Genomic DNA, 54103 nt, shown 5'->3' on the forward strand with positions numbered 1-54103 from the left:
AAGAAGGCCGGCGCCAACGTCCCGCTCATGGGCGGCGACGGCATCCAGGACCCCGCCTTCATCAGCGCCTCCGGTGAGGCCAACGAGGGCGACCTCTCCACCTCCATCGGTTACCCGGTCGAGAAGCTCCCCACCGCCAAGACCTTCATCGCGGACTACGCGGCCGGCGGCTACAAGGACCCGTACGCGGCCTACGGCGGCTACTCCTACGACGCCGGCTGGTCCATCATCCAGGCCGTCAAGGCCGTCGCCGCCGCCAACGGTGGCAAGCTCCCGGCCGACGGTGCCCGCGCCGCCGTCGTCGACGCCCTCTCCAAGGTCTCCTTCGAGGGCGTGACCGGCAAGGTCGCATTCGACCAGTACGGCGACACCACCAACAAGCAGCTCACGGTCTACAAGGTCGAGGGCGGCAAGTGGGTCGACGTCAAGAGCGACACGTTCAACCAGTAATCCAGTAGTACCGGGCCCGGTCCGTCCGACCGGGCCCACCCTCCCCAAAGAACCAGCCGCGCGAGGGCGCAACAGCGCCCTCGCGCGGAGTCTTATCCGACACGCTCATCGGAGGCCCTGCGGTGCACGAACTGCCGCAACAGCTGGCCAACGGCCTGTCCCTCGGTGCTCTCTATGGCCTCATCGCCATCGGGTACACCATGGTCTACGGCATCGTCCAGCTCATCAACTTCGCCCACGGCGAGATATTCATGATCGGCGGGTTCGGCGCGCTCACCGCGTACACCGTCCTCCCGACCGGCACATCCCTGCTGATCGCGATACCCGTCATGATCGTCGGAGGCGCACTCGCCTCAGTCGCCGTGGCCACCGCAGCCGAACGCTTCGCGTACCGACCCCTGCGCAGCGCACCCCGGCTCGCCCCGCTCATCACCGCAATCGGCCTCTCGATCGCGCTCCAGCAGCTCGTCTGGCAGTTCTACCCGGACGCCAAGAAGGCCGTCAGCTTCCCCGAATTCAAGGGCGCGGCCTTCAAGATCACCGACAGCCTCGCCATCCAGCGCGCGGACGCCTTCGTCCTCGTCCTCGCACCCCTGTGCATGCTCGCCCTCGGCATCTTCGTCTCCAAGAGCCGCAGCGGCCGAGCCATGCAGGCCACCGCGCAGGACCCCGACACCGCCAAGCTGATGGGCATCAACACCGACCGCATCATCGTCATGGCCTTCGCCATCGGTGCCGCGTTCGCCGCCGTCGCAGCCGTCGCCTACGGCGTCGACAAGGGCCAGATCAACTTCGAGATGGGCTTCATCCTCGGACTGAAGGCCTTCACCGCAGCCGTCCTCGGCGGCATCGGCAACATCTACGGCGCCATGGTCGGCGGCGTGGTCCTCGGCCTCGCCGAAGCCCTCTCGATCGCATACATCGAAGAGATCCCCGGCATGCAGCAGCTCGGCGGTGGAGCCTGGTCCAACGTCTGGGCCTTCGTACTCCTCATCGTCGTCCTCCTCGTGCGGCCACAAGGCCTGCTCGGTGAGCGCGTCGCGGATCGGGCGTGAGAACCATGACCACCAACACCACCCCGCAGACCGCCCCGGCCAAGCAGGGCCCCGCCCCCGCCGCACTGCTCTACGCGGTCGTCGCCGGCAGCCTCCTCACCATCGTCAGCGCCTTCCTGGCCTGGACGTGGACCGACGAGTTCCCCGGTGACCTGACCTACTACGGCAGCCCCGCCAGCCTCCAGTACGTCACCCTCGTCGGAGCAGCCCTCACCCTCGCCTTCGCGCTCTCCGCGCTCGGCATCAAGGGCTTCCACTGGCTGACCCCCGCCGGATCCCACAAGGCCGTCAAGTTCCTGGCCCTCGGAAACTTCCTGGCCACCTGGTTCACGGTCATCTCCATCGTCGTCGTCCTCGGCAAGATCGCCGACCTCGACCCCGGCGCCTACGCAGCCCTCGTCGGCTCGCTCATCCCGGCCCTCGCCGCGCTGAAGCTCACCGACGACAGCCACAAGGCGGCCCCCGCCAAGCCGCTGCCCTCCTGGGCCGAGATCCTCATCATCACCGGCGTCTTCGCCCTCGGCCTCTACGTCGTCACCTTCGGCATCGACACCGACGACAAGGAACCGCAGCTCTTCGTCGCCTACCTGATCACCGTCGGCTTCGCCGCCTTCGGCCTGCTCAAGTCGGGCCTCCTGGACCGGTTCAGCACCATCACGGCGAAGAACCGGCAGGTCACCCTCATCGGGACCGCCGCCGCCGCGATCGCCTTCCCGTTCATCCAGCAAAGCGGCGACACCTACACGCTCATCGCGGTCAACATCCTGATCTTCGCGACCGTCGCCCTCGGCCTCAACGTCGTCGTCGGCCTCGCCGGCCTCCTCGACCTCGGCTACGTCGCCTTCCTCGGCGTCGGCGCCTACGCCGCGGCCCTGGTCTCCGGAAGCACCGCCTCCGCGTTCGGCATCCAACTGCCCTTCTGGGCAGCGGTCATCGTCGGCGCCCTCGCCTCGCTCATCTTCGGCGTGGTCATCGGCGCACCGACCCTCCGCCTGCGCGGCGACTACCTCGCCATCGTCACCCTCGGCTTCGGAGAAATCTTCCGCATCGCCATGGGCAACCTCGACGGCCAGTCCGGCCCCGACATCACCAACGGCCCCAACGGCATCCCCAACATCCCCCACCTCGAACTCTTCGGGTGGAACTTCGGGGAATCCCACGTGGTCGGCGGCATCACCCTCGGCGCCTACGCCAACTACTACTTCCTGATGCTGCTCGTGATGGCCCTGGTCATCGTGATCTTCGCCCGCGCCGGCAACAGCCGCATCGGCCGCGCCTGGGTCGCCATCCGCGAAGACGAGACCGCCGCCGAAGCCATGGGCATCAACGGCTTCAAGGTCAAGCTCATCGCCTTCGCCCTCGGCGCCACCCTCGCCGGCCTCGCCGGCACCGTCCAGGCACACGTCAACAGCACGGTCGTCCCCGAGAACTACGTCTTCGCCGGGCCCGTCCCGCCGAACTCCGCGTTCCTCCTCGCCGCCGTCATCCTCGGCGGCATGGGCACCATCCGCGGCCCCATCCTCGGCGCCGCACTGCTCTTCCTGATCCCGGCGAAACTGGCCTTCCTCCAGGACTACCAGCTCCTCGCCTTCGGCATCGCCCTCATCCTGCTCATGCGCTTCCGCCCCGAAGGCCTCATCGCCAACAAGCGCGCGAAGCTCGAGTACCACGACGAAGAGACGACTGACCAGGCCCCCACGGACCTGGCCACCGCCAAGGCGGGGGCGTGAACGACATGACCACCACAGACACCACCACCACGACCACCGTGCTCGAAGCCAGCGGCGTCACCATGCGCTTCGGCGGCCTCACCGCCGTCAAGGGCGTCGACCTCACGGTCAACGCCGGCGAGATCGTCGGCCTCATCGGCCCCAACGGCGCCGGCAAGACCACCTTCTTCAACTGCCTCACCGGGCTGTACGTCCCCACCGAGGGAACCGTCAGCTACAAGGGCACCGTCCTGCCGCCCACGCCCCACAAGGTCACCGCAGCAGGCGTCGCCCGCACCTTCCAGAACATCCGGCTCTTCCACAACATGACCGTGCTGGAAAACGTCCTCGTCGGACGCCACACCCGCACCAAGGAAGGCCTCTGGTCCGCCCTCCTGCGCGGCCCCGGCTTCAAGAAGGCCGAAGCCGCCAGCGAAGCGCGCGCCATGGAACTCCTGGAGTTCATCGGCCTGAAGCACAAGGCCGGACACCTCGCGAAGAACCTCCCCTACGGTGAACAGCGCAAGCTCGAAATCGCCCGCGCGCTGGCCAGCGACCCCGGCCTCATCCTCCTGGACGAGCCCACCGCCGGCATGAACCCGCAGGAAACCCGCGCCGCCGAAGAACTCATCTTCGCGATCCGCGACATGGGCATCGCCGTCCTCGTCATCGAGCACGACATGCGCTTCATCTTCAACCTCTGCGACCGCGTCGCCTGCCTCGTCCAGGGCGAAAAACTCATCGAGGGCACCGCCTCCGAAGTCCAGGGCGACGAACGCGTCATCGCCGCCTACCTCGGCGAACCCTTCGAAGGCGCCCCCGGCGCGGAGGAAGTGGCCGAAGTCGAGGCCGCCGAAGCCGCCGCCCCGGACGCCGCCGACACGGACGCGGACGCGGACAGCACCACCAGCACGGACACGGAAGGAGAGGCCAAGTGACCGCACTGCTCAAGGTCGAAGACCTCAAAGTCGCCTACGGCAAGATCGAAGCCGTCAAGGGCATCTCCTTCGAAGTCAACGAAGGCGAAATCGTCTGCCTCGTCGGCACCAACGGCGCCGGCAAGACGACCACCCTGCGCACCCTCTCCGGGCTCCTCAAGCCCACCGCGGGCAACATCACCTTCGACGGCAAGCCCCTGGCCGGCGTACCCGCCCACAAGATCGTCTCCATGAAGCTGGCGCACTCCCCCGAGGGACGCCACATCTTCCCCCGGCTGACGATCACCGAGAACCTCCAGCTCGGCGCCTTCCTCCGTACGGACAAAGAAGGCATCGAGAAGGACATCCAGCGCGCCTACGACCTCTTCCCCATCCTGGGAGAGCGCCGCAAGCAGGCCGCCGGAACCCTCTCGGGCGGCGAGCAGCAGATGCTCGCCATGGGCCGCGCCCTCATGTGCCAGCCCAAGCTGCTCATGCTGGACGAGCCCTCCATGGGCCTCTCCCCGCTGATGATGCAGAAGATCATGGCCACCATCGCCGAACTCAAGGCGACCGGCACCACGATCCTCCTGGTCGAGCAGAACGCCCAGGCCGCCCTCTCGCTGGCCGACACGGCCCACGTGATGGAGATCGGCAAGATCGTCCTGTCCGGCACCGGCCAGGAGCTCCTGCACAACGAGGACGTCCGCAAGGCGTACCTCGGCGAGGACTGAGCACTCCCCCTCGTCGTACGAGTGAGGCCCGCCTCCGGATCCTGGATCCGGAGGCGGGCCTCGTTCGTTCTCGCTACGTCCTACTACTCACCCTTGGCGGCGGCCTTCTTCTCCTCGGCGTCCTCGATGACGGCCTCGGCGACCTGCTGCATGGACATCCGGCGGTCCATGGAGGTCTTCTGGATCCAGCGGAAGGCGGCCGGCTCCGAGAGCCCGTACTGCGTCTGCAGGATGCTCTTCGCGCGGTCCACGAGCTTGCGGGTCTCCAGGCGGAGCGAGAGGTCGGCGACCTCCTTCTCCAGCGCACGGAGCTCGGCGAAGCGCGAGACGGCCATCTCGATGGCCGGGACGACGTCGCTCTTGCTGAAGGGCTTCACGAGGTACGCCATGGCCCCGGCGTCACGCGCGCGCTCGACGAGATCGCGCTGCGAGAACGCGGTCAGCATCAGCACGGGGGCGATGGACTCCTCCGCGATCTTCTCGGCCGCGGAGATCCCGTCCAGGACGGGCATCTTCACATCAAGGATGACCAGGTCGGGACGGTGCTCCCGGGCCAGCTCGACGGCGGTCTGCCCGTCTCCGGCCTCCCCGACGACGGCGTAGCCCTCCTCTTCGAGCATCTCCTTGAGGTCGAGACGGATGAGCGCCTCGTCCTCGGCGATGACGACGCGCGTCGTCAGCGGCGGAACGTGCGACTGGTCGGCGTCGGGCGTGGGCGTCGACTCGTGCTCGGCGGTCACTGCGGCTCCTCTTTGCGGGGCTGTGCTGCTTGGATGAGCCTACCTAGCAGCGGCGCAGCATGGTCACCCGGTACACTCCGACGTGCAACCTTGCCGGGTTGGTGGAATGGCATACACGGATGTCTCAAACACATCTGCCCGTGAGGGCTTGCGGGTTCGAGTCCCGCACCCGGCACTGTCCGAAAAGCGGACGTTCACCTTCGCGTGAACGTCCGCTTTTTGCTACGTACAGCCATCGCGCGTCGCTCAGAGTGGCATCATGGAGTTTCACGCGCTCGAAGTACGACAAATGGCCGTTTCGCTACTGCGCAGCGGCACACGAAATGCTGAAGTAGCCCGGCGCCTCAATGTGCCGCTGGGCACCGTCGGCTACTGGAAACACGTGGACCGGTCCAAGCGCGACGAGTGCCCCGGTTCTCACAATCCAGATTGCCCCCGCTGCGATGACAGCCCGCTCGACCTACCCGCCTACTCGTACCTGCTTGGCCTCTACCTTGGCGACGGCCACATAAGCCGCTACTCGGGCCACCGAGTGCCCAACCTCATGATCACCTGCGACGATCACTGGCCCGGGCTCATGGACCTGGCTGAGCAAGCCGTACAACGGGTATTCCCCTTCAACCAGGTCTGCCGGGTCCGCAAAGTCGGCTGCCACAACATCAAGGTCTACTCGAAGCACCTTGAGTGCCTCTTCCCGCAGCACGGTCCCGGCAAGAAGCATGACCGCCGCATCGCCCTCGTGGACTGGCAGCAGGCCATCGTGGACGCCCACCCATGGGAGTTCATCCGGGGGCTGATCCACTCCGACGGGTGCCGGGTCACCAACTGGACCGTCCGCAACGGCAAGCGCTACGAGTACCCCCGGTACTTCTTCACCAACAAGTCCGACGACATCCGGAAGCTCTGCACGGACACCCTCGCGAAGGTCGGCGTCCAGTGGACGATCCTGGCCCGGGGCAGCGACCCGTTCAACGTGTCCATCGCAAGGAAGGCGTCCGTCGCGCTCATGGACGAGCACATCGGTCCGAAGTACTAGCCCGGCAGGTCGCCGCTACCGCCCAGGTTGGCGACCAGCCGCCGCAGGCCGTCGATCGTCGCCGCGTACGCCGCATCGTCCACACCCTCCCGCATCCGCGCGTGCACCTTCGCGTTGCGGTCGTGCGCGCGCACGCGGCCGGCCTCGCCCTGCTCCGTGAGGGTCAGCACGCCGCCCGTCTCCGTGAGCCAGCCCCGGGCCGCGAGGTCGTCGTAGAGGGCGTCGAAGTCGGTGTCCTGGTCGTCGTACGGGGTGAGCTTCTCGGTGAGGGCCGTGCGCTTCCAGTGGGCTGGGGAGGCGGCCACGTGGTTGAGGGTCCACCAGTGGGGCTGGGTGAGGTTCTCTTCGGCGAGGGCGGCGCGGAGGCCGCCTATGGCGAGGTTGGCGGCTTCGCGGGCCCAGTAGCCGATGGGCTGGGCCGCGAGCTGGTCCTGTGTGTACGTCTTCGTCGTCGTCATGCCGGGAGGCTATGACCTCAAGTCGGCTTGAGGTCAAGGCGTCTTGGTGCCCGCCAGGCCGTGCAGGACCGTCGCCACGTGGGCTTCCGCATCGGCTGGGTCCAGGGGGGCGTGGGCGATGAGGAGGCGGTACCAGAACGGGCCGAAGACCAGGTCGGTGGCGTGGTCGAGATCCGTGGTGGTGGGGAGCTCCTCGCGCGTTACCGCCCGAGTCAAGAGAGTGGCAACGACATCGCGGCGGGTGGCGACCCAGGCGCGGAATGGTTCGGCGAAGGCGGGGTCGAGCTGGGCTTCGGCCATGAGGCCGGTGAGGGCTTTGGTGCGGACGGGGTCGCGGCCGATGCGGTAGAGGTCGGTGACGAAGGCGGTGAGGTCGCCGGTGAGGGTGCCGGTGTCGGGTTCGGGGACGCGGGCGGCGGTTTCGTGGGCGTAGGCGTCCATGACGAGGGCGGGCTTGGATTTCCACCAGCGGTAGACGGTGCTCTTGGCGACGTTGGCGCGCTTGGCGACGCCTTCGATGGTGAGGGCGCCGTAGCCGTTCTCGACGAGGAGTGCGGCGGTGGCTTCGAGGACGGAGTGGTGGGCGTCTTCGTTGCGGAGGCGGCCGCCGGTGCGGGGCGGGTTGCTCGAAGAGTTGCTCGAAGGAGTGATTGACACGGCTTCACGATAGCCCTAGCGTTTTATCAAAACGCGGCGTAGCGTTTTGATTGAAGGATCGACCTAGGGATACGAGGGGCGGAGCCATGGGCAAGATCGTGATCGCGCACGGGTACGGGATGAACGCCGGGGAGCACTGGTACACGGCGACGGGTGAGGAGTTCGCCACCGAGGGGCACGAGGTGCGGATTCCGAACTTCCCCGAGCCCTTCGCGCCGGAGGCCGATGTGTGGCTGAAGGGGCTGCGGGAGGAGACGGTGGGTGCGCCGGCCGGTGAGACCGTGTTGGTGGGTCACAGTCTCGGTGGGGTGAATGTGCTGCGGCTGCTGCAGGAGCACGACACGGAGGCCGAGGGGGCGTTCGCGGGGGTGGTGTTCGTGGCGTCGATGTCCGGCGAGGTGGGGTATGACGCGTTGGCGCCGTTCTTCTCGCCGGAGTTCGACTGGCAGCGGATCCGCAGGGCTGCGCGGGAGTTCCGTGTGCTGCACGCGGCGGATGACCCGGTGACAGGGGAGGCGACGGGTGAGCATGTGATGCGGTTCGTGCGGGAGCTGGGCGCCGAGGCGCGGGTGACCGCGTCGGGCGGGCACTTCCCGAGTGCGGGTGAGAGCCGGTTGGTGTTGCCCGACGCGGTGCGTCTTATACGTGAGGTGCTGTAGCCGCTTGCGGGCGGTGTCAGCGGACTGCGTCGCCGATGTGGTGGATGCGGACGAGGTTGGTGGATCCGCTGACGCCGGGGGGTGAGCCGGCGGTGATGACGACGACGTCGCCGGGTACGCAGCGGCCGATGCGCAGGAGTTCTTCTTCGACCTGGGCGACCATGGCGTCGGTGGAGTCGACGTGGGGGCCGAGGAAGGTTTCCACGCCCCAGGTGAGGTTGAGTTGGGAGCGGGTGGCGGGGTCGGGGGTGAAGGCGAGGAGGGGGATGGGTGAGCGGTAGCGGGAGAGCCGGCGGACGGTGTCTCCGCTCTGGGTGAAGGCGACGAGGAATTTCGCGCCGAGGAAGTCGCCCATTTCGGCGGCGGCGCGGGCGACTGCTCCGCCTTGGGTGCGGGGCTTGTTGCGCTCGGTGAGCGGGGGGAGGCCCTTGGCGAGGATGTCTTCTTCGGCGGCTTCGACGATGCGGGCCATGGTGCGGACGGTTTCGATGGCGTACTTGCCGACGCTGGTCTCGCCGGAGAGCATGACGGCGTCGGTGCCGTCGATGACGGCGTTGGCGACGTCGGATGCTTCGGCGCGGGTGGGCCGGGAGTTGTCGATCATCGAGTCGAGCATTTGGGTGGCGACGATGACGGGCTTGGCGTTGCGCTTGGCGAGCTTGACGGCTCGCTTCTGGACGATGGGGACCTGTTCCAGGGGCATTTCGACGCCGAGGTCTCCGCGGGCGACCATGATGCCGTCGAAGGCGGCGACGATGTCGTCGATGTTTTCGACTGCTTGGGGCTTTTCGACCTTGGCGATGACGGGGAGGCGTCGGCCTTCTTCGTCCATGATGCGGTGGACGTCTTCGATGTCGCTTCCGCTGCGGACGAAGGAGAGGGCGATGATGTCGGCGCCGATGCGCAGGGCCCAGCGGAGGTCTTCGATGTCTTTTTCGGAGAGGGCGGGGACGGAGACTGCGACGCCGGGGAGGTTGAGTCCCTTGTTGTCGGAGACCATGCCGCCTTCGATGACGCGGGTGTGGACGCGGGGGCCGTCGACGGCGGTGACTTCGAGGGTGACGCGGCCGTCGTCTACGAGGATGCGTTCGCCGGTGGTGACGTCGGCGGCGAGGCCTTTGTAGGTGGTGCCGCAGGTGTGGCGGTCGCCTTCGTGGTCTTCGACGGTGATGGTGAATTCGTCGCCGCGTTCAAGGAGTACGGGGCCTTCGCGGAAGCGGCCCAGGCGGATCTTCGGGCCTTGAAGGTCGGCGAGGATGCCGACGCTGCGGCCGGTTTCGTCGGAAGCCTTGCGGACGCGCTGGTAGCGGTCCTCGTGTTCGGCGTAGGTGCCGTGGCTGAGGTTGAAGCGGGCGATGTCCATTCCGGCTTCGACCAGGGCTTTGATCTGGTCGTATGAGTCGGTGGCGGGGCCCAGGGTACATACGATTTTCGCTCGGCGCATGGGGCGAGCGTATGCCCCTACCAGGGAGTAGGAAATTGGTTCCGGGTGTCCACTCAACAACCTTTGAGCAAAAGGTTGTTGACAATTGTTGAATGTGCATGGGGGTGCTCTGATGAGCACCCCCGGGCACCATTTTTAGGCTGGCACAGCTTCAGGGTTTTCAGAGTCGGGGAGGGGTCATCGTGAAGCGTGCGTTCACCTGTGCGTAGACGGTCTGGCGCTGGGGTTCGAGGTCGAGGGCGGGGGCGCCTGCGTCTTCGGCGGCGCTGAAGGCCATGGTGCGCATTCCGGCGCCGGCTGTCTGGAAGGGGGTGGGGGCGTTCTCGGCTCCGAGGTCGGCGAGTTCGACGAGGGCGGCGAGTTCGGCTCCGAGGGCGGCGGCGTATTCGCGGGCGCGTTGGACGGCTTCGAGTACGGCTTGGCGGCGGGCTTCGCCGTGGGCGGGTGAGGTGGGGCGCAGGGCCCACCAGGGTCCGTCGACCTGGGTGAGTTCGAGGTCGGCGAGGCGGGTGGTGAGTTCGCCGAGGGTGGTGAAGTCGTTGAGTTCGGCGGTGAGGTGGACGCGTCCGTGGTAGGCGCGGATGCGTTCGCCGCGGCCGTGGCGGGTGAGTTCGGGGGTGATGGAGAAGGCGCCGGTTTCGAGTTTTTCGACGGGGTCGCCGTAGCTTTTGACGAGGTCGAGGACGGCGTTGTTGCGGCGGGTGAGGTCTTCGAGGGCGGTGCGCCGGTCGGTGCCGCGGGCGCTGACGGTGATGCCGATGCGGGCGATTTCGGGGTCGACTTCGAGGGTGGCTTCGCCGCGGACGGCGACGCGGGGGACTTCGGGGGTTCCGTAGGGCTGGTGCGATGCGTCCTGGGTCATGGATTCACTCTCGCACTGCTGCTCGTACGGGGGCGGTCATCGGATCGAAACCTGGTGGGGGTGTTGCGGCTTGTTACTGCTGGGTCAGAATCTACGCGCGTTACCTGTGTGCACCTGTACCTCACAAGGGGAGATGGCATGGCGTTCGACCGTAGGACATTCTTGGGCACTTCGGCTGCGACGGGGGCGGCTGTGGCGTTGGCGGGGGCCACGAGCACCCCGGCCGCCGCGGCTGAGGCCGTGGCCGGCGGCGCTTCGGCCGCGGGGGCGAAGACGTACGCGTTCACGGTGATGGGGACGACGGACCTGCACGGGAACGTCTTCAACTGGGACTACTTCACGGACAAGGAGTTCGACGACAAGGCGCACAACGACGTCGGTCTGGCGAAGATCTCGACGCTGGTGAACCAGGTGCGGGCGGAGAAGGGGCGGCGCAACACGCTGCTGATCGACGCCGGGGACACCATTCAGGGGACGCAGCTTTCGTACTACTACGCGAAGGTGGATCCGATCACGGCGCGGCGTGGTCCGGTGCATCCGATGGCGCAGGCGATGAACGCGATCGGGTATGACGCGGCGGCGCTGGGGAACCACGAGTTCAATTACGGCATTCCGGTGCTGCGGAAGTTCGAGGAGCAGTGCGAGTTCCCGTTGCTGGGGGCGAACGCGCTGGATGCGAAGACGTTGCGGCCGGCGTTCCCGCCGTACAGCATGCACCGGCTGCGTACTCCGCACGGGCGGGATGTGAAGGTGGCGGTGCTGGGTCTGACGAATCCGGGGATCGCGATCTGGGACAAGGCGAACGTGCAGGGGAAGATGACGTTCCCGGGTCTTGAGGAGCAGGCCGCGAAGTATGTGCCGCGGCTGCGGTCGCTGGGTGCGGATGTGGTGATCGTGTCGGCGCATTCGGGTTCGAGTGGCACGTCGAGTTACGGGGACCAGTTGCCGCACGTGGAGAACGCGGCGGGTCTGGTGGCGGAGCAGGTGCCGGGGATCGACGCGATCCTGGTGGGGCACGCGCATACGGAGATCTCGGAGTACCGGGTGCGGAACAAGGCGACGGGCAAGGACGTGGTGTTGTCCGAGCCGTTGAAGTGGGGGCAGCGGCTGACGTTGTTCGACTTCGAGCTGACGTGGGCGAGGGGCTGCTGGTCGGTGGCGAAGGTGTCGGCCCGGGTGCTGAATTCGAATACGGCGGTGGAGGACCCGGCGATCGTGGGGCTGCTGTCGGACGAGCACCGCAAGGTCGTGGCGTATGTGAACCAGGTGATCGGTACGTCGACGCAGGCGATGCCCTCGGTGGAGGGGCCGGTCAAGGACGTGGCGATCATCGATCTGATCAACCATGTGCAGGCGGAGACGGTGCGGGGTGCGCTGGCGGGTTCGGAGTGGGGTGCGCTGCCGGTGCTGTCGCAGGCTTCGTGTTTCTCGCGGACGGCGGCGATTCCGGCCGGGCAGGTGACGATCAGGGATGCGGCGGGTCTGTATCCGTTCGAGAACACGCTGGAGGCGCGGCTGCTGACGGGTGCGCAGGTCAAGGAGTATCTGGAGTATTCGGCGAAGTACTACGTGCGGACGGCTCCCGGTGAGGTGGTGGATCCGGCGAAGCTGACGAACGCGGAGGGTACTCCGGACTACAACTACGACGCTGTGTACGGGTTGACGTACGACATCGACATCTCCGAGCCGGTGGGTTCGCGGATTTCGGGGCTGTCGTTCGAGGGGAAGCCGGTGGATCCGGCGGCGCAGTTCGTGCTGGCGGTGAACAACTACCGGGCCTCGGGTGGCGGGAACTTCCCGCACGTGCCGCAGTCCAAGCAGGTGTGGGCGAATTCGGATGAAATACGCAACACGATCATCCAGTGGGTGAAGGCGAAGGGGACGGTGGACCCGGCGCAGTTCGCGTCCGTGGACTGGCGGCTGACCCGAGCCGGGGCACCGGTCTTCTAAAGCATCGTCTTCTGAACGTTTCTCCTTACGGATGCTCGACCAGTGGGAGCAGTTCGCCGGCGGGTTGGGGCCGGGTGTGCTCCCGCTGTTCGAGGCCGAAGGTGGTGAAGGCGGTGCGGGTGGGCTGGGGGTAGGGCTCTTTGCCCGTCAGGGTGTTCAGGATGGCGGCGCTGCGCCAGGCGGCGAGGCCGAGGTCGGGGGCTCCGACGCCGTGGGTGTGGCGTTCGCCGTTCTGGACGAAGACGCTGCCGGTGACGGCCGGGTCGGTGATCATCCGGTAGCGGTCGTCGATGCGGGGGCGGCCGGAGGAGTCCTTGCGCAGGTAGGGGTCGAGTCCGGCGAGGAGGCGGGCGAGGGGGCGTTCGCGGTAGCCGGTGGCGAGGACGACGGCGTCGGTGGTGAGGCGGGAGCGGGTGCCCTGGTCCACGTGTTCGAGGTGGAGTTCGACCTTGGTGGTGGCGACGCGGCCGGCGGTGCGGACGCTGACTCCGGGGGTGAGGACGGCGTCGGGCCAGCCTCCGTCGAGGGTGCGGCGGTAGAGCTCCTCGTGGATGGCGGCGATGGTGGCGGCGTCGATGCCCTTGTGGAGTTGCCATTGGGCGGGGACGAGGCGGTCGCGGACGGGTTCGGGGAGGGAGTGGAAGTAGCGGGTGTAGTCGGGGGTGAAGTGTTCCAGGCCGAGCTTGGAGTACTCCATGGGGGCGAAGGAGGGGGTGCGGGCGAGCCAGGTGAGGCGTTCGCGGCCGGCGGGGCGGGAGCGGAGCAGGTCGAGGAAGACTTCGGCTCCGGACTGGCCTGATCCGATGACGGTGACGTGGTCGGCGCCGAGGATGCGCTGCCGGTTGTCGAGGTACTCGGAGGAGTGGATCACCGGGACGGTGGGGGCTTCGGCGAGGGGGCGCAGTGGTTCGGGGACGTAGGGGGCGGTCCCGATGCCGAGGGCGAGGTTGCGGGTGTAGGTGCGGCCGAGGGCTTCGGCTTCGCCGTCGGCGTCGACTTGGGTGAAGTCGACTTCGAAGAGGTCGCGTTCGGGGTTCCAGCGGACGGCGTCGACTTGGTGGCCGAAGTGGAGTCCGGGCAGGCGGCCGGCGACCCAGCGGCAGTAGGCATCGTATTCGGCGCGCTGGATGTGGAAGCTCTCGGCGAAGTAGAAGGGGAAGAGTCGTTCCTTGTGCTTGAGGTAGTTGAGGAACGACCAGGGGCTGGAGGGGTCGGCGAGGGTGACGAGGTCGGCGAGGAAGGGGACTTGGAGGGTGGCTCCGTCGATGAGGAGTCCGGGGTGCCAGCGGAAGTCGCGGCGCTGGTCGTAGAAGGCGGTGGCGAGTTCTCCGGCGCCTTGCTGGGGCAGGCCGTGGGCGAGGGCCGCGAGGGAGAGATTGAAGGGGCCGATGCCGATTCCGACGAGGTCGTGGGGTGCATCGAGCTGGGCGGTCATCGGTGGGTGCTGCCTTCCAGGAGGTTCACGAGGGCGTCCAGGTCCCCCGCCGTGGTGTGGGGGTTGAGCAGGGTGGCCTTGAGCCAGAGGCGGCCGTCGGCGGTGGCCCGGCCCAGTACGGCGGTGCCGTCGAGGAGGAGGGTGCGGCGCAGGGTGGCGATGGCGGTGTCGTCGGCGTGGGTGGGCCGGAACAGGACCGTGCTGATGGTGGGCGCGGCGTGGAGTTCGAAGGCGGGGTGTGCTTCGAGGAGCCGGGCGAGGTGTTCCGCGCGGGCGCAGGTGCGGTCGATGAGGTGGATGAGGCCGTCTCGGCCGAGTGAGCGCAGGGTGGCGGCGATTTTGAGGGCGTCTGCGCGGCGGGTGGTGCGCAGGGAGCGGCCGAGGAGGTCGGGCAGTCCGGCTCGGGTGTCGTCGGGGGCGTTGAGGTAGTCGGCCTGGTGGGTGAGGGGGGCCAGGAGGGTGGTGTCGGGGACCGTGAGGAGTCCGGCGGCGATGGGCTGCCAGCCGAGTTTGTGCAGGTCGATGGTGATCGATCGGGCGCGGTGCAGGCCGGCGAGTTTGGGGCGGTGGCGGGGGCTGAGGTGGAGGAGTCCGCCGTAGGAGGCGTCGATGTGGAGGTCGGCGCCGTGCTGTTCGCAGAGGTCGGCGAGGGCGTCGAGGGGGTCGATGAGGCCGGCGTCGGTGGTGCCTGCGGTGGCGGTGACGAGGGCGGGGCCGGTGGTGGTGGCGAGTGCCTCGGCGAGGGTGGCGGGGGTGAGGGTTCCGGTGGGGGTGGGGAGGCTGCGGGCGGGGGGCAGGCCGAGGAGCCAGGCGGCGCGCGGGATGGAGTGGTGGGCGTTGGCGCCGTGCAGGACGGTGAGGTGGGGGCCGTGGCGTTCGCGGGCGAGGAGGAGGGCGAGGTGGTTGGCTTCGGTGCCGCCGGTGGTGAGGACGGCGTCGGGGTGGGGGGTGTCGTGGAACTCCGCGGCGAGTGTGCGGGTGAGGAGGGTTTCGAGGGCGGAGGCGGCGGGGGCCTGGTCCCAGGAGTCGAGGGAGGCGTTGAGGGCGCTGGCGGCGAGGTCGGCGGCGGCCGCGACGGCGAGGGGCGGGCAGTGCAGGTGGGCTGCGCAGAGGGGGTCTGCGGGGTCGGCCGCGCCGGCGGTGAGGGTGTGGACGAGGGTCCGTAGTGCTTCGTGGTCGCCGTGTCCGTGGTCGGGGAGTACGTCGCCGAGTGCGGCGGTGACGCGGGCGGTGACGGCCTCGGGTCCGCCGGCGGGGAGGGGACCGCCGCGGGCGTGGGCTCCGGTGCGGAGGGCGTCGAGGACGGTGGCGAGGAGGGGTTGCAGGGCGTCGGGGCCGTGGGGTCCGCCGGCGAGCGGGGCGGTGCCGCGTCTGCCTGTGCCGGGGGGCGCTGTCATGCGGTTGTCCTCACGGGAACGGTTCGGCGGCGGGTGGTGCCGCTCTGCTGGGTCGGGGACCCGGGGGGTACAACGATCCGACCCGAATGGGGTAACCGCCCGGGTTTATGGGTGGTTGATTTCAGGCCGTCGGGGTGGCCTGGAGAGATCAGCTCGAGCTGAGACCGGCGTCGTTCCGCTGCATGCCCTCACCACCTGGTTCCGGCGGCCGGCTGCGCAACGACGCAGCCCCGCGCCCGAGTGCGCCTCCTCGGGGCGCCTACCCGTCCTCACGGGAACGGTTCGGAGCCGTGCACGCGCTGCTGCCCGGGCCGCTGCCTGCGGGGTTGTCGACGCGTGGGGTCCACGAGGGCGTGGATCCGCCGGCGTCCGAGTCGTGGGCCGGGGGCGTGGGTGGGGTGGGGCGTCGGCGGGCCGAAGGGCGTGTACCGGGGGGGCCGGCAAGCCTGAGGGGCCCATCCGTGGCGGGCCGTCCCGGCACGAAGGGCCCGGCCCCCGCGGGGCCGGTGGCCGGGCGGAGCCGATGGCCGGGCGGAGCCGATGGCCGGGCGGAGCCGGGCAGGGCGGAGCCGGGCCGGGCCGGGCAGGGCAGGGCAGGGCCGAGCGGGGCCGGGCTCGGGGCCGGGCCCGGCGGTCACGAGGGGGCCCGGCGGGCACGAGGGGGCCTCGGGCGGCATCAGGGCAGTGAACGCGCCCGAGGTCTCGGCCGGGTATGGGTGAGGTCGTGGGGTCAGGGGCGGGCGCGGAGGGCGCGGGACAGGTCGTCGAGGTGGTCTACGAGTTTGCGGTGGAGGAGCGGGGTGATGTCGGGGGCGGTCAGGGCGGCGTGGCCGGCCTGGAGGTTGGCTTCGGTGATTTCGTGGCCGGGGAGGGCCCAGCGGCCTGCCGCGTCGGCGATGGCGGGGCCGCGGCGGGCGGCGAGGGTGACGGCCTCGGGGTAGGCCCGGGGTACGTACTCCCGTACCAGGTCCGCCTGTTCGGGCTGCCAGAAGCCTTGGGCGGTGGCGGTGAAGAGGTAGTTGGAGAGGGAGTCGTCGTGGAAGAGGCGCTCCCAGGCGGCGGCCTTGGCCTCGGGGGTCGGGAGGGCGGCCCGGCAGCGGGCGGCGCCTTCCCGGCCGGTGGCGCTGGGGTCGGCGGCGAGGGCTTCGTCGATGTCGGCTTCGCCGGCCGCGCCGAGGACGGACAGGCGGGCGAGGATGCGCCAGCGCAGTTCGGGGTCGAGGGCGGGGCCGCCGGGGACGGTGCCGTCGGCGAGCCAGCCGGCGATGGTGTCGGGCTGGGTGGCGCTGTCGACGAGGGCGCGGACGGCGACGAGCCGCAGGCCGGGGTCGGAGCCGTCCTCGGTGCGCCGCAGCAGGTCGCGGGCGATGTTGGTGAGGGCGGTGAGGGCGTCGCCCCGGCGGTCGGGGGTGAGGTAGCGGTCGGCGATCTGGGCGCGGGTGAAGGTGAGGACGCCTTGGACGATCGCGAGGTCGGACTCGTCGGGGACGTGGGCTTCAGCCGTGGCCAGGTAGTCGGCGGCGGCCAGTTCGCCGTCGCGGACCATGTCGCGGAGGGAGTTCCAGACGACGGCGCGGGTGAGCGGGTCGGGGATGCGGGAGATGCCGCGCAGGGCGGTTTCCAGTGAGGTCTCGTCGAGACGGACCTTGGCGTAGGTGAGGTCTCCGTCGTTGAGGACGAGGAGGGCGGGGCGCGGGCCGCTCACGGAGAGGATCTCGTCGGTGGGGACGTCGAGGGCGAGGACCTCGCGGGGTTCGACGGCGCCGTCGGGGGCCCGGTCGTAGAGGCCGGCGGCGATGTGGTGGGGGCGGTTTCCGGTGCGGTCGACGGTGAGGGTCCAGCCTCCGTGGCTTTCTTCGAGGCGGGGGGTGAGGGTGTCGACTCCGGTGGTGCGCAGCCAGGTCTCGGCCCAGGTGTGGACGTCCCGGTCGGTGTGGGCGGCGAGGGAGTCGACGAAGTCGGCGAGGGAGGCGTTGGCGAACTTGTGGCGGGCGAAGTGGGTGTTGATGCCGGCCAGGAAGTCCTTCTCGCCGAGCCAGGCGACGAGTTGGCGCAGGGCGGAGGCGCCCTTGGCGTAGGAGATGCCGTCGAAGTTGAGGAGGGCGGAGGCGGTGTCGGGGACGGCGGTGGCGTCCGGGGCGACGGGGTGGGTGGAGGGGCGCTGGTCGGCGTCGTAGCCCCAGGGTTTGCGTTCCATGCCGAAGCCGGTCCAGGTCTCGGTGAAGCGGGTGGCTTCGATGAGGGTCTGGTAGCCCATGAATTCGGCGAAGGACTCGTTCAGCCAGATGTCGTCCCACCAGGTGAGGGTGACGAGGTCGCCGAACCACATGTGGGCCATCTCGTGCGCGATGGTCACGGCGCGGCGCTGGCGTTCGGCGTCGGTGACGGCGGAGCGGAAGACGTAGTCGTCGCGGAAGGTGACCAGTCCGGGGTTCTCCATGGCGCCGGCGTTGAACTCGGGTACGAAGGCCTGGTCGTAGGAGTCGAAGGGGTAGGGCTCGGTGAACTTCTCGTGGAAGCGGTCGTAGCAGGCGGTGGTGAGGTCGAGGATCTCCTGCGCGTCGGCGTCGAGGTGGGGGGCGAGGGAGCGGCGGCAGTGGATGCCGAAGGGGAGCCCGGCGTGTTCGGTGCGGACGCTGTGCCAGGGGCCGGCGGCGACGGCGGCGAGGTAAGTGGAGATGACGGGGGTGGGGGCGGAGTGCCAGATGCCCGCCTCGGAGGCGGAGCCGTCGCCCGAGCCGTCGTCGCTGTCGCCGAGTCGTTCGCCGATGCGGGAGGTGATGCCGTTGGCGAGGACGGTCCAGTGCGGCGGGGCGGTGACGGTGAACTCGAACACGGCCTTGAGGTCGGGCTGGTCGAAGGCCGGGAAGACGCGCTGGACGTCGTCGAGGAACATCTGGGTGTAGACGTACGTCTCCCCGTCCGCGGGGTCGGTGAAGCGGTGGAGGCCTTCGCCGGTGCGGGAGTAGCGCATGCGGGCGGCGATGCGGAGCTCGTGGGGGCCCTCGGTGAGGCCGGTGAGGGGGAGGCGGCCGTCGGCGAGGGAGGCCGGGTCCAAGGGGTGTCCGTCGAGGGCGGCGGAGCGCAGTTCGGCCGGTTTCAGCTCGACGAAGGTGTCGCCGGCGGCGCGGGCGGTGAACCGGATGACGGTGCGGGACTCGAAGGTCTCGTCGCCGGTGGTGAGGTCGAGGTCGACCTCGTAGTGCCGGACGTCGAGGAGCTGGGCTCGGAGCTGCGCTTCGTTGCGCGTCAGTGCGGACATGGGGCCCATGCTGCCGGATGGCGGCTCCGGCGCCGGGCCCCGGCTTCTATTCGCCCTCGCCGGCGGCGATCGTCTCGTGGTGGCGGATGACCTCGGCGATGATGAAGTTGAGGAGCTTCTCGGCGAAGGCGGGGTCGAGTTTGGCGTTCTCGGCGAGCTGGCGCAGCCGGGCGATCTGGCTGGCCTCGCGGCCCGGGTCGGCCGGGGGGAGCTGGTGGCGGGCCTTGAGGTGGCCGACTTGCTGCGTGCACTTGAACCGCTCGGCGAGCATGTGGACCACGGCCGCGTCGATGTTGTCGATGCTGTCCCTGAGCCGGGCCAGCTCGGCGGTCACGTTCTCATCGATGTCCCTGGTGTTCATGGTCCACGAGAATACGTGGCGCGCACGTTCGGTTCGTCGGCCGATCGGCCACTGAGACGGCGGGGGCGGGGGCGGGGGCACGCTGGCGCGCGCCGGGGTCTGGTCTGGAAGGTGGCTCTGCGATACGCGGCACCTGGCCCGCCCCCGACTGCGCAGGCGGGTGCCCGTCGGTGCGGCGAGGCCAGGAGCACAGCCGGCTACGGGCCCGGCGGGGCGGACGGGTGCGGGACCGGGCAGCGCAGCCGGGCGGGGCGCCCGAGCAGCACGGCTGACCAGGGCGGGGGGCCGCCGAGGCGGAGGCGCCGCCGAGGCGGAGGCGCCGTCGAAGCGGAGGCCCGTCCAGGCAGGGCCCCGTCGAAGCGGAGGCGCCGTCGAAGCGGAGGCCCGTCCAGGCAGGGCCCCGTCGAAGCGGAGGCGCCGTCCAGGCAGGGCCCCGTCGAAGCGGAGGCGCCGTCGAGGCAGGGCCCCGTCCAGGCGGAGGCCCGTCCAGGCAGGGCCCCGTCGAAGCGGAGGCCCGTCCAGGCAGGGCCCCGTCGGGGCGGGCCGGGCCGGAGCCGAAGGGGCGGTTAGAGGGGGAGGAGGGCTGTGACCAGCCAGCCGCCTTCGGGGGCGGGGCCGGCGGTGAGGGAGCCGCCGAGGGCTTCGGCGCGTTCGGCCATGCCGACGAGGCCGTAGCCGCCGCCGCGGGCGTTCTCGGAGAGTTTCGCGGGGCGGCCGCCGTCGTCGGCGATCCGTACTTCGAGGCCGGCCGGGACGGTGCGCAGGCCGACCCGGACGGCGGTGGCGGTGGCGGCGTGCTTGCCGATGTTGGTGAGGGCTTCGAGGACGATGCGGTGGGCGGTGGCGGCGACGTCGGCGGGGAGCCGGGCCTCCAGGCCCTCTTCCACGTAGAGGACGACGGGCGGGCCGGTGGCGGCGAACCGTTCCGTCAGCTCGCGGATCTCTCGGAGGCCGGCGACGGGGGCGGTGCCGGCGGAGCCTGCTGCGCCGGCGCCCTTGCCCGTCTCGGGGCCGGTGTCTTCGGCGCCCTCGCGGAGGATCTTGACCAGGCGGCGCATGGAGCCGAGCGCCTCGTCGCCGGCGGTCTCGATGCGGCCGAAGATCTCGCCGGCGCGTTCGGCGGAGACCTTGGTGTAGCGGGCGGCGCGCGCCTCGACGACGATCCCCGTCACGTGGTGGGCGACGAGGTCGTGGAGCTCGCGCGCCAGTTCCAGTCGCTCGGCGCTGCGTACGGCGCGCAGCTCGCGGACCCGTTGGACGGACTGCAGGCGCAGGAGCAGGGAGTACGCGGTGACGACGACGGCGAGCACGGAGAAGAGCAGCGTGAAGCGGCCCGGGTCCGCGTCGCGGACGGGCGCCGCCATGGAGCCGAGGGCGAGGAGGGGGCCGAGGACGGCGGCGGTCCGGGCGGGGGCGCGGAGCAGGACCTGGGTGAGGAGGACGAGCAGGGCGATGGCCTCGCCGCCGCCCCAGACGACGAGGGGGAGGTTGCTGAAGATCAGGGAGAGGGTGACGGTCCAGGTGACGGCGGCGGCGAACCAGGCGCGGGCGAGGAGCGGGATGGCCGGCCAGGGTGCGGCGCTGAGGCAGACGAGGATGCCGGACACCCAGACGGCGGCGTGCGGGGTGCTGGGCTGGCGGGCGAGGACGACGCCTTCGAAGGTGACGAGGGAGAGGAGGGTGAGGGAGAGGGTGATGCGGATCCAGTCCGCGACGTGGGGGTGGCGGCGGGCCCATGGCCCCAGGGGGCTCATGCGGTGCCCCGGGCTCCGCGGGTGGCTCCGCCGGTGGGACGGGGCTCCGCGCGGGTGGCTCCGCCCGCGGGCAGGGCGGCTCCGCGATGGGTGTGCGGGCTTCGGCGCAGGGCGGAGCGGCGGTTCGGCCGGGCGCTGCCCGTACCCGTGGCGGCCGGTGTCGTCGGGGACGGCGTGCGCCGGCTTCCTGGGGCGCCGCCCCAGACCCCGCGCCTCGAACGCCGGCGGGGCTGTTTTTGCCCGGCGGCCCCCGAACAGGGACGGGCCTGACTCTGGCAGGCCGCGCGGGAAAGGCGACGGGGCCGATTCTGGACGGCGGTGCCCGAACCGCGGCGGGGCAGGTTCCGCCCCGTGGCGCCCGCACGGCGGCCGGGCTCGTTCGGGGGGTGGGGGCGGGTCACGCCGGGGTGCCTGCCAGGCCGCTTTCCCAGGCCCAGGCGGCGATTTCCACGCGGTTGCGGGCGTCCAGTTTGGCCTGGACGTTGGCCAGGTGGGTCTTGACGGTGGAGAGGGAGACGAAGAGCTCCCCCGCGATCTCGGCGTTGGTCAGCCCGCGCGCGAGGCAGCGTACGACCTCGCGTTCCCGGTCCGTCAGGGGCTCCGCCGGGCGGCGGGCGGCCGCGGCGGCGGCCGGGGTGCGGTGGGCCATTTCGCGCAGCAACCGTACGGTGATGGCGGGTGAGACGAGGGAGTCTCCGACGGCTGCCGCCCTCACCGCTTCAACCAGCATGGCCGGGCTCGCGTCTTTGAGGAGGAAGCCGGACGCTCCGCCCTGGAGCGCCGCGTGGACGTACTCGTCGAGGTCGAAGGTGGTGACGATGACGATGCGGGGGGTGTCGCGGCCGGAGAGCCGGCGGGTGACTTCGAGCCCGTCGAGTTTGGGCATGCGGATGTCGAGGAGCAGGACGTCGGGGTGGTGTTCGGCGACGGCCGCGAGGGCTGCTTCGCCGTCGACGACGTCGGCGACCACTTCGATGTCCGGCTGGCTTTCGAGGATCATCCGGAAGCCGGTCCTGACCATCTCCTGGTCGTCCGCGATGATCACTCTGATTGCCATGCGCCGCCTGCCCCACTGTCGCCCGCTGCCTGTGCTGTCCCGGCTTCCCCGGCATTCCCACCCGGTGGGATCTCTCCATGGGACCTGCGGGCGCGTCGGCCCGCAACCGCACGGCAGACCGCCGGGAGCATGCCGCAAGGCCGGAACGGCGTCGTTCCGGCCTCGCGGTACTGCGATTGACCTTACGGACATGTGGGGCATCGCGCCTCATTCTTCCGGCCCCTGTCGGATGGGCCGGGAGGAGGAGGGCAGCAGGGCCGAGGGGTGGTCAGAGCGTGGCGGCCGCGCTCTTGATCGCTGCCGCGAAGGTGGAGACCTCCGTGTAGACGCCGGGGTAGTCGGGGCGGGCGCAGCCCTCGCCCCAGCTGACTATGCCGACCTGGATCCAGGCGTTGGCGTTGTCCCGGCGGAACATGGGGCCGCCGGAGTCGCCCTGGCAGGTGTCGATGCCGCCCGCGTCAAATCCGGCGCAGATCTCCTCGGCGGGCACCAGGGAGCTGCCGTAGGAGGCCTGGCAGGAGGCGTCGGAGACGAAGGGGACGGTGGCCTTGCGCAGGTAGCGCTGCTGGCCTCCGCCTTCGCGGGTGGCGCCCCAACCGGCGACGGTGAAGGTGCCGTTGTCGTAGGCCTTGGTGTCGGCGATCTTGAGGGTGGGCAGGTTGATGGGCTTGGCGAGCTTGATCAGCGCCCAGTCCTTGCCGGTGCCGTTGTAGCCGGGGGCGCGGAGCACCTTGGTGGACTTGACCTTGATGGCGCTGGAGCTGTTGAGGTCGACGACTCCGGCGGTGGCGGTGATGGAGGTGTTGTTGCCGGAGCTGCCGACGCAGTGGGCGGCGGTGAGCACGATCTGCTGGGTGTAGAGGGCGCCGCCGCAGCCCATGGAGAGCCGGACCATGAAGGGGAATTCCCCTTGGGCGGCGGGGGTTCCGCCGACCACGGGGACCGGGGCCGGGGCCGGGGACGCGGTGGCGGAGCCGGGCTGGAGGCTGACGGCCGCGAGGGCCACCGCTCCGGCGGCGAGGATGCGCTTGAGGGTGGTGGTGAGGCTGGACACAGTCGACACACTGCCTTTCGTGGGGGGTTGGGCCGTGCGCGTCGCTCCATGACGGGTGGGACAGGCCGCATGGATGACGGGGACATGACACACCGTCGACCCAGGGGGCTTCAAGAACGCGTTTTCGGACAACTTCCGGCCGGAGGTGTCCAATGACGCACAACGGTCGGCGGAACAGCCCGATCGAGCACGGATTTCCTCATCTGGAGACGGTCCGCGCGGCCGTCACCGCGCTGTTCCGGCGGCTGTCCGCCGACGGGATCCGCGCCTACGACACGTCCTTCGCCCCCGCCGACGCGGCCTTCCCCGCCTCCGAGGACCTGTACCCGGGCGCCCATCGGGTGGCTTCCGCGATGGTCCGCGCCCTGCGGCTGCCCGACGCACGCCTGATCGTGGGGTTCCGGGCGATGGAGGAGGCCGCCACCGTGGAACTGGCGGCCGGTCCCGAGTACTTCGTCGAGGTCAACGACCGCTTCCGCGTCCACCGCCGCGATCTGGCGGCCGCCCTCGCCCACGAGGTCACGCACGTCCTGCTGCACCGCCTGGACCTGCGCTTCCGCGCGACCCTCGACAACGAGATCCTCACCGACACCGCCGCCGCCTACCTGGGCGCCGGCTGGCTGCTGCTCGACGCCTACCGGGAGGACGAGCTCACCCACCAGAAGCTCGGCTACCTCACCCCGGAGGAGTTCGGCTACGTCCTCGCCAAACGCTGCCGGTTCCTCGGCGGTGAGGACCTCTCCCCGTGGTTCACCAGTCCGCGGGCCTACGAGGCGTACGTGCGCGGCCGCGCCCTGGCCGACCGGGACCTGCGCCGGGCCCCCCTGGCGGCCGCGGGCCGGCCGGAGCGGCTCCGGTACGCGGCGGCCCGCCGGGCCGGGGCGGCCCCGCCCGGGTCGGCGTACGGCTTCGAGGCGCACGCGGGCGGGCTGCGGGTGAGCTTCCCGTGCCCGGTGTGCGGACAGCGGCTGCGGCTGCCGGCGTACGGCGGACCGGTGCGGGCCCGCTGCGGGCTGTGCCGCACGGTGCTGGAGTGCGACACCTGAGCGGCCGGTCGCCGCCCCGCACGGTACGGGAGTGCGACACCCGAGCGGTCAGTCGCCGCCGCAGCCCCCGGAGTCGCCGCCGCAGCCGGCTCCCCCGCCACAGCCCGCGTCACCGCCCCCGCTGTCGCCGCTGCTCCTGCGGGTGACCGTCGAGCGGCTGCCGCCATAGGTCGAGCGGTGGGCCGCGAAGTAGATCACGCCCCAGCCGACGATGGTCCCGGACACGACGAACAAGGCGATGACACCTTCACTCATACGGCCGCTCTGCCCGGTCCCCAAGCGCGGAACACCTCCCTCCGCCGACGACCCGCGGACCCCTCCAAGCCCGCTGCGGGCTGCGCCGCACAGTGCTGGACCGCGACACCTGGCGCCAGGTGTGCCGCGTGACGGAGGTTCACCGCACGGCCATGAAAAATTACTTACCAGCCAGTAGACATGAGGGCGGACGATCTCCAACCTGGTCACGTACATGCCAACGTGTGACCGAGGAGCGTCCCCCATGCGCAGCACCCGTACCACCGCCGCCGCCGTGGCCGTAGCCGCAGCCGTACTGGCCCTGGTTCCGGCCACCGCCTCCCAGGCCGCCCCCGCAAGGACGGCCTCCACGGCCGTCACCGCCGCCACCGCCGTCACCGCCGCCACCGCCGCCACCGCCGCCACCGCCGCCACCGCCGTCACCGCCGCCACCGCCGTCACCGCCGTCACCGCCTCCGCGCCGGGCGGCAACGCCGCGATCCTGGGCATCGACTACGCCACCTGGCAGCGCGACGTGTCCGCCGTCATCGGCGCGGCCCGCCCCGGGATCGAGCAGCGCATCGCCGCCTCGCCGGCCGGTGAGAAGCCGGCGATCGTCCTCGACATCGACAACTCGTCGCTGGAGACGGACTTCCACTGGTTCTGGACCTTCCCGACCCCCGCGATCGCCCAGGTCCGGGACCTGACCCGGTACGCGAACGACCGCGGGGTCGCCATCTTCTTCGTCACCGCCCGCCCGGGGATCATCTACTCCCTCACCGAGCGCAACCTCAAGGCGGTCGGCTACCCGGTCTCGGGCCTCTACGTCCGCGACCTGCCCGACCTGTTCGGCGAGGTCAGCGCCTACAAGACGGCCAAGCGGGCCGAGATCGAGGCGCGCGGCTACACGATCATCGCCAACATCGGCAACAACCAGAGTGACCTGGTCGGCGGCCACTCCGAGCGCACCGTCAAGCTCCCGGACTACGACGGCAAGCTCTCCTAGGCCGGGACAGGTCAGGTCAGGTCAGGTCAGGTCAGGTCAGGTCAGGCCAGGGCCTAGTCCAGCCCGGCGGCGATCGCGTTGACGGCGGCCCAGCCGAAGGCCATGGCGGGGCCGATCGTCGCGCCCGGCCCGGGGTAGGTCTCCCCCATCACCGCCGCCGAGCAGTTGCCGGAGGCGTAGAGACCCGTGATCGGCGTGGAGTCCTCGCGGAGCACCCGGCCGTCGGTGTCCGTGACGAGGCCGCCCTTGGTGCCGATGTCCCCCGGGTGCACGGGGACCGCGTAGAAGGGGCCCTTCTCGATCGGCGCCAGGTTCGGGTTGGGCAGCGTCGGGTCGCCGTAGTAGCGGTCGTAGACGCTCTCGCCCCGCCCGTAGTCCTTGTCGGTGCCGACCTCGGCGAAGGAGTTGAAGCGGCTGATCGCGGCGGGCAGGCCGGGGGCGGAGATCTGCCGGGCCAGTTCCACCACGGTGTCGGCCTTCTTCAGGAAGCCGCTCTCCAGCCACTTCTTGGGGAAGGGCTGTCCGGGGAAGAGTCCGGCGAAGATGTACCGGGCCTTGGAGCGGGCGTCCAGGATCAGCCAGGACGGCACCGTCCTGGCGTCCGGCCGGTCGGCGGCGTACATCCGGTCCACGAACGCGTGGTACGGCAGGGCCTCGTTGGCGTAGCGCTCCCCCGCCTCGTTGACGATGACCATGCCGGGGATGCCCCGGTCGGCGACGAGGAAGAAGGGCTTCTCCCCCGGCGGGCACACCGACGGCGCGCCCCAGACCCTGTCCAGCAGATCGGTGGCGGCCCCCAGTTCCTCACCGAGCTTCAGGGCGTCGCCGGTCTGGCCCTCCGAGGCGTGCGTCCAGGCCGTGGACGTGGGCGCGGGCAGGTGCTTCTCGCGCAGTGCCTGGTCGTGCGAGAAGCCCCCCGAGGCCAGCACCACCCCGCCCCGGGCCGCCACGGTCACCTCGCGCCCGGCGCGCAGGACCCGTACGCCGGTCACCCGGCCGGCCGGGTCCGTGACCAGGCCGGTCAGGGGCGCCGACAGCCACAGCTCTCCGCCGAGGGTGTCCAGGGAGAGCCGCATGCGGGCGATGAGCGCCTCGCCGAGGGAGAGCAGCTTGCGGCCGGTGGCCAGGGCCTTGACCGCGCGCAGGCCCACCTTGACGGAGGTCTTCTTGCCCGCCCAGGTCCGGCTGACCATGTTCAGGAAGCGGAAGTCGTACGAGGTCATGGTCAGCCCGTACGTGGGCAGTCCGGCCCGGCGCATGGAGGCGCCGAGACCGCCGAGCCGATTGAAGTCGACGATGCACGGTTCGATGGAACGGCCCTGCGCCATGCCGCCCTGGGCCTCGGGGAAGTAGTCCGAGTAGCCGGGGGTGTACATGAAGCGGATCTCGGTGCGGTCGTGGAACTCCTCGACCATGCGCGGCCCGTGGCTGAGGTACGCGTCCTTGCGCGCGGCCGGGACCCGGTCCCCGACGGTGGCGTCGAGGTAGGCGCGGGCCTTCTCGCGGGTGTCAGCGACGCCGGCGCGGTCGAGGTGGAAGGTGCCGGGGACCCAGATCGCGCCGCCGGACAGGGCGGTGGAACCCCCGTACGTGTCGGTCTTCTCCACGACGAGGACGCTCAGGCCCCGCAGTCGGGCGGTGACGGCGGCGGCGAATCCGGCGGCGCCGGAGCCGACGACCACCACGTCGTAGGCGTACTCGGTTGTCATCCGAAGGCTCCCGTGGCGTAGGCGCTGCGGTAGTACAGCAGGGGTGATCCGCCGTCGCGGGCGCTCAGTTCGAGGACCCGGGCGGTGACGAGGTAGTGGTCGCCCGCCTCGTGGACCTCTTCGAGGGCGCAGTCGACGGTGGCGAGGGCGCCGGTGACGCGGACGGCTCCGTGGGCGGAGAGTTCCCAGTCGACGCCCGCGAACTTGTCCTCGCCGCGGCGGCCGAGCGCCTCGCACACGCCGCGCTGCTCCTCGGCGAGGATGCTGACGCCGAAGCGTCCGGCGGCCCGCACCTTGGGCCAGCTGGAAGAGCCCTTGCCCACGCAGAGCAGGACCAGCGGCGGGTCGAGGGAGAGGGAGGCGAAGGACTGGCAGGCCAGCCCGGCCGGGCGGCCGTCGTCCGCGACGGCCGCGACGACGGTGATGCCGGAGGCGAAGGCGCCGAGGACCTCGCGGAACAGGGCCGGGTCGACCGCGCCTGGGGTCCCGGTCAGCCGTTCCACTGGTGGCCCCAGAAGCTGTCCGCGGTGATCTCCTTCGCGGTCCAGGTGGCGGGGTCGACGAGCAGGCCGTCCCAGCCGTACTCGACCTGGAAGCCGCCGGGGGCCTGGGCGTAGAAGGAGACCATGTGGTCGTTGGAGTGCCGGCCGAGGGTGGAGGCGATGGGGATGCCCGCCTTGTTCATGCGGTCGAGGCAGTAGCCGACGTCGTCGAGGGTCTCCAGCTCGACCATGAAGTGGACGATGCCGGGCGGCAGCGCGCCGGGGTAGAGCCCGAGGCTGTGGTGGCGGCGGTTGGGGCTGAGGAAGTGCATCCAGTAGAAGTCCTGGCCGGGCTTGCCGGTGGGGACGGCGGCCGGGGGCAGCCGCATCGAGTCGCGCAGCTGGAAGCCGAGGAGGTTCTCGTAGAAGTCGAGGGTGGCCTCGGTGTCGGCGGCGGGCAGTACGACGTGGCCGAGGCCGAGGCTCCCCTCGCGGCCGCCGGTGACGAACCGGTTGCCGTACCGGGCGGCGAGCGGGGTGTGGTCCTGGGCCTGGCCCCAGTAGATCTCCAGGGGGTTGCCGCTGGGGTCCTCGCAGTGGATGAGGCCCTGGACGCGGCGGTCGGCGAGGGTCTCGGCGTCGCCCTGCTTGACGGGGTGTCCGGCGCTCTCCAGCTCGGCGGCGGCGTCTTCCAGGGCTCGGGCGTTCGCGACCTCGAAACCGGCGGCGAGCAGCCGGTCCTGGGCGCCGGCGACGAACTGGAAGCGGTGCGTGCGGTCGTCGATGCGGACGTTGAGGGCGGTGTCCGTGGTGCCTGCGGCTTCGGCCATGCCGAGGATGTCGAGGACGTAGGTGCGCCAGGCGGCGAGGTCGGCGGTCTCGATGCGGAGGTAGCCGAGTGCGCGGATGTCCATGGGGGAACTCCTCGGTGGGATCAGTGGAGGAAGAAGTCGGTGGCGAGGCGGTTGAACTCGTCGGCGGCCTCGGTCTGCGCCCAGTGCCCGCAGTGCGGGAAGACGTGCAGGCGGGCGTCGGGGATGGTCTTCAGCGCGAGGAAGGCGCCGTCGACCGGGTTGACGCGGTCCTCGCGGCCCCAGGTCAGCAGGACGGGGCGGCTGATGCGGTGGGCGTCGCGCCAGAGCATCGCGGCCTCGGGCCACTTGGCGAAGGAGGCGCCCATGCGGGCGTTGCCGAGCCTGGCTTCGGGGTCGGTGGCCTGGGCGTAGCGCTCCTCGACGAGGGCGTCGGTGACGATCGCCGGGTCGTGGGCGAGGGTGGTGAGGAAGGTCCGCATCTGCTCGCGGGTGGGCTCGGGGGCGAGGCTGAACTCGAAGAGCCGCTTGATGCCTTCGGTGGGGTCGGCGGAGAAGAGGTTGAGCGAGATCCCGCCGGGGCCCATGAGCAGGAGCTTGTCGACGCGTTCGGGGTGGTCCAGGACGAGCCGGGTGGCGGTGCCTCCGCCGAGGGAGTTGCCGATGAGGTGCGCCCGCTCGATGCCGAGCTCGTCCATGAGGGCGAGGACGGCGTTCGCGCTGAAGCCGAAGTAGTCGCGGTCGGGTTCCGGCTTGTCGGAGCGGCCGTAGCAGGGCTGGTCGACGAGCAGGGTGCGGAACCGCTCGGCGAAGTGGGGCAGGTTGCCGCCGAAGTTGGACCAGCCGGAGGCGCCGGGCCCGCCGCCGTGCAGCATGATCACGACGGGTGCGTCTTGGGGGCCTGCCTCGTGGTAGTGCAGGGTCATCCCGCCGGCTTTGGCGGTGCGGGAGGTGTTCTGAAACGTGTACGGGCTCGCAATCGAACCGATACTGTGCGTTGCGGACATTGCGTCGCGAGAACCAAGCACGCACGTCCTCCTTTCCCATCACTACGATCCGGGCTGGTTTCAACCCGGCTGGCGTTGATCGTGGAAGACCTGATGGGCCGCTGGCCCACCAGGCGGCGTGAGCCAGGAATCCCTTCTTCGGAAGGGAGGATTCAAAGCATGGTGTCCTGGATGTCGAGCCCGAGCGCGCCCTGTCCGAACAGGACCAGGGCCCGCTCCGGGTCGTTGGCGGCGTGGCCGCGGCCGGTGTGGACGTCGCGCCAGGCGCGCTGGACGGGGTTGGGGCCGGTGCGCATGGCGCTGCCGCCCGCGTTCTCCATGAGGAGGTCGACGGCGGCGACGCAGCGCTCGGTGGCGAGGACCTGGTCGCGGCGGGCCCGGGTGCGCAGCGGTGTGGGGAGTTCCTCGCCGCGTTCGGCGAGGGCGTAGAGCTCGGAGATGTTGCGCTGGAGCTGGAGCCAGGAGGCGTCGATGTCGCTGGCGGCGCGGGCGATGCGGACCTGGGCGAAGGGGTCTTCGGCGACCTGCTGGCCGTAGGAGATGCGGAAGCGTTCGCGGGTCGCGGAGACGTAGTCCTCGTAGGCGCCTTCGGCGATGCCGACGATGGGGGTGGAGATGGTGGTGGTGAAGACGGAGGCGTAGGGCAGCCGGTAGAGCGGCTCGGGGTTGAGGCGGTGGCCGGGTACCTGGAGGGCGGTGACGGGGCCGAAGCTGAGGGCGCGGTGTTCGGGGACGAACACCTCCTCGACGACGATGTCGTTGGAGCCGGAGCCGCGCAGGCCGACGGTGTCCCAGACCTCGTCGACGCGGTACTGGGTGCGCGGGATCAGGAAGGTCCGCATGTCGACGGGGCGGCCTTCGGCGTCGGTGACGAGTCCGCCGAGCAGGGCCCAGTCGGCGTGGTCGCAGCCGGAGGAGAAGTGCCAGCGGCCGCTGAGGGTGAAGCCTCCGTCGACGGGGGTGACCTTGCCGGTGGGGGCGTAGGAGGAGCAGATCCGCGTGTCGCGGTCCTGGCCCCAGACCTCTTCCTGGGCGCGGGGGTCGTAGAGGGCGACGTGCCAGGGGTGGACGCCGACGACGGAGGCGACCCAGCCGGTGGAGCCGCAGGCCTTGGCTATGTCCTTGACGGCGGCGTAGAAGAGGGCGGGGTCGGCGGCGTACCCGCCGTGGGCCTTGGGCTGGAGCAGCCGGAAGAAGCCGGTGGCGGCGAGTTCCTTGATGCTCGCCTCGGGGACTTTGCGCTGCCTTTCGGCCTCTGCGCTGCGCTCGCGGAGGGCGGGGGCGAGGGCGCGGACCGCTGCGAGGACCTCTTCGTCACTCATGGTGTCCCCTTCTCAGATCAAGGATCTTCAGGTGTTCGGGATCGATGGCGAGGAACGTACGCCGGGTGGGTCCGGGCGCGGAACGAGCTGTTCCCGCTGAGCGGGAAGCTCCCCGGAACTCCTCCGACGCTCCTCCGACGCTCCTCCGGCACTCCTCCGAACTCCTCGAAACGACTACTTGAAGTATTACTGAATGAAATAGACCCCTCCGGGTGCTTCCCTCCGGCCGGGGGCGCGTGGCAGGGTCGCCCCAACGCCTCACGCAGGGGGTTTTCTCGTGCTTGACCAGTTCATGGAGCAGGTCGCGGAGACCGAGCTCGCACCGCTTTCGCTGCTGGAGAAGGCCGCGAAAGTGCTGGGCGCCTTCGAGGGCCCACAGCCTCGGCTGTCGCTCACCGAGGTCGTGCGCCGCTCCGGAATCCCACGTTCTTCCGCCCACCGGATCCTCGACCAGCTGGTGCAGTTGCGCTGGCTGGACCGCGAGGGCCGGGACTACCGCATGGGCATGCGCATGCTGGAGCTGGGCGCGCTCGCCTCCCATCACAACCGGCTGCGCCGGGCCGCGCTGCCGCTGCTGCACGCGCTGCACGAGCAGACGGGCCGGGTGGTGCACCTGTCGGTGCTCGACGGGGCCGAGGTGGTGTGCCTGGAGCGGATCGGCGGTTCGGAGGCCACCACGGTGCCCTCGCGGGTCGGCGGCCGGATGCCGGCGTACTGCACGGCCGCCGGCAAGGCGATCCTCGCGTTCAGCGATCCCGCCGCGGTGGAACACGTCCTCGCGCAGGGGCTGCGCCCGCGCACCGCGCGCACCCTGATCCGGCCGCTGGCACTGCGTTCGGAGCTGGCGGCGGTCCGCGAGCGCGGGGTGGCCTACGACCGGGAGGAGAGCTTCCGGGGCGTCTCCTGCGTGGCCGCGCCGCTGCGGGGCGCCGGGCGGGCCGTGGCCGCCGTGTCGGTGTCCTCCTGCCGGGGCGACCGGGAGACGGCCCGCCTCGCGCCGGCGGTACTGGCCTGCGCGCGGTCGGTGTGGCGGGAGCTGTACGGGCCGGGCCGGCCGGGGCGGGCCGCGGCGGCGCCGGCGCGGGACCTGGAGCCGGCGGTCTCGGCGCAGGCCATGGACAACATGATGGGGTGGCTGCGGTTCAGCGAGTGGATGTAGTGGGTAGTGGTACCCCAACGCACGAGTGAACGACGCCGGGCCCGACCCCTCGCCAGGGGGCCGGGCCCGCGGTCGTACGGCGGGGCCGTCCGGTGGGGTCGTACGGCGGGGTCGGCCTCCGGACCCGTCCGGCGGAGCCGTTCAGCCGTCGTAGCTGATGCGGACGCGGTCGCCGAGCGGCAGGGCCTGGCAGGCCAGGACGTAGCCGTCGGCCAGGTCCTCGGGGGCCAGGACCTCGTTGCGGACCATCTTGACCTCGCCTTCCAGCACCCGGCAGCAGCAGGCGCTGCACGCGCCTTCGCGACAGGAGTACGGAGCGGGGACGCCCGAGGCGAGCAGGACGTCGAGCAGCGGGGTCCCGGCGGGCCAGGCCACGGTGTGCACGGCCCCCTCGAACTCCACTTCGGCGGTGGCACCGCCCGTCCCGGCCGCGGCGGGAGCGGGGACGGGAGCCGGCGCGGGGGCCGCCGCGGTGAAGACGTCGCCGCTCAGCGAGAAGTACCGCTCCCGGTGGATCGCCCGGCCCAGGCCGCCCGAGGCCCGCACGGCCGTCTCCGCCGCGTCCATCAGCGGAGCCGGCCCGCACAGGTAGGCCTCGCGGCTCGCGTACGGGGCCACGAGCGGGCCCAGCTGCGGGGCGGTCGGCAGTCCCTGGAGGGTCTCCAGCCAGTACACGACGGTGAGCCGCCCGGGGTGTTCCTCGGCGAGCCCCCACAGCTCGTCACGGAAGATCACCGAGCCGGGGTCGCGGTTGGCGTACACCAGCGCGACGTGGCCCCCGCCGGCCACGAGCGCCGACTTGGCGAGGGAGAGCACCGGGGTGATCCCGCTGCCGCCCGCCACCAGCAGCAGGTCCCGGTCCAGGTCGGGCGGGGTGAACGTGCCGGCGGGCGGCAGGATCTCCAGCTCGTCGCCGATGCCCACGTCCTGGCACAGCCAGCCGGAGCCGACCCCGCCGGGGACCCGTTTGACGGTGATGCGCAGCGGGTCCCCGGCGTGCGGGGAGCCGGCCAGGGAGTAGCAGCGGGCCGCGCCGCCCGGCACCCTGACCGTCAGGAACTGCCCGGGGCGGTACGGGAGTTCCGCGTCGAGTACGAGGGAGACCGCCTCGGGGGTCTCCTGGATCCGGTCCGTGACGCGGACCAGCAGCCTGCCGCCGGCTCCGCCCCGGGCGGCAGCCGGGGCCGGGCTGCGCACCCCCGCGGCGCGGGTCTTCGTACGGCCGTCGGTGTCAGACATCGGCCGGCACCTCCAGACGGCCCGCCAGGACGGCGGCCTCGATGCCCGCGCGCAGGGCTTCGCAAGAGCGGACGAGGCCGCTGGGCCGGCCCGCCCCGGCCGCGGCGGCGATGCGCGGGCAGACCGCGACGGCCTCATCGGTCCACTGAACCTGGGTGTGGGCGGGGCTGAACTTCTCGCACAGCACCTGCGTGCCGCACTCCCCGCACACCACGGGGGTCATCACGGGGTACCGGCCGCGCGGCGGGCGAGGTTCTCGGCGACCTCGGCCTTCCAGGCGGCGGTGGCGCGGGCGGTGTCGATCTCGAACTCGAAGCGGCGGACCATCTCGTCCTTGACGTCGGCGGCGTCCACGTAGAACTGCTCGTACCAGCGGCGGAGCTGGTAGACGGGGCCGTCCTCCTCGGTGAGGAGGGGGTTGTCGATGCGGGTCTTGTTCTTCCAGATCTCGACGTCCTGCTCGAAGCCGACGGCGAGGCCCTCGGAGGTGAGGCGGGCGGCTTCGGCGGCCTGTTCGTCGCTCATGCCGGGGAGCTTCTTGACGATGGTGCCGTACATGAGCATGAAGCTGTTCTCGTCGATCGGGTAATGGCAGTTGATGAGGACCGATTCGAGTTCGACGCCGCCGCCGATGTCGCTCCACAGCTTGTCGATCATGTAGGAGGGGCCGTAGTACGAGGCGTCCGAGCGCAGGCCGCCGCCGGTGGAGAGGGTGCCGAGGTCCACGTCGCCGCGCGGGGTGGACTCCATGTACTGGGTGGCGACGTGGCCGTCGAAGACGTTCTTGAAGTAGTGCGGGAAGGCGTAGTGCACGTAGTAGAAGTGCGCCATGTCGACGACGTTGTCGACGATCTCGCGGCAGTTGGAGTTCTCCACGCGCAGGAAGTTCCAGCTCCAGTCGCTCCACTCGGGGTCGTCGACTCCCTCGATGACGGGGATCGCGACCTCGGGCGGCGGCGGGTTGCCCTCGGGGTCGTGCCAGACGTAGAGCTGGCCGTTGCGTTCCAGGGTGGTCCAGGCGCGGGTCCTGGCGCGCGGCGGGACGCGGCGGGCGTAGGGGATGGCTGCGCAGCGGCCGTCTCCGGACCAGCGCCAGTCGTGGAAGGGGCAGGCGACGGTGTCGCCCTTGACGGTGCCGTGGGCGAGGTTGCCGCCCATGTGGGGGCAGTAGGCGTTCAGGACGCTCAGCTCGCGGGTGTCGGCCCCTTGGAAGACGACGAGTTTGGTGCCGAAAGCCTGGATCTCGTGGGGGGCGCCGTCCTTGAAGGCGGCGGCGAGGCCGAGGCAGTGCCAGCCGCGGGCGAACCTCGCGGACACGGCGGCGGCTTCGATGACGCGGGGCGCTTCGTCGGCTGCGGTCGTTTCGGCCATCGGGTGGCCCTCCACTTCGTTGTGGGTGTGCTGCGCTGGGATGGGGTTGACTAGCGGGCTTCGGCGGCGAGCTCGACCGCGATGTCGATGAGCTGGTCCTCCTGGCCGCCGACGAGGCGGCGTTCGCCCGCGCGCAGGAGGATCTGCGCGCCGGAGACCCCGTAGCGCTCGGCCTGCCGGTAGGCGTGCTTGAGGAAGCTGGAGTAGACCCCGGCGTGGCCCATGAGCAGGGCCATGCGGTCGAGCGTGCACTCGTCTTCCATGACGGGGCGGACCACGTCCTCGGCCGCGTCGATGATCTTCAGGACGTCGATGCCGGTGCGGATGCCCATCTTCCGGCAGACGGCGGCGAAGGCCTCGACGGGCGTGTTCCCGGCGCCCGCGCCGAGGCGCCGGGTGGAACCGTCGATCTGGAGCGCGCCGGCGCGGACGGCGGCGACCGAATTGCCCACGCCCAGACCGAGGTTCTCGTGGCCGTGGAAGCCGACCTGGGCATTGGTGCCGAGCTCGGCGACCAGCGCCGCGACCCGGTCGGTGACCTCGTCCATGACCATGGCGCCGGCGGAGTCGACGACGTACACGCACTGGCAGCCCGCGTCGGCCATGATCCGGGCCTGCCGGGCCAGGTTCTCGGGGGTGGTGGAGTGGGCCATCATCAGGAACCCGACGGTCTCCAGGCCCATCTCGCGGGCGAGCCCGAAGTGCTGGACGGAGATGTCCGCCTCGGTGCAGTGGGTGGCGATCCGGCAGATCTGTCCGCCGTTGCCGTGGGCGGCGCGGATGTCGTCCTTCACGCCGAGGCCCGGGAGCATCAGGAAGGCGATCTTCGCGTGGCGCGCCGTATCGGCGGCGATCTTGATGAGCTCCTGCTCGGGGGTCTTCGAGAAGCCGTAGTTGAAGGAGGACCCGCCGAGGCCGTCGCCGTGCGTGACCTCGATGACGGGGACCCCCGCGCCGTCGAGCGCGGCGACGATCGACCGTACGTCCTCGCCCGTGAACTGGTGCCGCTTGGCGTGCGAGCCGTCGCGCAGGGAGGAGTCGGTGATCCGGATGTCGAGGGTGCCCGAGTAGCTCGGGTGGCTCGGGTGGTCCGTCATTTCTGCAGCCCCTTCGCGAACTCCTCGCCGACCTTGGTGGCGGCGGCGGTCATGATGTCGAGGTTTCCGGCGTAGGGCGGCAGGTAGTCGCCGGCGCCCTCCACCTCCAGGAAGATCGCGACCCGGGCCATGCCGCCGTTGAGCGGGGAGGGATCGTCGAACTGCGGCTCGGTGCGCAGCCGGTAGCCCGGTACGTACGCGGCCACGTCCTCGGCGACCTGCTTGACGGAGGCCGCGACGGCCTCGCGGTCGGCGTCGGCCGGGATCGCGCAGAAGACGGTGTCGCGCATGATGACCGGGCCCGCGGCGCCAGCCGCTGATGTCTCCGTGGCGGGGTTGAGGATGATGATGGCCTTGCCGCGGGCGGCGCCGCCGATCTCCTCGATGCCCCGGGAGGTGGTACGGGTGAACTCGTCGATGTTGGCGCGGGTGCCCGGGCCGGCCGAGACGGAGGCCACCGAGGCGACGATCTCCGCGTAGGCGACGGGGACCACGCGGGAGACGGCGTACACCATGGGGATGGTGGCCTGGCCGCCGCAGGTGATCATGTTGACGTTGGCCCGGTCGAGGTGGGCGGTCAGGTTCGCGGGCGGGACGACGGCGGGGCCGACGGCGGCCGGGGTCAGGTCGACGGCCTTGATGCCGAGTTCGGCGTACCGCGGGGCGTTGGATCGGTGCACGGAGGCGGAGGTGGCCTCGAAGACCAGGTCCGGCAGCTCGTCCTGGGCGAGCAGCCAGTCCACGCCCTCGTGGGAGGCTTCGAGTCCGGCGCGGCGGGCGCGGGCCAGGCCCTCGCTGCCGGGGTCCACGCCGATCATCCAGCGGGGTTCTATGTGCGGGGAGCGCAGGAGTTTGTAGAGCAGGTCGGTGCCGATGTTCCCGGAGCCGACGATGGCGGCGGTCGCTTTCTTGATCGTGTTCGTGCTGATCGTGATCACCTCAGGAGAAGGAGAGGGACACCGGGCCGAGCCCGGTGAAGTCGGCGGTGTACGTCCGCCCGGCGGCCACGTCCACGGCGCGGGTGCAGGACCCGGGCAGGATCAGGTGGCCCTTGCGCAGCTCGACCCCGAAGCGGGCTACGGTGCGCGCCAGCCAGGCGACGGAGGCGGCGGGGTCGCCGAGCACGGCGTCGCTGCGGCCGCTCGCGAGGGTGTCGGGGCCGCAGCTCAAGGTGGCGTCGATCGCCTTGAGGTCGAGCTCGCGCGGGTCGCGTCCCTCCCCGATGACGTATCCGGCGGAGGAGGCGTTGTCGGCGATGGTGTCGGCGATGGCGATGCGCCAGTCGGCGATCCGGCTGTCGATGAGCTCCAGGGCCGGGACGACCCGCTCGGTGGCCGCCAGTACGTCGGCGGCGGTGCAGCCCTCGCCGGGGAGGTCGGCGCCGAGGACGAAGCCGACCTCGACCTCGACGCGCGGCGCGCAGTACGCGGCGGCGGGGACCGGGGTGTCCTCGTACAGCTCCATGGAGTGCAGCAGGTGCCCGTAGTCGGGTTCGTCGACGCCCATCATGGCCTGCATGACGGGGGAAGAGAGCCCGACCTTGTGCCCGGTGATCCGGTCGCCGTCGGCGAGGCGCCGTCGGATGTTGAGGAGCTGGATCTCGTACGCGTCCTCGGTGCCGATGCCCTCGTACAGCTCGGTCAGCGGTCGCACCGGGGCCCGCCGCAGTTCCGCCGCGTGCAGCACTTCGGCGGCTTCGCGCCGGCGCTGGTCGTTCAGCATGGAGTCCTCCCGGCTGCGCTGGTGTGTAGTGCGGCAGACGGTAGGCAGGGGCCGGGCACGGGCGGGAGGCCGTGTTCCCGCTGAGCGGGAAAGGGGGCGGGCCGGGGCCTTTGGTCCAGCGGAGACGCACGGGGATCGAGTGCGCGAAGGGTGGCCACGAGGCGGTCACCCCCATACTCACGCCGCGAGGCGTTCCGTTCGGTCTGTGGCCGAGCGCAACCGTGGCGTCGCACGAGGGTGACCCGTAGCACTCAACTCCCCTATCGGGGGTACCAGATCACCCCCGCGATGACTCCCCCGAGCGTGGTGATCAGGGTGAGGAAACGGTGCGGGATGTGCTCGACGGTCATGTGCAGCCCCCGGACCCGGATCTCCAGGAACGGGCGCGCCTCGTGGTCGGCGGTGCGTAGGGTGCGCGACATGGCGTGGTTCTCCCTCTTCTCCGGCCCGGTATCGGGCCGATGAAGCAAGGGAAGCTCCCGGACGTCATGTTGGCGACGCCGCAAGCCGGTCTTGCGCGACACAGCGCAACTTGCGCGACATCCGGAAGGACTTGGCGATGTCCTCCGCGGACATCGTGAAGTGGCTCAAGGAGGCCGAGCCCGAGGCCGCGGTCGACGCGAGCCGGCTCTCCCGCTACCTGAGCGGCACCGACCTGCCGAAGCCCACGCTGTTGCCCGCCCTGTACCGGCTGCTGGCCACGCGTCAGGCCGTGGACCCCGACCGGATGGCGGACGGCTGGAAGCAGCTCTACGCCGCGGCCCGGACCAAAGGGCCGCTGGTCGCGCGCGAGTACAAGGAAGAGGCCTCGCGGATCGCGCTGGAGGAGCACCGCGTCCGGACGGCTCGCGACCTGGCCGGTCTGCGCGAACAGCTCGACCGGGAACGGCAGCACCGTGAACGCCTTGAGAAGAGCCTCGCCGACGTGTTCGCCCGCACGGAGGGAACCCACCAGCAGGTACAGGATCTGGAGGACGAGCTGGGCCGCGTCGGCCACCGGCTCGAAGGGCTCGAAGACCTGGTGCGGCAGCACGAATCCGTGTTCCGCCTCCTCCAGGCGGATTCCGAGCGCGGTGCGCAGGCACAGCGGGAGACCAGCGCCGAGATCGACCTGTGGCGGGGGAACGCACCGACCCCCTGGACGGGGGACCCCATGACCGTGGCCCGCACCGTTGCCGCGTTCCGGAACGAGGGAGCGGACGAACAGGCCGATCACCTGCTGTCACTGGCGGCGAGAGACCTGCCCGTAGCCCTCCTGCCCGAGTTGTACGCCGCCTTCAAGGAGATCGGGCGCCTGCGCGAGCGCGAGCGCCTGAGTCGCGGCGTCGGCGCGCAGCGCAGGGCCAAGGAGATCCTCGCGCTCACCAGGGCCACGAAGACAGTTCTGGAGGGCTGGATGGAGCAGGTGCTCGTCGAGACGGGCGCGCGTGCAGCGGTGCGGGAGCTCGTACTCCTGACGAGACTGCTCGACGAGACCAGCCGACGTGCCGATAGGCACCATCTGATTGTGGGCCTGAAGCGGCGCACCGAGGGCCTGCCGGAGATCACCGCTTCCGGCGCGTTCCATCCCCACGAGCTGCCCGTGACCGGGGAGGTCGCGGGGGCCACCACGTCCGGCGCGCTCCGGCCCGACCATCTGTCCGCAACCGGGGACGTCGCGCGGGGCACCACGCCGTCGGCTCCCAGGCGGCGGTGGTTCGGCTCCTGACCCCGGACCGGGGCCGGGTGACCGGGCAGGGCCCGGGATCAGGAGGCGGGAACGGGCGCGGCAGCAGAGCCCAGCGCCGGGGCCGGGGGCCGATGCCCAGCCTCCGCCCGCCCCGCCCCGCCCCGCCCGTCAGCGGGACCCGTACACCGGCTGCGGCGGCTCCGAGGCCGACAGGAGTTTCGTCGTCGCCTCGCCCGCCTCCGACGGGGTCCACCTCGCTCCGCAGTCGGCCGTGGGGCCGGGCCGCCAGCCCTCCATGACCGTGATGCGGCCGCCCTCCGCCTCGAAGACGCGGCCCGTGACCCCGTCCGAGGCGTCGGAGCCGAGCCACACCACCAGCGGGGACACGTTCTCGGGGGCCATCGCGTCGAAGGCCCCGGCCTTCGGGGCTGCCATGGTGTCCGCGAAGGTCTGCTCCGTCATCCGGGTCCGCGCCGCGGGGGCGATCGCGTTGACCTGGACCCCGTAGCGGCCCATCTCCGCCGCCGACACCAGGGTCAGCCCGAGGATCCCGGCCTTGGCCGCGCTGTAGTTGCCCTGGCCGACGGACCCGAGGAGCCCCGCCCCCGAGGAGGTGTTCACGACCCGGGCGGCCACCTGCCGGCCCTGCTTCGCCTCCGCCCGCCAGTACGCCGCCGCGTGCTTCAGCGGCAGGAAGTGCCCCTTCAGGTGGACCCGCATCACGGCGTCCCAGTCGTCCTCGTCCAGGTTCACGAGCATCCGGTCGCGCAGGAACCCCGCGTTGTTGACCAGGGTGTCCAGGCGCCCGAAGGCCGAGACGGCCGTCTCGACCAGTGACGCCGCGCCCTGCGTCGTGGCGATGTCGCCGCCGTGCGCCACCGCCTCCCCGCCCATCTCCCGGATCTCGGCGACGACCAGCGCCGCCGGGCTCTCCGGTCCCGGCAGCCCGTCCAGGCCGACCCCGAGGTCGTTCACGACGACCCGGGCCCCCTCTTCGGCGAAGGCCAGCGCGTGGGCCCGGCCCAGCCCCCGTCCGGCGCCCGTCACGATGACCACACGGCCTTCGGCAAGTCCCATGTCAGCTCTCCTTGTTCGCAGTTGCCGCATCCAAAAACGCCGGCCGTTCGCCGCCCCCGTGCACGAGCAGGCTCGCCCCGCTCACGTACCCCGCCCGGCCGGAGGCCAGGAAGACGGCCGCCTCGCCCACGTCCGAGGGCTCCGCCAGCCGTCCCAGCGGTACGGTCGCGCCGACCGCCGCGATCCCGCTCTCGTCGCCGTAGTGCAGGTGCGACAGCTCGGTCCGCACCATGCCCAGGACCAGCGAGTTGACCCGTACCTCGGGGGCCCATTCCACGGCCATGGAGCGGGCCAGGTTCTCCAGGCCCGCCTTCGCCGCCCCGTAGGCCGCCGTGCCCGGCGAGGGCCGGGTCCCGCTGACGCTGCCGATCATCACGATCGAGCCCCGGGTCTCCCGGAGCCAGGGGTACGCGGCGACCGAGGCGGTCATCGGGGCGATCAGGTTGAGCTCGACGACCCGCGCGTGGCGCTGCGCCTCGCCCTCCCCCAGCAGCCGGTACGGGGTCCCGCCGGCGTTGTTCACCAGACAGTCCAGACGCCCGTGGCGCGCGGCGACCGATCCGAAGAACTCCTGTACGGCGGCCGGATCGCGCAGGTCCAGGGCGGTGAAGACCGCAGAGCGGCCCGCCGCCTCGACCGGTTCGTCCGGTGGCCGCCGCGCGCAGACCACGACGTCGGCCCCCGCCGCGAGGAACGACCGAGCGATCCCGGCGCCGACGCCGCGGGTTCCGCCGGTGACGACGACAACCCTCCCGTTGAGCTCCATCGGCTGCTACCTTCCTCACCTAACAAATGTTTGGTGGAAAGGTAGCTGATCCGCTCATGGGTGTCTCCACCTCAAGCCCCGACAAGGGCATCGCACTCGTCACAGTCGACTTCCCGCCGGTCAACGCACTGCCCGTGCAGGGCTGGTACGACCTGGCCGACGCCCTGCGCGCGGCCGGCCGCGACCCGGAGGTCCGGTGCGTGGTCCTGGCCGCGGAGGGCCGCGGCTTCAACGCCGGCGTGGACATCAAGGAGATGCAGCGCGATACCGGCCACGCCTCGCTCATCGGCGCCAACCGGGGCTGCTACGAGGCCTTCGCCGCCGTCTACGAGTGCGAAGTACCGGTCGTGGCGGCCGTGAACGGCTTCTGCCTCGGCGGCGGGATCGGCCTGGTCGGCAACGCCGACGCCATCGTCGCCTCCGAGGACGCGACCTTCGGGCTGCCGGAACTGGACCGGGGCGCCCTCGGGGCCGCCACCCACCTGGCCCGGCTCGTCCCGCAGCACCTCATGCGGACCCTGTACTACACCTCGCGCACCGCCACCGCCGCCGAACTGCACGCGCACGGCTCGGTGTGGAAGGTGGTCCCGCCGGGCGAACTGCGGACGGCCGCCCTGGAGCTGGCCGCCGAGATCGCGAAGAAGGACGGGTACCTCATCCGGCTCGCCAAGGCGGCCATCAACGGCATCGACCCCGTGGACGTGCGCCGCAGCTACCGCTTCGAGCAGGGCTTCACCTTCGAGGCCAACCTCAGCGGCGTGGCGGACCGGGTCCGCGACACCTTCGGCAGCAGCGGACCCTCCGGAAGCACAGGAGCAAAGGCGGAATCGGCATGACCGACAAGAGCATGACTCCCGAAGAGGCGGTCGGCCGGCTGAGCAGCGGGATGACCATCGGCATCGGCGGCTGGGGTTCGCGCCGCAAGCCCATGGCCCTGGTGCGCGCACTGCTCCGCTCCGAGATCACCGATCTCACCGTGATCTCTTACGGCGGCCCCGACGTCGGCCTGCTCGCCGCCGCCGGCCGGATCCGCAAGCTGGTCACCCCCTTCGTCACCCTCGACTCCATCCCACTGGAGCCGCACTACCGGGCCGCCCGCGAGAGCCGCGCCTTCGCCCTCACCGAGCTCGACGAGGCCATGTTCATGTGGGGCCTGCACGCGGCCGCCAACCGGATGCCCTTCCTCCCCGTCCGGGCCGGCCTCGGCTCGGACGTCATGCGCGTCAACCCCGAGCTGCGCACCGTCACGTCCCCGTACGCCGACGGGGAGGAGTTCGTGGCGGTCCCCGCCCTGCGCATGGACGCAGCCCTGGTCCACCTCAACCGGGCCGACCGGCTCGGCAACGCCCAGTACCTGGGCCCCGACCCGTACTTCGACGACCTCTTCTGCGAGGCGGCCGACGCCGCCTACGTCTCCTGCGAGCAGCTCGTCGAGACCGCGGAGCTCGCAAAATCCGGGCCGCCACAGTCCCTGCTGGTCAGCCGCCACTCGGTCACCGGGGTCGTGGAGACCCCGAACGGCGCGCACTTCACCTCCTGCGCCCCCGACTACGACCGCGACGAGGCCTTCCAGAAGCTGTACGCGACCACCCCCTGGCCCGAGTTCGCCGAGCGCTTCCTCTCCGGCGGCAGCGAGCACGCCTACCAGTCGGCCGTCCAGGCCTGGCACGAGGAGCAGAAGTGAGCACGCCCTCCACGACGACCACAGCCGCGGTCACCCGCGCCGAGTACTGCGTGATCGCCTGCGCGGAGGCCTGGCGGGACAACGGCGAGGTGCTGGCCAGCCCGATGGGCCTGGTGCCCTCCTTCGGTGCCCGGCTGGCGAAGCGGACCTTCTCCCCCGACCTGCTGCTGACCGACGGCGAAGCCATGCTGGTCGGGCTGGACGGCTCGGCCGAGGGCTGGCTCCCGTACCGCCGCCACCTGACGATGGTCACCGGCGGCCGCCGGCACGTGATGATGGGCGCCAGCCAGATCGACCGGTTCGGCAACCAGAACATCTCCTGCATCGGGGACTGGGAGCAGCCGGCCCGCCAGCTCCTCGGGGTGCGCGGCGCCCCGGTGAACACCCTGAACAATCCGGTGAGCTACTGGATCCCCAAGCACTCCACCCGGGTCTTCGTCGAGCGCGTCGACATGGTGAGCGGCGTGGGCTACGACCGCGCCGAGGCGGCCGGGGTGACCCGGTTCCACCGGCTCCCCCGCGTGGTCAGCGATCTCGGTGTCTTCGATTTCACCGGCCCGGACCACGCCATGCGCCTGGTCTCCCTGCACCCCGGGGTCACGGTGGAGCAGGTCCGGGCGGCGACCGGCTTCGAGCTGGACCTGCCCGAGGAGGTCCCGTACACGCGGGAGCCGACGGCGGAGGAGCTGCGGCTGATCCGCGAGGTCGTCGACCCCAAGGGGCTGCGCGACCGGGAAGTACGGGTCTGAGCCGATGGAGACGGCATTCACCAAGCTGGTCGGGGTCGAGCATCCGATCGTGCAGACGGGCATGGGCTGGGTGGCGGGTCCGCGCCTGGTGTCGGGGGCTGCCAACGCGGGCGCGCTCGGCATCCTGGCCTCGGCGACCATGACGATGGAGCAGTTGCGGGCGGCGATCCAGGAGGTCAAGTCCCGTACGGACGCCCCGTTCGGGGTCAATCTGCGCGCGGACGCCGGGGACGCGGCCGAGCGCGCGCAGCTGATCATCGACGAGGGCGTCCGGGTGGCCTCCTTCGCGCTGGCCCCGTCCAAGGAGCTGATCGCGCGGCTCAAGGATGCGGGCGTGGTCGTGGTCCCGTCGATCGGAGCCCGCCGGCACGCCGAGAAGGTCGCGGCGTGGGGCGCGGACGCGGTGATCGTGCAGGGCGGCGAGGGCGGCGGGCACACCGGTGACGTGGCCACGACCGTGCTGCTGCCGCAGGTGGTCGACGCGGTGGACATCCCGGTGATCGCGGCGGGCGGCTTCAGCGACGGCCGCGGTCTGGTGGCGGCGCTCGCCTACGGGGCCGCGGGCATCGCCATGGGCACCCGGTTCCTGCTGACCTCCGACTCGACGGTCCCGGACGCGGTGAAGGCCGAGTACCTGAAGGCGACGGTGAAGGACGTCACCGTCACCACGGCCGTGGACGGGCTCCCGCACCGGATGCTGCGCAGCGAGCTGGTCGCTTCCCTGGAGCGGGCCGGCCGGGCGAAGGCGCTGGCCAAGGCGGTGCGGCACGCGGCCGGATTCAAGAAGCTATCGGGTCTGACCTGGGCGGAGATGGTCCGGGACGGCCTCGCGATGAAACACGGCAAGGACCTGTCCTGGAGCCAGGTGCTGCTCGCCGCGAACACCCCCATGCTCCTCAAGGCGTCCATGGTCGAGGGCCGTACGGACCTCGGCGTCATGGCATCGGGCCAGGTCGCGGGCGTGATCGAGGATCTTCCGTCCTGTGCGGAGCTCGTCACCCGCGTCATGGCCGAGGCACACGCCGTGCTGGAACGGCTGCACGGCCTCACTCCCCCACAGCGTCTTTCCCTCCCCCCGCACCTGCTCGGCACCCTGCCACCACCAGGGTGATTCCCCTTCTCCGTTACAGGAGTTGCCCCAGATGAGCCGTGCCCGAATCCGCCTGGCGACCGCGGTGCTCGCTTCCGCCCTCGCCATCGGGACCCTGCCCGCCGCCGCGTACGCCGCTCCGGCCGACAGCGCCTCCGTCTCCCGCCACCACCAGCCCGCGCAGTCGACGGAAACGATCCGCCAGATCCCCCTCCAGGGCGCGGTCAACTTCCGCGACCTCGGTGGCTACCGCACCTGGACCGGAGGCCAAGTCCGTCAGGGGCTGGTCTACCGTTCCGACGCACTGGGCAAGCTGACCGCCGCCGACGTCACCACCGTCGGCGGTCTGGGCCTCAAGAAGGTCCTCGACTTCCGCATCCCGATGGAGGTCCAGTACGACGGGGCCGACAAACTGCCCGCCGGTCTGGTCTCCACCGCCCGTCCGGTCAACGACCTCGGCCTGTACGGGACCCTGGTCACCGCGATAGGCAGCGGTGATCCCGTCGTGCAGGAGCAGATGCTCGGCGGCGGCCGCGCCGAGGCGTACATGCGCGACGTCTACCGCGCGTTCGTGACCAACCCCGAGAACCGGGCGCAGTTCGCGACCACCCTCCGCGAGATCGCCGACGGCAACCAGGGCCCGCTGCTGTACCACTGCACCTCGGGCAAGGACCGGACGGGCTGGATGAGCTACATCCTGCTGAACGCCCTGGCCGTCCCGAAGGCCACGGCCGAGCGCGACTACCTGGCCTCGAACACCTTCCGCGCGGCGTACGACGCCCAGGTGCGGGCGGGCATCAAGGCATCCGGCCGGATGCAGAACCCCGATCTGCTGATCCCGCTCCAGGAGGTCCGCCAGGACTACCTGAACGCGGCGACCACGCAGATGGAGGCCGACTACGGCAGCCTCTACGGCTACCTCACCGACGGCCTCGGGCTGGACCTGAGGACCCTGGCGAAACTCCAGGTGAAGATGGTCCGCTAGCCATCCGCCGGGCAGCGGAAAACACCACTGCGCCGGGCGGCAGCTGCCGCCCGGCGCAGTGGTCCGTACGTACTTCTCCAGATCAGGCGGAGCGGCGGCGGCCCTGGCCGGCGCCACCCACCCGGCTGCGGGCCGAAGCGGCGGCGGCACCACCGGAGGGGGCACCTCCGGTACGCCGGCCGCGCTCGCCGGAACCGGCCGTGGAACCGCCCTGTCCGCCCTGGCCGCGGCGGGCCTGGCCGGAGGCCGGAGCCTGCCCGGCGGCGCCGCCGCCACCGGTGCGACGGCCGCGGCCGCCCCCGGCTGCCGGAGCCGCGCCGTTGCCGGCGCCCGTACGCGGTCCGCCCGAGCGGCGGCGCGCGCCGGAGCCCGAGCCCCCGCCGGCCTGGCCGGCGGAGCGCTGACGCGGCGGGGTGGCCTGCGGCACGTCCATGACGACCGGGATGCCCGAGGGCTCCTTGGCGCCGGTGATGCGCGCGAGCTCCTCGTCGGAGGACTTGATCTGAGCCGTGTGCGGGGAGATCCCGGCGTCCGACATCAGGCGGGTCATGTCGCGCTTCTGGTCGGGCAGGACCAGGGTGACGACGCTGCCGGACTCGCCGGCGCGGGCGGTACGGCCGCCGCGGTGCAGGTAGTCCTTGTGGTCGGTCGGCGGGTCCACGTTGACGACGAGGTCGAGGTCGTCGATGTGGATGCCCCGCGCGGCCACGTTGGTGGCGACCAGCGCGGTGACCTCGCCCGTCTTGAACCAGTCGAGGGTCCGGTTGCGCTGCGGCTGCGAGCGTCCGCCGTGCAGGCCGGAGGCGCGGACGCCGTCGGCGAGGAGCTTCTTGACCATGCGGTCGACCCCGCGCTTGGTGTCGACGAACATGATCACCCGGCCGTCGCGGGCGGCTATGCGCGTGGCCACGGCCTTCTTGTCGGTCTCGTCCATGACGTACAGGACGTGGTGCTCCATCGTGCTGACCGCACCGGCGGACGGGTCGACGGAGAAGGCGACCGGGTCGGTGAGGAACATCTTGACGAGCTTGTCGATGTTCTTGTCGAGGGTCGCCGAGAACAGCATGGTCTGGCCCTCGGGCTGGACCTGCTTGAGCAGGGCGGTGACCTGCGGCATGAAGCCCATGTCGGTCATCTGGTCGGCCTCGTCGAGGACGGTGATGGAGACCTGGGAGAGGTCGGCGTCACCGCGGTCGATGAGGTCCTTCAGGCGGCCGGGGGTGGCGACGAGCACCTCGGCGCCGCGGCGCAGGGCGCCGGACTGCCGGTTGATCGACATGCCGCCGACGACGGTCGTGATCCGCAGGTTGACGGCCGTGGCGTACGGGGCCATCGCGTCGGTGACCTGCTGCGCGAGCTCGCGGGTCGGTACGAGGACCAGCGCGAGCGGCTGCTTCGGCTGTGCGCGGCGGCCGGCGGTGCGGGCCAGCAGGGCCAGGCCGAAGGCCAGCGTCTTGCCGGAGCCGGTACGGCCGCGGCCGAGCAGGTCACGGCCGACGAGGGAGTTCGGCAGGGTCGCGGCCTGGATCGGGAACGGCTCGGTGACGCCCTGGGCGGCGAGGGTCTTCAGCAGCGCCTCGGGCATGTCCATGTCGCCGAACGAGTCCACCGGCGGCAGGGCCGGGGTCAGCGGTTCGGGCATGGTGAATTCTTGGGGCCTGGCTACGGGGGCGGACTTCTGCCGTCCCGCGCCAGCCTTCGGACGTCCCTGAGCCGCACCTCGACCCCGGGTGGGGCGGCGGCTGGGTCGTGCGGAGCTGGAGCTGGTCATGCGAGAAAGCCCTCCTGAAACCGGCAGGTACTGCACAAAGCACTGCAAACAAATGGTGCGAAACAGCAGACAAGCCGGGGCCCGCACCGACTCGGTGCGGACCCCGGCGTGCTGACTGCCTTAGGCGGGGAGGATGTTCTCCGCCTGGGGGCCCTTCTGGCCCTGGGTGACGTCGAAGGACACGCGCTGGCCCTCGTTGAGCTCACGGAAGCCCTGGGTGGCGATGTTCGAGTAGTGGGCGAAGACGTCCGGGCCGCCACCGTCCTGCTCGATGAAGCCGAAGCCCTTTTCCGAGTTGAACCACTTCACGGTGCCAAGTGCCATTTTTGAATCTCCTGAATAGGCGGCAAAGGGCCCCATCCGGAGATTCCGGCAAAACAATAAAAGCGCCTGTCGGAGCATTCCCGTCAGGCGCACATAAAGTTCATGGGTACCACAACTGCAACGAGCTCTAAGCTAGCACACGTCGGTCGGGGAGTGTCGCCGCGAGCATGTGACCTCCGTCCTGCGTGGGTCCTGCACGCAGCTGCCCGCCCACCTCCGCGAGGGCGCGCCGGAGCCCCGGAATGCCCATCCCGCCCGAGTCCAGCACGATCCGCTCCCCCTCGGGGGCCGTGTTGACCACGTCGAGGCGAACCTCCCCGTCTTCGGCGTACAGATTCATCCGAACGGCGGAGCCGGGGGCGTACTTCGCCGCGTTGGTGAGCCCCTCGCGGGCGATCCGCAGCAGCAGCCGCCCGTCGGCCGCCGGGAAGGTTCCCAGGCCGGGCTGGGTGTGGTGGGTGATCTCCATGCCGGTGGCCCGCATGTTCCGGGCCAGGGAGCCGAGGAAGCGGCCCACGTCCACCGGGGAGGTGTACGCGCGACTGCCCGCGGGGTCGGTCAGCATGTCCAGCACCTCCCTGACCTCGGCCATCGCGGCCCGCGCCGATTCCTCCACGGCGCCGGCGGCCTCCCGGAGGCGGGGGTCGGCCTCGGCGTCCAGGCGCAGGGCGGCCGCCTGCATCGTGAGGGCGGTGAGGCGGTGGCCGAGGCCGTCGTGGGTGCGCTGGGCCAAACGGGTGCGCTCCTGGACGACGGCCAGGTCGGCCGCCTGGTCCACGGCGGCGTGGGCCTGGCGGGCCCGCTCGCGCAGCGCGGTCATGACGTGCCGGTTGCGGCGCACGGTCTCCCCGTACAGGGCGGGCACGAGGATGGAGCCGAGGACGAAGGAGGCGGGGTCGCGCCCGGCGTACCCGAGCGGCAGGAACAGGTCGCGGGTGGCCGCGTAGACGACGGCCATCAGCAGGACACCGCCCCAGCGGTGGGTGCGGCCGTACGCGGCCAGGGCGTAGGCGGCGAAGACGAGGGGGCCGCGGTCGTCGGAGATGACGGTGGCGGCGGTGGCCACGAGGGCCGGTATCCAGGGGTGGGAGCGGCGCCACAGCAGGGAGACGGCCGCGAGCCAGCCGGCGGCCAGGCTCGTGGAGTAGTCGGTGACGAGGCCGAAGCGGTGGACGTCGTGGAGGTTGAGGGTGGTGAGCAGCCCGCAGACGAGGGCGAGCCAGATGTCGGTGCGGCGGGCGCGCACGGGGTCGGGCGCCCCGCCGCTCTCTCCGGTCAGGGTGCGCAGACCCCGTTCCAGCAGCTGTCCGGCGCGACCGGGCACGGCCTGCATGACTCCACCCCCCATGACGCACAGAAGTGCGTAGAACATGCCAAAACGTCCCCCCAGGTTGCCCTTCTTCCGCCGAAGGGGCATCCCGGGGGGACGCGTTCTTGGGGCACCGGCTCGCAGTGAACCGGCTCGTTCCCTACAGGGAGACGCCGAGGCCGTTCAGCCAGGTGACCGGGTTGACGTCGGCGCCGTAGCTGTTGCTGGAGCGGACCTCGAAGTGGAGGTGCGGGCCGGTGGAGTTGCCGGTGTTGCCGGAGCGGCCGATCTGCTCGCCGGCGGAGACGCGCTCGCCTTCGGAGGCGGTCGCCGAGGAGAGGTGGGCGGACAGGGTGTAGCGGCCGTCGTCGTGCTTGATGACCACGGCGTTGCCGTACGCGCCCTGCCAGCCGGAGGAGACGACGGTGCCGGCGGCCGCGGCCCGGACCTGGGTGCCGGTGGACACCGCGAAGTCGATTCCGGTGTGGTGGCCGGCGGCCCAGCCGCCCGCCTGGTGGTAGCGCGCGGAGACGGTGCCGCCCGAGACGGGCAGGACGCCCTCGGCGCTGCCGCGGGAGCTGCTCTTGGACGAGCTCGACGAGTCCGAGGACTTCGCGGAGCTGGACGAGCTGGAGGAGCTGGAGGACTTCGGCGTGGCCGGGGTGCCGCTGCCGGAGTCGGAGGAGCCGCCGGAGCCGTACGCGAGGCGCTGGCCCGGGAGGATCATGTGCGGGTTGGACCCGATCACCGAGCGGTTCTCGGAGTAGAGGGTCTGCCAGCTGACGCCGAGTTCGGAGCCGATGGTGCCGAGGGTGTCGCCGCTGGCGACGGTGTAGGTGTTCGCGCCCTGGGCCTTCGGGGCGGCCGGTGCGTCGGCGTTCTTGTTCGCGGTCGAGGTGCCGGCGCCCCTGGCAGGAGCTTCGGGGGCCTCGGGGGCCGGGCCGCCGCGCTGCAGGCCGGCGAGCTTGCCGCAGGAGGGCCAGGCGCCGGGGCCCTGGGTCGCCAGGACCTTCTCGGCGATGGCGATCTGCTGCGCCTTGGTGGCCTGGTTGGCCTGGGGGGCGTACTGCCGGCCGCCGAACTCCGCCCATGTGCTGGAGGAGAACTGCAGGCCGCCGTAGTAGCCGTTGCCGGTGTTGATGCTCCAGTCGTTGGTGGACTCACACTGGGCGACCTTGTCCCACGTGCCGACCGACGCGGCGGACGCGGGCTGTGCCACGAGACCCACGGCGGCGGGTGCGGCGATACCGGCGACAACGAGACCGGCGAGGGTACGAGCAGACGGGAAAGACATGCGGAGTTCCTGACTTCGGGGACATTGCGGAGGCCGGGTGCACCGGGTGAAGCGGTGGTGCGTTCGGCCTCGGTAACCACCGTCCGGGAGGACGGGGGGTCGCCGAAGTCGCCGAAAGAGGACAAGCAGGACAGCAAAAGGGGACTGGGGAGGGAGGGTTGAGGGGACTTAAGTCCCGGTATGGCGGTAATGTCCGCAATAAGACGGGGAATCAGGGGCATCAGGGGGAGGTGGGTCACATGACGATCCGCGTGATGGTGGTCGACGACCAGAGCCTCATACGGTCGGGACTCGTGACCCTGCTCGCGAGCGCGCCCGACATCGAGGTGGTCGCGGAGGCCGCCGACGGGGCCGAGGCCGTGCCGCTGGCGCGCACGTACCGGCCGGACGTGGTGCTGATGGACCTGGTCATGCCGAAGGTCGACGGCATGGAGGCAACCTTGCAGCTGCTGCGCCTGCCGGAGCCCCCGCGCGTGCTCGTCCTCACCGGCTACACGGCGGACGACCTGGTCCTGGACGCGCTGCGGGCCGGAGCGGCCGGGTTCCTGCTGAAGGACCTGCGCCCCGAGGAGCTCTTCGCCGGCATCCGCACGGTCGCGGCGGGCGGCAGCGCGCTGGCTCCCGGGGTGATGCGGGTGCTGCTGGAACGGGCGGACACCCGCACCGGGGCTCCCGACCACGCGGAGCAGCTCTCCACCCTGTCCCCCGGCGAGCGGGACGTCCTCGCGCTGGTCGGCGAGGGGCGGACGAACCTGCAGATAGCGGAGGCGCTGCACCTGTCCCCGGCGAGCGTGAAGACGTACGTCTCGCGGATCCTGACGCAGCTCGACCTCTCGAACCGGACCCAGGCCGCGATCCTCGCCTACGAGGCGGGGCTGGTCCGCGCCGCGTGAGCACTGCCCCGGAGGGGCTGGCCGGTACTGGCGTGATCGAAAACAATGGCGCCATGACGACGACTCCCCGTTCCCGGGCCCGGTCCTTCGACGGCGCCGCCGCTCTCTACGGGCAGCACCGGCCCGGCTATCCCGAGGCGCTGTACGACGCCGTCGAGGAGCTGGCCGGGCGCCGGTTCGCCGGGGCCCGGGTGGCCGACGTGGGCGCGGGGACCGGGATCGGGACGGCGCCGATGCGCGCCCGGGGAGCCGAGGTGGTGGCGGTGGAGCCCGGGGACGGGATGGCCGCCGAGTTCCGGCGCACCCGGCCGGGGATCCCGATCGTGCGCGGGGACGGGGACCGGCTGCCGCTGGCCGGGGCCGCCTTCGACTTCCTGACGTACGCCCAGGCCTGGCACTGGACGGATCCGGCGCGGTCCGTGCCCGAGGCCCGCCGGGTGCTGAAGCCCGGCGGGGCGCTCGCGATCTGGTGGAACGACCTGGACGAGTCGGCCGGCTGGGTCGCGGGGCAGGGCGAGCGGATCCGTGCCTTCTTCGAGGCCGGCGGCCCGGGCGGCGCGGTCGCCGGCGGCGCCGGCGCGGTCGGCGGGACCGCCCAGGCCCTGGGCTACCGCACGCTCCCGCGCGGCCTCGACTCCGGTTTCGCCACGCGGACCGTCCCGTGGTCCCGGCGGATCCCGCTGGAGGCGCACCTGGCGAACCTGGCCAGCCACTCCGCGTTCCTGCTGCTGGGCGAGGCGGGGACGCGGGAGTTCCTGGACGCCGAGCGGGAGCGGCTGGATCCGGTCTTTCCGGACGGGACGGTGGAGGAGCCCTACGTGGTGACCGTCAGCGTGGCCGTCATCTGAGACGGCCCGGTGCGGACTGGCGCCCTCCGCCCCGGCCGCACGAGGCTGGCGGGCATGTCCTCCTCTTCTCCGCTGCCCTCCGCCGTCAAGGTCTTCTTCCTCGCCAACGAGGGCCTCGCCTTCCTGCTGGAGCTGCTGGCCCTGGGCCTGCTCGCCTGGTGGGGTTTCACCCGTGGCATCGGCCTGGCGGGATCGATCGTCCTGGCGGTGGCCGCGCCGCTCGCCGCGGCCGTGCTCTGGGGGATGTTCGCCGCGCCGAAGGCCCGGTACGCCGTCCCGCTCGCCGCTCGGCTCGGGGTGAAGGCGGTGGTGTTCGGCGCCGCCGCCCTGGCGCTGCTCGCGCTCGGGCAGCGGCTGCCGTCCCTCTGGTTCACGGTGATCGTCGTGGCGAACACCGCGCTCGCCACCACGCTTCGGATTTACAGCGCCCGGAGCCGCTCCTGAAGCACCGCCGCCCGGCACTGCGAGGGGCTCCCCCACGCGTCGCGCAGCGGGCGGGCCTTGCGCAGCCACAGGGAGAGGTCGAGCTCCTCGGTGTAGCCGACGGCCCCGTGGAGCTGGAGCGCGGTCATGGCGGCCGCGTACGCCGCCTCGCCCGCGGTCAGCTTCGCCGCGGCGACCTCCCCGGGGGCCAGGGAGAGCGCGGCCGCCCACAGCAGCGGCCGGGCGAACTCCAGGCCGATCAGGGTGTCGGCCAGCCGGTGCTTCACCGCCTGGAAGCCGCCGATCGCCGTACCGAACTGGGTGCGCTGCTTCGCGTACTCCACCGTGCGCGCGAGGAGGGCCTCGCCGACCCCGAGGCACTGGGCGGCGGTCAGCAGCCGGGCCCAGTCCGCGGCGTCCCGGGCCGCCGCGGTGACCGCCGGGCCGGCGGCGAGGAGTTCGCCGCCCCCGGCCGGGAGGGCCAGGCGGCGGGCGGGGTCGGTGGAGGTGCGCAGCGGTCCGGCGACGGCGGCCAGCCGGAGCTCCCCGGCCGGGGACACCGTGAAGAGGTGGGTGGCCGCGTCGGCGTCCAGGGCGTACGGGGTCCCGCCGGGCAGGGTGAGGGTGGCCGAGGTCTCCCCCGCCGCCAGCCCGGGGAGGAACCGCTTGGCCAGTGCCTCGTCGCCGAGCCGGGTGAGGAGTACGGCGGCAGCGGCCGTCTCCACCAGCGGGCCCGGGACTCCGGCGCGGCCCAGCTCCACGAACCCGGTCGCCAGTTCCAGTGGCATGAGGCCCATGCCCTCGTGGGCCTCGTCGGCGGCGAGGGCGAACAGTCCGGTGGCGGCGAGCCGCGCCCACAGGGCCGTGCCCGGGGTGTGGTCGCCCGCGCCCCAGGCCCGTACCGCCGCCGGGACGTCCGAGGCGGCGAGCAGGCCGCGCAGGGTGCGGGCGAAGTCCGCCTGTTCTTCGGTCGGCAGGAAGCGCATCAGCGGCGGCCCTTCGGGAGGCCGAGCAGCCGCTCGGCGATGATGTCGCGCTGGATCTCGTTGGTCCCCGCGTAGATGGGACCGGCGAGGGAGAAGATCCACGGCTCGGCCCATTCGCCGTCGGCGAGTTCCGCGTCGGGGCCCAGCAGGTCGAGGGCGCTCTCGTGCAGGGCGATGTCGTACTGGGACCAGAACACCTTGTTCAGGCTGGACTCGGCGCCGATCGTCTCGCCGGCGGCGAAACGGGAGGCGTTGGCCCAGGTGAACAGCTGGTAGGCGCGCGCTCCGACCACCGCGTCGGCGACCCGGTCGCGCAGCGCGGTGTCGGCCGGGTCCCCGTGGCTGCGCCACAGCTCCACGAGGCGGTCGGCGGCGGCGAGGAAGCGGCCGGGTGCGCGCAGGGTGAGCCCGCGTTCGTTGCCGGTGGTGGACATGGCGATCCGCCAGCCCTGTCCGGGCTCCCCGATGACGTCCGCGTCGGGGACGAAGACCTCGTCGAGGAAGAGTTCCGCGAAGGCGGGCTTGCCGTCGAGGCGGCCGATGGGCCGCACGGTGACCCCGGGGGCGTGCAGGTCGAACATCAGATAGGTGAGGCCCTGGTGCGGTTTGGGGGCCTCGGGATCGGTGCGGAAGATGCCGAAGGCGCGGTCGGCGAAGGCGGCCCGCGAGGACCAGGTCTTCTGCCCGGACAGCAGCCAGCCGCCGTCGGTGCGGACGGCGCGGGACTTCAGGGAGGCGAGGTCGGAGCCGGATTCGGGCTCGGACCAGGCCTGCGCCCAGATCACCTCGCCGGCGGCCATGGAGGGCAGGACGCGGGCGCGCTGTTCGTCCGTGGCGTGGTCGAAGAGGGTGGGGGCGAGCAGGTTGATGCCGTTCTGGGAGACCCGGCCGGGCGCGCCGGCGGCCCAGTACTCCTCCTCGAAGACCAGCCAGTGCTCGATGTCCACGCCGCGGCCGCCGTACTCCTCGGGCCAGGACACCACCGCCCAGCGGGCGGAGTGCAGGAGCGCCTCCCATTCCCGGTGGGCGGCGAAGCCC

53 protein-coding genes and 1 tRNA gene (2 of these 54 running past the window's edge) are annotated in these 54103 nt (G+C 71.3%); 21 read left to right on the plus strand and 33 right to left on the minus strand.

What is annotated here, in order from left to right; all coding sequences use genetic code 11:
* The 5 genes from AC061S_RS05655 to AC061S_RS05675 form a co-directional block, all read left to right on the plus strand.
* Nucleotides 1-450, plus strand: the end of a protein-coding gene (locus tag AC061S_RS05655) for a branched-chain amino acid ABC transporter substrate-binding protein (protein ID WP_478684718.1). 789 nt of this gene lie to the left of the window's left edge; 450 of the gene's 1239 nt are visible here — the last part of the coding sequence; the start codon falls outside the window, past its left edge; the stop codon is at nt 448-450.
* Nucleotides 451-572: 122 nt separating this feature from the next.
* Nucleotides 573-1505: a branched-chain amino acid ABC transporter permease gene (locus AC061S_RS05660; protein ID WP_478684719.1), complete on the plus strand. Its 933-nt coding sequence runs from the start codon at nt 573-575 to the stop codon at nt 1503-1505.
* 5 nt (nt 1506-1510) lie between these two features.
* On the plus strand, nt 1511-3235 hold the full coding sequence (locus AC061S_RS05665) for a branched-chain amino acid ABC transporter permease (RefSeq protein ID WP_478684775.1): 1725 nt from the start codon (nt 1511-1513) through the stop codon (nt 3233-3235).
* A gap of 5 nt (nt 3236-3240) precedes the next feature.
* On the plus strand, nt 3241-4152 hold the full coding sequence (locus AC061S_RS05670) for an ABC transporter ATP-binding protein (RefSeq protein WP_478684720.1): 912 nt from the start codon (nt 3241-3243) through the stop codon (nt 4150-4152).
* On the plus strand, nt 4149-4865 hold the full coding sequence (locus AC061S_RS05675) for an ABC transporter ATP-binding protein (RefSeq protein ID WP_385379383.1): 717 nt from the start codon (nt 4149-4151) through the stop codon (nt 4863-4865). Before AC061S_RS05670 ends, AC061S_RS05675 begins: the two co-directional genes overlap by 4 nt.
* Before the next feature lie 83 nt (nt 4866-4948).
* Here the strand turns inward: AC061S_RS05675 and AC061S_RS05680 are convergent, their stop codons facing one another.
* Nucleotides 4949-5605, minus strand: coding sequence for an ANTAR domain-containing response regulator (locus tag AC061S_RS05680; RefSeq protein WP_405494097.1), 657 nt, complete (start codon nt 5603-5605; stop codon nt 4949-4951).
* Nucleotides 5606-5697: 92 nt separating this feature from the next.
* Here AC061S_RS05680 and AC061S_RS05685 point away from each other — a divergent pair.
* Together AC061S_RS05685 and AC061S_RS05690 are read left to right on the plus strand one after the other, a co-directional pair.
* Nucleotides 5698-5780, plus strand: a tRNA-Leu gene (locus AC061S_RS05685).
* 84 nt (nt 5781-5864) lie between these two features.
* Nucleotides 5865-6641 (plus strand): helix-turn-helix domain-containing protein, encoded by a 777-nt coding sequence (locus AC061S_RS05690; protein ID WP_478684721.1) that lies wholly within the window; start codon nt 5865-5867, stop codon nt 6639-6641.
* Here AC061S_RS05690 and AC061S_RS05695 read toward each other — a convergent pair.
* Together AC061S_RS05695 and AC061S_RS05700 are read right to left on the minus strand one after the other, a co-directional pair.
* Nucleotides 6638-7099, minus strand: coding sequence for a MarR family transcriptional regulator (locus tag AC061S_RS05695; RefSeq protein ID WP_478684722.1), 462 nt, complete (start codon nt 7097-7099; stop codon nt 6638-6640). The genes AC061S_RS05690 and AC061S_RS05695 overlap by 4 nt on opposite strands.
* Before the next feature lie 33 nt (nt 7100-7132).
* Nucleotides 7133-7756: a TetR/AcrR family transcriptional regulator gene (locus AC061S_RS05700; RefSeq protein WP_478684723.1), complete on the minus strand. Its 624-nt coding sequence runs from the start codon at nt 7754-7756 to the stop codon at nt 7133-7135.
* 86 nt (nt 7757-7842) lie between these two features.
* On the opposite strand from AC061S_RS05700, the gene AC061S_RS05705 reads away from it, so the two are divergent.
* Nucleotides 7843-8415, plus strand: a complete 573-nt coding sequence (locus tag AC061S_RS05705; RefSeq protein ID WP_478684724.1) for an RBBP9/YdeN family alpha/beta hydrolase — start codon at nt 7843-7845, stop codon at nt 8413-8415.
* A 16-nt stretch (nt 8416-8431) separates the two neighbouring features.
* On the opposite strand, the gene pyk is transcribed toward AC061S_RS05705, so the two are convergent.
* Together pyk and AC061S_RS05715 are read right to left on the minus strand one after the other, a co-directional pair.
* Nucleotides 8432-9859: a pyruvate kinase gene (gene pyk / locus AC061S_RS05710; protein ID WP_478684725.1), complete on the minus strand. Its 1428-nt coding sequence runs from the start codon at nt 9857-9859 to the stop codon at nt 8432-8434.
* A gap of 160 nt (nt 9860-10019) precedes the next feature.
* Complete coding sequence (locus AC061S_RS05715) at nt 10020-10721, minus strand: SIMPL domain-containing protein (RefSeq protein ID WP_478684726.1); 702 nt, start codon at nt 10719-10721, stop codon at nt 10020-10022.
* A gap of 138 nt (nt 10722-10859) precedes the next feature.
* Between AC061S_RS05715 and AC061S_RS05720 the strand changes: the two genes are divergently transcribed.
* Nucleotides 10860-12671, plus strand: a complete 1812-nt coding sequence (locus AC061S_RS05720; protein ID WP_478684727.1) for a bifunctional metallophosphatase/5'-nucleotidase — start codon at nt 10860-10862, stop codon at nt 12669-12671.
* Between the two features lie 25 nt (nt 12672-12696).
* Here the strand turns inward: AC061S_RS05720 and AC061S_RS05725 are convergent, their stop codons facing one another.
* From AC061S_RS05725 to AC061S_RS05755, 7 genes are all read right to left on the minus strand, one after another.
* Entirely contained in the window at nt 12697-14106 is a 1410-nt protein-coding gene (locus AC061S_RS05725; protein WP_478684728.1) for a lysine N(6)-hydroxylase/L-ornithine N(5)-oxygenase family protein, read from the minus strand.
* Nucleotides 14103-15503, minus strand: a complete 1401-nt coding sequence (locus AC061S_RS05730; protein ID WP_478684729.1) for a pyridoxal phosphate-dependent decarboxylase family protein — start codon at nt 15501-15503, stop codon at nt 14103-14105. The genes AC061S_RS05725 and AC061S_RS05730 overlap by 4 nt, the downstream gene beginning before the upstream one ends.
* 730 nt (nt 15504-16233) lie before the next feature.
* Entirely contained in the window at nt 16234-18774 is a 2541-nt protein-coding gene (gene pepN, locus AC061S_RS05735) for an aminopeptidase N (RefSeq protein ID WP_478684730.1), read from the minus strand.
* 37 nt (nt 18775-18811) lie between these two features.
* Complete coding sequence (locus tag AC061S_RS05740) at nt 18812-19126, minus strand: chorismate mutase (protein ID WP_478684731.1); 315 nt, start codon at nt 19124-19126, stop codon at nt 18812-18814.
* Between the two features lie 566 nt (nt 19127-19692).
* A complete protein-coding gene (locus tag AC061S_RS05745) occupies nt 19693-20880 on the minus strand; it encodes a sensor histidine kinase (RefSeq protein ID WP_478684732.1) in 1188 nt (395 codons plus the stop codon).
* 397 nt (nt 20881-21277) lie between these two features.
* Nucleotides 21278-21937 carry a response regulator gene (locus AC061S_RS05750; RefSeq protein WP_478684733.1) on the minus strand — a complete coding sequence of 220 codons (660 nt, stop codon included), beginning with the start codon at nt 21935-21937 and terminating at the stop codon, nt 21278-21280.
* A gap of 268 nt (nt 21938-22205) precedes the next feature.
* A complete protein-coding gene (locus AC061S_RS05755; protein ID WP_478684734.1) occupies nt 22206-23000 on the minus strand; it encodes a serine protease in 795 nt (264 codons plus the stop codon).
* Nucleotides 23001-23143: 143 nt separating this feature from the next.
* On the opposite strand from AC061S_RS05755, the gene AC061S_RS05760 reads away from it, so the two are divergent.
* Nucleotides 23144-24037 carry a hypothetical protein gene (locus tag AC061S_RS05760; RefSeq protein WP_478684735.1) on the plus strand — a complete coding sequence of 298 codons (894 nt, stop codon included), beginning with the start codon at nt 23144-23146 and terminating at the stop codon, nt 24035-24037.
* 48 nt (nt 24038-24085) lie between these two features.
* On the opposite strand, the gene AC061S_RS05765 is transcribed toward AC061S_RS05760, so the two are convergent.
* Nucleotides 24086-24292: a hypothetical protein gene (locus AC061S_RS05765; protein WP_478684736.1), complete on the minus strand. Its 207-nt coding sequence runs from the start codon at nt 24290-24292 to the stop codon at nt 24086-24088.
* A 244-nt stretch (nt 24293-24536) separates the two neighbouring features.
* Between AC061S_RS05765 and AC061S_RS05770 the strand changes: the two genes are divergently transcribed.
* Nucleotides 24537-25277 carry an HAD family acid phosphatase gene (locus AC061S_RS05770; RefSeq protein WP_478684737.1) on the plus strand — a complete coding sequence of 247 codons (741 nt, stop codon included), beginning with the start codon at nt 24537-24539 and terminating at the stop codon, nt 25275-25277.
* A gap of 53 nt (nt 25278-25330) precedes the next feature.
* On the opposite strand, the gene AC061S_RS05775 is transcribed toward AC061S_RS05770, so the two are convergent.
* The 5 genes from AC061S_RS05775 to hsaA all read right to left on the minus strand — a co-directional run bounded on the left by AC061S_RS05775 (nt 25331) and on the right by hsaA (nt 30609).
* Nucleotides 25331-26986, minus strand: a complete 1656-nt coding sequence (locus tag AC061S_RS05775; RefSeq protein WP_478684738.1) for an FAD-dependent oxidoreductase — start codon at nt 26984-26986, stop codon at nt 25331-25333.
* Nucleotides 26983-27489, minus strand: a complete 507-nt coding sequence (locus AC061S_RS05780) for a flavin reductase family protein (protein ID WP_478684739.1) — start codon at nt 27487-27489, stop codon at nt 26983-26985. The genes AC061S_RS05775 and AC061S_RS05780 overlap by 4 nt, the downstream gene beginning before the upstream one ends.
* Entirely contained in the window at nt 27477-28382 is a 906-nt protein-coding gene (locus AC061S_RS05785; RefSeq protein ID WP_478684740.1) for a VOC family protein, read from the minus strand. The genes AC061S_RS05780 and AC061S_RS05785 overlap by 13 nt, the downstream gene beginning before the upstream one ends.
* A 20-nt stretch (nt 28383-28402) precedes the next feature.
* A complete protein-coding gene (hsaD, locus tag AC061S_RS05790) occupies nt 28403-29287 on the minus strand; it encodes a 4,5:9,10-diseco-3-hydroxy-5,9,17-trioxoandrosta-1(10),2-diene-4-oate hydrolase (protein ID WP_478684741.1) in 885 nt (294 codons plus the stop codon).
* A 152-nt stretch (nt 29288-29439) separates the two neighbouring features.
* Nucleotides 29440-30609, minus strand: a complete 1170-nt coding sequence (gene hsaA / locus AC061S_RS05795) for a 3-hydroxy-9,10-secoandrosta-1,3,5(10)-triene-9,17-dione monooxygenase oxygenase subunit (protein WP_478684742.1) — start codon at nt 30607-30609, stop codon at nt 29440-29442.
* Nucleotides 30610-30886: 277 nt separating this feature from the next.
* Here hsaA and AC061S_RS05800 point away from each other — a divergent pair, with 277 nt between their 5' ends.
* A complete protein-coding gene (locus AC061S_RS05800; RefSeq protein ID WP_478684743.1) occupies nt 30887-31768 on the plus strand; it encodes an IclR family transcriptional regulator in 882 nt (293 codons plus the stop codon).
* 141 nt (nt 31769-31909) lie between these two features.
* On the opposite strand, the gene AC061S_RS05805 is transcribed toward AC061S_RS05800, so the two are convergent.
* From AC061S_RS05805 to AC061S_RS05835, 7 genes are all read right to left on the minus strand, one after another.
* On the minus strand, nt 31910-33007 hold the full coding sequence (locus tag AC061S_RS05805) for a 2Fe-2S iron-sulfur cluster-binding protein (protein ID WP_478684744.1): 1098 nt from the start codon (nt 33005-33007) through the stop codon (nt 31910-31912).
* Nucleotides 33000-33230, minus strand: a complete 231-nt coding sequence (locus AC061S_RS05810) for a ferredoxin (protein WP_478684745.1) — start codon at nt 33228-33230, stop codon at nt 33000-33002. The genes AC061S_RS05805 and AC061S_RS05810 overlap by 8 nt, the downstream gene beginning before the upstream one ends.
* Nucleotides 33230-34378 carry a 3-ketosteroid-9-alpha-monooxygenase, oxygenase component gene (locus AC061S_RS05815; protein ID WP_478684746.1) on the minus strand — a complete coding sequence of 383 codons (1149 nt, stop codon included), beginning with the start codon at nt 34376-34378 and terminating at the stop codon, nt 33230-33232. Before AC061S_RS05815 ends, AC061S_RS05810 begins: the two co-directional genes overlap by 1 nt.
* Before the next feature lie 50 nt (nt 34379-34428).
* A complete protein-coding gene (gene dmpG, locus AC061S_RS05820; RefSeq protein ID WP_478684747.1) occupies nt 34429-35475 on the minus strand; it encodes a 4-hydroxy-2-oxovalerate aldolase in 1047 nt (348 codons plus the stop codon).
* On the minus strand, nt 35472-36404 hold the full coding sequence (locus tag AC061S_RS05825) for an acetaldehyde dehydrogenase (acetylating) (RefSeq protein ID WP_478684776.1): 933 nt from the start codon (nt 36402-36404) through the stop codon (nt 35472-35474). The genes dmpG and AC061S_RS05825 overlap by 4 nt, the downstream gene beginning before the upstream one ends.
* Before the next feature lie 10 nt (nt 36405-36414).
* Nucleotides 36415-37197 carry a 2-keto-4-pentenoate hydratase gene (locus AC061S_RS05830; protein ID WP_478684748.1) on the minus strand — a complete coding sequence of 261 codons (783 nt, stop codon included), beginning with the start codon at nt 37195-37197 and terminating at the stop codon, nt 36415-36417.
* A gap of 260 nt (nt 37198-37457) precedes the next feature.
* Nucleotides 37458-37619, minus strand: a complete 162-nt coding sequence (locus tag AC061S_RS05835; RefSeq protein WP_478684749.1) for a hypothetical protein — start codon at nt 37617-37619, stop codon at nt 37458-37460.
* 137 nt (nt 37620-37756) lie between these two features.
* On the opposite strand from AC061S_RS05835, the gene AC061S_RS05840 reads away from it, so the two are divergent.
* The gene (locus AC061S_RS05840) at nt 37757-38905 is read left to right on the plus strand and encodes a hypothetical protein (protein ID WP_478684750.1); all 1149 of its coding nucleotides are present in this window, start codon (nt 37757-37759) and stop codon (nt 38903-38905) included.
* Nucleotides 38906-39034: 129 nt separating this feature from the next.
* On the opposite strand, the gene AC061S_RS05845 is transcribed toward AC061S_RS05840, so the two are convergent.
* Nucleotides 39035-39943, minus strand: a complete 909-nt coding sequence (locus tag AC061S_RS05845; protein ID WP_478684751.1) for an SDR family oxidoreductase — start codon at nt 39941-39943, stop codon at nt 39035-39037.
* Between the two features lies 1 nt (nt 39944).
* Nucleotides 39945-40709: an SDR family oxidoreductase gene (locus tag AC061S_RS05850; protein ID WP_478684752.1), complete on the minus strand. Its 765-nt coding sequence runs from the start codon at nt 40707-40709 to the stop codon at nt 39945-39947.
* A 56-nt stretch (nt 40710-40765) separates the two neighbouring features.
* Here AC061S_RS05850 and AC061S_RS05855 point away from each other — a divergent pair, with 56 nt between their 5' ends.
* From AC061S_RS05855 to AC061S_RS05875, 5 genes are read left to right on the plus strand one after another with little or no spacing between them, the layout of a single operon-like run.
* Nucleotides 40766-41545 carry an enoyl-CoA hydratase family protein gene (locus AC061S_RS05855; RefSeq protein ID WP_478684753.1) on the plus strand — a complete coding sequence of 260 codons (780 nt, stop codon included), beginning with the start codon at nt 40766-40768 and terminating at the stop codon, nt 41543-41545.
* On the plus strand, nt 41542-42393 hold the full coding sequence (locus tag AC061S_RS05860) for a CoA transferase subunit A (RefSeq protein ID WP_478684754.1): 852 nt from the start codon (nt 41542-41544) through the stop codon (nt 42391-42393). The genes AC061S_RS05855 and AC061S_RS05860 overlap by 4 nt, the downstream gene beginning before the upstream one ends.
* On the plus strand, nt 42390-43142 hold the full coding sequence (locus AC061S_RS05865; protein WP_478684755.1) for a CoA-transferase subunit beta: 753 nt from the start codon (nt 42390-42392) through the stop codon (nt 43140-43142). Before AC061S_RS05860 ends, AC061S_RS05865 begins: the two co-directional genes overlap by 4 nt.
* A 4-nt stretch (nt 43143-43146) precedes the next feature.
* Nucleotides 43147-44253 (plus strand): NAD(P)H-dependent flavin oxidoreductase, encoded by a 1107-nt coding sequence (locus AC061S_RS05870; RefSeq protein ID WP_478684756.1) that lies wholly within the window; start codon nt 43147-43149, stop codon nt 44251-44253.
* Nucleotides 44254-44284: 31 nt separating this feature from the next.
* Nucleotides 44285-45217, plus strand: a complete 933-nt coding sequence (locus AC061S_RS05875; protein WP_478684757.1) for a tyrosine-protein phosphatase — start codon at nt 44285-44287, stop codon at nt 45215-45217.
* Between the two features lie 82 nt (nt 45218-45299).
* On the opposite strand, the gene AC061S_RS05880 is transcribed toward AC061S_RS05875, so the two are convergent.
* The 4 genes from AC061S_RS05880 to AC061S_RS05895 all read right to left on the minus strand — a co-directional run bounded on the left by AC061S_RS05880 (nt 45300) and on the right by AC061S_RS05895 (nt 49915).
* Nucleotides 45300-46988 carry a DEAD/DEAH box helicase gene (locus AC061S_RS05880; RefSeq protein WP_478684758.1) on the minus strand — a complete coding sequence of 563 codons (1689 nt, stop codon included), beginning with the start codon at nt 46986-46988 and terminating at the stop codon, nt 45300-45302.
* A gap of 120 nt (nt 46989-47108) precedes the next feature.
* Nucleotides 47109-47312 carry a cold-shock protein gene (locus AC061S_RS05885; protein WP_112447913.1) on the minus strand — a complete coding sequence of 68 codons (204 nt, stop codon included), beginning with the start codon at nt 47310-47312 and terminating at the stop codon, nt 47109-47111.
* A gap of 127 nt (nt 47313-47439) precedes the next feature.
* Nucleotides 47440-48684 (minus strand): sensor histidine kinase, encoded by a 1245-nt coding sequence (locus AC061S_RS05890; RefSeq protein WP_478684759.1) that lies wholly within the window; start codon nt 48682-48684, stop codon nt 47440-47442.
* 97 nt (nt 48685-48781) lie between these two features.
* On the minus strand, nt 48782-49915 hold the full coding sequence (locus AC061S_RS05895) for a peptidoglycan DD-metalloendopeptidase family protein (RefSeq protein ID WP_478684760.1): 1134 nt from the start codon (nt 49913-49915) through the stop codon (nt 48782-48784).
* A 239-nt stretch (nt 49916-50154) separates the two neighbouring features.
* Here AC061S_RS05895 and AC061S_RS05900 point away from each other — a divergent pair, with 239 nt between their 5' ends.
* The 3 genes from AC061S_RS05900 to AC061S_RS05910 are packed head-to-tail and all read left to right on the plus strand — an operon-like array spanning nt 50155 to nt 52100.
* A complete protein-coding gene (locus AC061S_RS05900) occupies nt 50155-50808 on the plus strand; it encodes a response regulator transcription factor (RefSeq protein WP_407839644.1) in 654 nt (217 codons plus the stop codon).
* Nucleotides 50809-50861: 53 nt separating this feature from the next.
* On the plus strand, nt 50862-51656 hold the full coding sequence (locus tag AC061S_RS05905; RefSeq protein WP_478684761.1) for a class I SAM-dependent methyltransferase: 795 nt from the start codon (nt 50862-50864) through the stop codon (nt 51654-51656).
* Between the two features lie 54 nt (nt 51657-51710).
* The gene (locus tag AC061S_RS05910; RefSeq protein WP_478684762.1) at nt 51711-52100 is read left to right on the plus strand and encodes a YrdB family protein; all 390 of its coding nucleotides are present in this window, start codon (nt 51711-51713) and stop codon (nt 52098-52100) included.
* Here AC061S_RS05910 and AC061S_RS05915 read toward each other — a convergent pair.
* Nucleotides 52076-53065 carry an acyl-CoA dehydrogenase family protein gene (locus AC061S_RS05915; protein ID WP_478684763.1) on the minus strand — a complete coding sequence of 330 codons (990 nt, stop codon included), beginning with the start codon at nt 53063-53065 and terminating at the stop codon, nt 52076-52078. The two genes, AC061S_RS05910 and AC061S_RS05915, sit on opposite strands and share 25 nt — an antisense overlap.
* Nucleotides 53065-54103: the 3' portion of an acyl-CoA dehydrogenase family protein gene (locus AC061S_RS05920; protein ID WP_478684764.1), read on the minus strand. 107 nt of this gene lie beyond the right edge of the window; 1039 of the gene's 1146 nt are visible here — the last part of the coding sequence; its start codon lies beyond the right edge, outside the window; the stop codon is at nt 53065-53067. The genes AC061S_RS05915 and AC061S_RS05920 overlap by 1 nt, the downstream gene beginning before the upstream one ends.

The sequence above is a fragment of the Streptomyces sp. CA189 genome, from assembly GCF_056428985.1.

Bases quoted from the DNA above. Each gene is read 5' to 3' on its own strand.
- AC061S_RS05665 (WP_478684775.1), top strand. From the start codon at position 1,511: ATGACCACCAACACCACCCCGCAGACCGCCCCGGCCAAGCAGGGCCCC.
- AC061S_RS05670 (WP_478684720.1), top strand. From the start codon at position 3,241: ATGACCACCACAGACACCACCACCACGACCACCGTGCTCGAAGCCAGC.
- AC061S_RS05690 (WP_478684721.1), top strand. From the start codon at position 5,865: ATGGAGTTTCACGCGCTCGAAGTACGACAAATGGCCGTTTCGCTACTG.
- AC061S_RS05695 (WP_478684722.1), bottom strand. From the start codon at position 7,099: ATGACGACGACGAAGACGTACACACAGGACCAGCTCGCGGCCCAGCCC.
- AC061S_RS05705 (WP_478684724.1), top strand. From the start codon at position 7,843: ATGGGCAAGATCGTGATCGCGCACGGGTACGGGATGAACGCCGGGGAG.
- pyk (WP_478684725.1), bottom strand. From the start codon at position 9,859: ATGCGCCGAGCGAAAATCGTATGTACCCTGGGCCCCGCCACCGACTCA.
- AC061S_RS05715 (WP_478684726.1), bottom strand. From the start codon at position 10,721: ATGACCCAGGACGCATCGCACCAGCCCTACGGAACCCCCGAAGTCCCC.
- AC061S_RS05720 (WP_478684727.1), top strand. From the start codon at position 10,860: ATGGCGTTCGACCGTAGGACATTCTTGGGCACTTCGGCTGCGACGGGG.
- AC061S_RS05725 (WP_478684728.1), bottom strand. From the start codon at position 14,106: ATGACCGCCCAGCTCGATGCACCCCACGACCTCGTCGGAATCGGCATC.
- AC061S_RS05730 (WP_478684729.1), bottom strand. From the start codon at position 15,503: ATGACAGCGCCCCCCGGCACAGGCAGACGCGGCACCGCCCCGCTCGCC.
- pepN (WP_478684730.1), bottom strand. From the start codon at position 18,774: ATGGGCCCCATGTCCGCACTGACGCGCAACGAAGCGCAGCTCCGAGCC.
- AC061S_RS05740 (WP_478684731.1), bottom strand. From the start codon at position 19,126: ATGAACACCAGGGACATCGATGAGAACGTGACCGCCGAGCTGGCCCGG.
- AC061S_RS05745 (WP_478684732.1), bottom strand. From the start codon at position 20,880: ATGAGCCCCCTGGGGCCATGGGCCCGCCGCCACCCCCACGTCGCGGAC.
- AC061S_RS05750 (WP_478684733.1), bottom strand. From the start codon at position 21,937: ATGGCAATCAGAGTGATCATCGCGGACGACCAGGAGATGGTCAGGACC.
- AC061S_RS05760 (WP_478684735.1), top strand. From the start codon at position 23,144: ATGACGCACAACGGTCGGCGGAACAGCCCGATCGAGCACGGATTTCCT.
- AC061S_RS05765 (WP_478684736.1), bottom strand. From the start codon at position 24,292: ATGAGTGAAGGTGTCATCGCCTTGTTCGTCGTGTCCGGGACCATCGTC.
- AC061S_RS05770 (WP_478684737.1), top strand. From the start codon at position 24,537: ATGCGCAGCACCCGTACCACCGCCGCCGCCGTGGCCGTAGCCGCAGCC.
- AC061S_RS05775 (WP_478684738.1), bottom strand. From the start codon at position 26,986: ATGACAACCGAGTACGCCTACGACGTGGTGGTCGTCGGCTCCGGCGCC.
- AC061S_RS05785 (WP_478684740.1), bottom strand. From the start codon at position 28,382: ATGGACATCCGCGCACTCGGCTACCTCCGCATCGAGACCGCCGACCTC.
- hsaD (WP_478684741.1), bottom strand. From the start codon at position 29,287: ATGTCCGCAACGCACAGTATCGGTTCGATTGCGAGCCCGTACACGTTT.
- hsaA (WP_478684742.1), bottom strand. From the start codon at position 30,609: ATGAGTGACGAAGAGGTCCTCGCAGCGGTCCGCGCCCTCGCCCCCGCC.
- AC061S_RS05805 (WP_478684744.1), bottom strand. From the start codon at position 33,007: ATGTCTGACACCGACGGCCGTACGAAGACCCGCGCCGCGGGGGTGCGC.
- AC061S_RS05810 (WP_478684745.1), bottom strand. From the start codon at position 33,230: ATGACCCCCGTGGTGTGCGGGGAGTGCGGCACGCAGGTGCTGTGCGAG.
- AC061S_RS05815 (WP_478684746.1), bottom strand. From the start codon at position 34,378: ATGGCCGAAACGACCGCAGCCGACGAAGCGCCCCGCGTCATCGAAGCC.
- dmpG (WP_478684747.1), bottom strand. From the start codon at position 35,475: ATGACGGACCACCCGAGCCACCCGAGCTACTCGGGCACCCTCGACATC.
- AC061S_RS05830 (WP_478684748.1), bottom strand. From the start codon at position 37,197: ATGCTGAACGACCAGCGCCGGCGCGAAGCCGCCGAAGTGCTGCACGCG.
- AC061S_RS05835 (WP_478684749.1), bottom strand. From the start codon at position 37,619: ATGTCGCGCACCCTACGCACCGCCGACCACGAGGCGCGCCCGTTCCTG.
- AC061S_RS05840 (WP_478684750.1), top strand. From the start codon at position 37,757: ATGTCCTCCGCGGACATCGTGAAGTGGCTCAAGGAGGCCGAGCCCGAG.
- AC061S_RS05845 (WP_478684751.1), bottom strand. From the start codon at position 39,943: ATGGGACTTGCCGAAGGCCGTGTGGTCATCGTGACGGGCGCCGGACGG.
- AC061S_RS05850 (WP_478684752.1), bottom strand. From the start codon at position 40,709: ATGGAGCTCAACGGGAGGGTTGTCGTCGTCACCGGCGGAACCCGCGGC.
- AC061S_RS05855 (WP_478684753.1), top strand. From the start codon at position 40,766: ATGGGTGTCTCCACCTCAAGCCCCGACAAGGGCATCGCACTCGTCACA.
- AC061S_RS05860 (WP_478684754.1), top strand. From the start codon at position 41,542: ATGACCGACAAGAGCATGACTCCCGAAGAGGCGGTCGGCCGGCTGAGC.
- AC061S_RS05870 (WP_478684756.1), top strand. From the start codon at position 43,147: ATGGAGACGGCATTCACCAAGCTGGTCGGGGTCGAGCATCCGATCGTG.
- AC061S_RS05875 (WP_478684757.1), top strand. From the start codon at position 44,285: ATGAGCCGTGCCCGAATCCGCCTGGCGACCGCGGTGCTCGCTTCCGCC.
- AC061S_RS05880 (WP_478684758.1), bottom strand. From the start codon at position 46,988: ATGACCAGCTCCAGCTCCGCACGACCCAGCCGCCGCCCCACCCGGGGT.
- AC061S_RS05885 (WP_112447913.1), bottom strand. From the start codon at position 47,312: ATGGCACTTGGCACCGTGAAGTGGTTCAACTCGGAAAAGGGCTTCGGC.
- AC061S_RS05890 (WP_478684759.1), bottom strand. From the start codon at position 48,684: ATGTTCTACGCACTTCTGTGCGTCATGGGGGGTGGAGTCATGCAGGCC.
- AC061S_RS05895 (WP_478684760.1), bottom strand. From the start codon at position 49,915: ATGTCTTTCCCGTCTGCTCGTACCCTCGCCGGTCTCGTTGTCGCCGGT.
- AC061S_RS05900 (WP_407839644.1), top strand. From the start codon at position 50,155: ATGACGATCCGCGTGATGGTGGTCGACGACCAGAGCCTCATACGGTCG.
- AC061S_RS05905 (WP_478684761.1), top strand. From the start codon at position 50,862: ATGACGACGACTCCCCGTTCCCGGGCCCGGTCCTTCGACGGCGCCGCC.
- AC061S_RS05910 (WP_478684762.1), top strand. From the start codon at position 51,711: ATGTCCTCCTCTTCTCCGCTGCCCTCCGCCGTCAAGGTCTTCTTCCTC.
- AC061S_RS05915 (WP_478684763.1), bottom strand. From the start codon at position 53,065: ATGCGCTTCCTGCCGACCGAAGAACAGGCGGACTTCGCCCGCACCCTG.